Source organism: Bacillus sp. NPDC094077 (assembly GCF_050279465.1).
GTDB lineage: Bacteria > Bacillota > Bacilli > Bacillales > Bacillaceae_G > Bacillus_A.
In genome coordinates, this window is sequence record NZ_JBNNUF010000002.1 from 115,344 (window position 1) to 173,014 (window position 57,671).

Below are 57,671 nucleotides of genomic sequence, written 5' to 3' on the forward strand. Positions count from 1 at the left end.
AATTTTTCAAACACGCCTGAATCATTAACCTAATAGCAAAAAAGAAAAATCATTTTTGTTAAGTCTTTTAAAGATTTTACATCATTTCAAATCCACAAATATTATTTACTATACTTTAATAATTATAAGTAAAGTAATCCTCTTATAAAAAATCTAAGCTGAAATCTTATGAATAAATGTTGCTAAATAGCCATTATGAAAAGTTAGGTTGGTAGTTTCTTGTCTAGGCAAAAGGACATGAAAGTCTAAACTTTTTGAACGTGAGACAAGAAAGTGGATACTTCTTAAAACAGATATCGCTCAAATGAACATTTCTAAAATAGCAAAAAGGTATCCAGACGGATCTAGTCGAGAAGCTAGTCAAAAGTACGTTGATGTGGAGAAATACCAAATTTGAATTTTATTAAGAAGAGAGGGGACGGAATATGAATAATGAAAAAAAGAAGTAGAAATAACAAGCATGGAAGAATTAATCTATCTAGTTAAAAAAAATTAATATTCAAACGACATGATCGAGTGATTGAATTACTTTCGGGTAATAAAGTATATGAGGCTTACAGAGTTTTAAGAGACATGGAACAGGTTAATAAGATTTATGACAAAAGCGTTATTTGGTATCAAAATTATATGTAATGGCACAAGTAAAGTGTCATTTTATTCAATGAAGATATTTTGTATCTCTTTATTGTCATCATAAATATCTGAAACACATCAATTCTAAAAATATTTTAGTAAAGTTGGGATGGGTATAGCTGAATTCTATGAAATTGTGAGTAATTGCTGTAATTCATTGTACGTTGAAAAAACGAAGTTTGGCTGCAAACTTCGTTTTTGTTTATATATAGCATGAATCGTTTCGATTTCTTTCAAATTGCGCGAAGCATGGTGAAGACCTTGAAGTCCTGCAGATTTGGCAAAGTGGCGTTTTACATGTCTACGTTCCTGTTTTATGAGATTATTCAAATGCTTGATTGTACAAGGAGTTGTATGTTTATAAAAGCCCTGTTCCTTTAAAATAACTCGTTTATGACTCCCTTCACTCTACTTTGCAAAAGTTTAGCTTCGTTTTAAACACTTTGCAACAGAACTAGAAATCTTCGATGAACATTAGAGTGAGTTGGTATATTATTTCATTTTATGTCTGAATTTTCTAATTTGATTATTTCAACTTTATGAAGATAGTAGCTGGAAAAGTTGTGTGATAGTATTTTACATATAAAAAAGAAAATTCTGAAAAGGGGTGTGGATTTGATGTTTAAGCTGCTGTAAATAGTAAGGTTACAGAGTTATTAATTAATTATTTTCATCAAATAGAGTTGTAGCTTGTAGAATATGAAATCAAAAAAATTGCCCCAATAAATTAACGAACTATTCTCGTTGTTTAATGTTTTAGTAATGACAACATGACTACAGATTATCTAATCCGTCTTCGTTTATAGGTAAAGAAGATCATTTTAAAGTCAGAAGAAAATGTGTAAGAACTAAAACTAAATATATTTGAATGCGTAGATTATTCAAAAGGTATTGAACTTTATAGTTAGTTGAAATTTGGATAGTGTTAAAGCTTAGGTAGAAATATTTAGAATGGAAAATTATGTGCAAAAAAGGGTGTTGTGTACACAAAAACATCAGTTTTAGTAAACTTAAGGAGCCTGGTTTATGAAAACTATCGATTCAAAAAGTCTATTAGGGAATAGGGTTTATTTACAGGTTTTCTCTGCCTATTCACTGCTTATGCTTGGTGTGTTTATTGATATGTTAGCTATTATGACTATTGTGGGATTTGAATGGGAAGTAGACCCTACCATGATTGGGTTGATTCCAGTTGCGTATGCACTTCCTGGAATTATTTTTGGCTCATGGGCAGGTGTTATTGCAGATCGCTTTAGAAAAATTCCAATTATGATGTTTTGTAATCTTATGGTTGGTCTAATAACAATTGCTCTTTTATTTGTACAAAGTATCCATTGGCTTTTATTAGCATTAATGATTCGTTCTATTTTTATTGTTTTCTATTATCCTGCACAGCAAACACTAACAAGACAGATTGTGTCACCTGATTTGCTTACTAAAGCAGTAAGTATCAACGGAATAGTTGAGCAGGGAACCAAGATAGTAGGTCCACTTATAGGAGGCGTGTTGCTAAGTTGGTTTCAGCCAGAGTTCTGCCTCATTATAAGAGCTATAAGTTGTTTATTAGCTACTTTAGTTCTGATACCCACAATAAAATTCAAAGAAACTATATCGAAAGAACTTGTTGAAAAGCAAAAGCAAAGCACTTGGACCGCTTGGGTACAAGGGTGGGGCTATGTGTTATCTAATCGGATAATATTATCAACTATGATTTTCGTTACAATAGCCATGGCAGTATTACAATTAGTAGACTCACAGTTCCCTACTTTATTTAAGAGCTTGTTTCCACATGATAAAAGTAAAATGGGATATATCATTTCTATTATTGGTCTTGGGGGGATACTTGGTGCATTACTAACTCAGAAATTAAAACAATTTCAATATGGCTGGGTAGTATGTGGAGGTATGGTTTTAATGGGAATTGGTTTTGGGGGCATTGGTCTAATAACGCCCGGTACGGTCTTCATTTTGGCTTATCTGATTAGTTTTATCGCTGGTATTGGAAGTGGATTGATGCTTGTATCTAATCAAGTCATTTTACAAATAGAATCCGATCAAGATCAAGTAGGAAGAGTATTTGGTATACAAAGCAGTTTAACAAACGCAGTTCTAATTATTTCTCCTGCTATGAGTGGCCCATTAGTTCACTTGTTTGGAGTAACTCAACTCTATGTTTATGGCGGGATTGGGCTTATTATCATTGGAGTAATTGGGGTATCACTGCAGAAATATTTATGGACTAAACATAAACAAGAACCTATAAGAGTAAATAATTTTTGAAGGGAAGATTTTTTATGACCAATGAGGAATGTTATCCATTAAGTCACCCGCAGAGAAGAATATGGTATACAGAAGTTATTCATTCTAATAAAGGGATATGTAATTTAAGGTTCTTATTTAAACTTCATCGAAAAATGAATTATTCAAAATTAAACCGAGTTGTGAATCGTGTTATCAGTGAAAATGACGGTCTGTGCATCAGATTAAAAGAAAATGGGCATCAGGAACCTGAACAATATTTTATTAAACATGAAGAACAAGAATTTGAGTTTTTCGATTTCAGTTCCGTGGAGGATTCAGATTTGCTTGAGAAATGGATCGAGCAGAAAACAAAAGAAACGTTTACATTATTTAATTCAAATTTATACTATTTCGCTTTAATAAAATTAAACGATAATGAATGTGCAGTTTTTGGGAATGTTCATCATATTATCATGGATGGTTTATCAATCCAAATATTTACCAGTCAGATTGCAAAATATTATTATGAGATGCATAGCGAGACTGAGGAAGGCGTAATTAGAAATTCATATGTTCAATTTCTGGCCAATGAACAAACATACTTGAATAGTAGTCGCTTTCAAAAAGATCAAAAATTCTGGTTAGAGGAATTTAAAACACTTCCATCTGTGACGGGATTGAAGCCCTATAATACGTACCAAGTTAGTACCAAAGCATCACGTGAGACGTTTATATTATCGGAGCATTTGAAGAGAAAGATGGAGCTTTTTTCTGAAGATTTCAAATTTAGTTTATATACCATTTTTGTTGCTGCGTTCTCGTTGTCTATGTATCGGTGGACCTCATCGCTTGATATTTCATTAGGAATGGCTTATGGCAACCGTATGACTAAAATGGAACGGGAATTAATTGGAATGATGGTGAGTACAGTTCCTCTAAGAATGGATATCGATCCAGAAGAAGAGGTGCTTTCATTTATTGGTAGGGTGTCCAGAAAACAAAGTAAATCATTACGACATCAGAAATACCCATTTGATTTGTTATTAAAGCAGATTAATAAAGAGAATAATAGCAATGTGAGACTTTTCGGAACTACGATTGATTATAGAGATCGTGATGAAAGTGGTGACTCACTATGGATTCCAAACCGTGAAGAGGTACAAGATTTCGCGGTGCATATTGAAAATTTAATTGATATAGACTCTTTACATGTACATATTGATTATCGTGAGGAGCTATTTTCTAAAGAAGAGATAAAACGTTTTTTTAACGTTATGTTAGCGATAATAGAAAACACTTTTGAAAATCCAAAGCAGAAGGTAGCTGAAATCGAAATCATTTCTGATGAAGATAAAAGAAAAAGTTTAATAGAGTTCAACAATCCTAAGCTTGAGTTTCCACCTCAAGTAACTATTCATGAATTGTTCGAACAACAAGCGATGATTTGTCCAAACGCTATTGCAGTTACGTATGAAAAAGGAAAAGTCACTTATAGGGAGCTAAATGAACGTGCAAATCAGTTAGCTCATTATCTGCAGAAAAAAGGAGTAGGACCTGATACTTTAGTTGGACTGTGCGTTAAACGTTCTCTCGAAATGATTGTAGGTATTTTAGGGATTTTGAAGGCTGGTGGAGCTTATGTTCCACTTGATCCAACATATCCAGAGCAGCGACTTCAATATATTTTAGAGGATGCTGGCATTCAGTTATTCGTAACGCAAGAAAGTTTAAAAGAATTGAAATGGTTACCAGAAAATATTAAATCGATTTGCCTGGATCGTGATCGAGATGAGATTGGGCAAGAAAGTAAGACCTTGCCGGTTTCTGATGCAAGTTCCCAAAACCTAGCTTACGTAATCTATACTTCGGGATCAACAGGGAATCCAAAGGGCGTTATGATAGAGCATCACAATGTCATTCGTTTATTTAAATCGACGGACTGTTGGTATCAATTTAATGAAAAAGACACCTGGACGCTTTTTCATTCTTATGCATTTGATTTCTCAGTATGGGAAATTTGGGGAGCATTATTATATGGTGGGAAATTAGTTGTTGTTCCGTACTGGATTAGTCGATCGCCTAAGGATTTTTATCAATTATTGGTGGAGGAAGAAGTCACAGTTCTAAATCAGACACCTTCCGCATTTCGACAACTAATACAAGTGTGTGAACAAGAAGATGAGAATAAAAACTTGCAGCTTCGTTATGTGATATTTGGCGGAGAAGCGTTAGAACCTATTAGCTTGTTACCGTGGTTTCAAAGGTATGGGGAGAAAGAACCGCAGTTAATTAATATGTATGGAATTACAGAAACTACAGTTCATGTTACATATTATCCAATTACTCAAGATGATGTGCAGCAAGCTTCAAGAAGTAATATTGGAAAGCGAATTCCAGATTTAGAAGTGTATATACTAGACGCTTATCAACAACCTGTACCTATAGGTGTAGATGGTGAGCTTTATATTGGCGGGGCAGGGCTTGCACGTGGGTATTTAAATAGACCTGAATTAACTGCAGAGCGCTTTATACCTCATCCATTTAGTAGTGATCCGAAAGAAAGATTATATCGGACAGGAGACTTAGCTAGGTATTTGCCGGATGGAAATCTGGATTATCGTGGAAGAATTGATCATCAGGTTAAAATACGTGGTTTCCGAATTGAGATTGGGGAGATTGAGTCTACGTTAAATGCATATGCATCTATAAAAGAGGCTGTTGTAATTGTTAGAGAAGATCAACCGGGTGATAAACGATTAGTAGCATATGTTGTAGGAGATGGAAAAGTAGGTGCGTGGAGAGAGTATCTTAAAGCGAAACTACCGAGCTATATGGTCCCTTCGGGATTTGTGACGATGGAAGCCATTCCACTAACGGCTAACGGTAAAGTTGATCGTGAGGCCTTACCTATGCCGGAGGAAAAGCAGATTAACAGTGAATGCGTTGCCCCTCGGAATAGTAACGAAAAGATACTGGCTACCATTTGGAAGCAAGTATTAGGTGTTAAAAAAGTGGGAATCTATGATAACTTCTTTGAAATTGGTGGCGATTCGATTCTCAGTATTCAAATCATATCTCAAGCAAGTCAAGTGGGATTAAAACTTACTCCAAAGCAAATGTTTGAATGCCCAACCATTGCCGAGTTGGCACAAGTGGCTATAGAAACGCAGGGAGTACAAGCGGAGCAGGGAATTGTGACAGGAGATGTGCCTCTTACTCCAATTCAGTACTGGTTCTTCGAGCAAGACCATCCACGTCCGGAGCATTGGAATCAATCGATGCTTTTAAGAGTAAAAGAGAGATTGGACGTGAAGTTACTAGAGGGAGCGATATTAAATTTAATCAAACATCATGATGCTTTACGTTTCCGGTACGAACAGTTACCAAATGGAACGTGGAGGCAGAGAAATGAAGGGATTGATGAGCAGTCAGTACTTCATGTGGTAAAACGGAACAATGCTAATGAACAAGCGTGGAATAAAGTAATACAAGAAGAGGTGAACATTACTCAAGCTAGTTTCAATTTAGTTACAGGTCCGTTAATGAGAGTAGTTTACTTCGAGGATACATTGACTGGAAATGATCGACTATTCTGGGTGATTCATCATTTAGTAGTAGATGGAGTATCGTGGAGAATTCTATTGGAAGATTTACAGGCGGTATATAACCAGATGAAACAAGGGCAAGGAGTTCGCTTACCTGCGAAAAGTACATCATTTAAAGAGTGGTCGGAACGACTGCAGACATACAGTGATTCGGGTATTTCAAAAGAAGTACAAGATTATTGGAATGAACAGGTAGAAAAAGAAACGATGAAAATTTCAATGGACTACCCAATACAAGAAACAACAGAAGAATCGATTGATCAAGTGACGAGGACTCTAGGAGTAGAAGAAACACATGCATTGTTACAAGTAGTTCCAGTGACTCATAAGACAAGGATTAATGAGGTACTATTGGCGGTATTAGGACAAGCTATCGTCGATTGTACAAATCAGCAAACGGTTTCTATTCATCTAGAAGGACACGGGAGAGAAGAGATGATTGAAGGTATTGATCTATCACGGACAGTGGGCTGGTTCACGAGTATTTATCCTGTTCATCTGAATTTTCAAGGAATTAAAACACCTATTGAAGGATTAAAGGCTGTAAAAGATCAATTGCGTCGAATTCCGAATCGCGGAGTTGATTACGGTATTTTACGTTACTTGAAGAAAGAATTACTTCCGTTTTATCAGCAAAAGCCTTCAATAAGCTTTAATTATTTGGGCCAATTTGATCAAGTGTTTTCAAAGGAATCTTTGTTTATGCAAGAGACGGGGTTTACATTATTAGATCATGCTCCAGATTCCAAGCCATCTCATCTAATTGAGGTTATCGGTATGGTAAAAGATGAGAAGTTACATTTTGTTTGGATGTATAGTAGAGAACAGTTTTCTAGATTAAAAATACAAACAATAGCAGATGGTATGTTGAGGTATCTTCGTCAACTTATAAATAAACCAACAACAGAGTCTGCTTTTACGGTATCAGATTTTGCTGATGCGGAGGACCTTACGGAAGAAAGCTTGAGCAAAGTATTACTTAAATTAACAAAGAAGAGGGTGTAAATATGGGAGACGTTATTGATATATATGGATTATCCCCTTTACAAAAAGGAATACTATTTCATACTTTATACGATCAAGATGATGAACATTCTTTTTCCTACATTGTACAAGTAGGCTTCTTGCTCGGGGGGCAATTGGATGTTGCTACTTTTGAAAAGGCTTGGGAATATGTTATTCATCGACATGAGGTTTTGCGTTCAGTATTTGTGTGGGAGGAAGTAGAAAGACCTCTGCAAGCAGTTTACGAACGTCTTCCTTTTGCTATTCATCAAGAGGATTGGAGTGCCCATTCACATGAGGAGAGGGAGAAGAAATTACACCAGTTTTTGACTGCAGATCGTAGAAAAGGATTTTTATTGGACGAAGCACCATTGATGAGAGTCACTGCGATTAAAGAAGCAGAAGAGGAAACGAGAATCATTTGGACACATCATCATATTTTGCTAGATGGGTGGAGTGTGTCATTGGTCTTTAGTGAAGTAATGGAAGTTTATCTCAAGATGATAAAGGGAGAATTGTTGAATTTTCCTAAATCTCTTCCTTATAAAAAATATATCCAGTGGATAAATAAACAAGATCAAAGTCAAGCAGAGGAATTTTGGACAGAAGAATTAAAGGGGTTTTATGCACCTACGCCATTAGCGATGGAAAGAAAGGATCAAGGACGGGAGAAGGGCTATGGAGAGTGTGCTTATCAGGCATCTGGGGAGCTCACTGAGAATTTACAAGAGTGGGTAAGAAATAGTCGATTAACATTGAATACGTTAGTACAAGGCGCATGGGCCTATTTGATGAGTAGGTATAGCGGTGAAAGTGATATCGTATTTGGCGTAACTAGCTCTGGACGTCCTACTGATTTGATAGGAGCAGAGAATATGGTGGGTCTATTTATTAACACATTACCTACTAGAATTCGATTAACGGATGATACATCAGTCGTAGATTGGCTTCATAAAATACAGATGAAAGAAATGGAACGAAGACAATATGAGTATAATTCATTAGTTGATATTCAAGGGTGGAGTGAGGTTCCGCGGAATAGCTCCTTATTTCATACCTTGTATGTGTTTGAAAATTATCCAATTCAAGGTGAGAGAAATAATGATTTAAGATTACTAGATGTTAAAAGCGTGGAACAAACAAATTATCCATTAACGCTCATTGTAATGCCTGGTAAGAAAATTACTTTAAAGCTAATGTATGATCGCAGCTATTTTAATGAAGAAACAATAAATCGAATTCAGGGTCACTTATTGCAAACATTAATTCAGATGACGAAGAGCCTAGATTCAAAACTCTTTGAAATTACTCATTTAACAGTGGAAGAGCAGACACAGTTACTAGAGAAGTGGAATAATACTCAAGTAAAATATTCAGCTGAAGGCATGATTCATACTGTGTTTGAGGAGCAAGTTAAGAAAAAGCCAGAAGCAATCGCAGCTATTTACGAAAATGAACAAATTACCTATAGAGAGTTGGATGAGCGTGCGAATCAGCTAGCACATTATTTACAAAAGCGTGGTGTAGGTCCAGAGTCTCTAGTCGGGGTATATATGGAACGTTCATTACAAATGATGATAGCGTTATTAGGTATTCTAAAATCAGGAGGGGCGTATGTTCCACTTGATCCTACTTATCCAGAGAGTCGGCTTCGTTATATATTAGAGGATGCTGAAATCGAAGTGTTAGTGACGGAAGAAGATTCGAAAAATTTATATATATCTGAAGATGTTGAAACGATTTGTATGAATAAAGATTATACTGCAATTGAAAAAGAAGAATCAACCCCATGTATAAGTGGTGTAACAGGAAGAAGTTTAGCGTATGTTATGTATACTTCAGGATCTACAGGGAATCCAAAGGGAGTGATGATTGAGCATCATTCAGTAATCAATTACCTGGAATGGATGCAACAAAAATATCCACTTTCTGAAAAAGATGTGGTCTTGCAGAAAACCCCATTCTCATTTGATATATCTGTTTGGGAGTTATTTTGGGGTATTCATGTTGGAGCAAGTGTATCTTTCCTGCCTCCAGGTGGAGAAAAAGATCCTTCCATTATAGCTGAAGTGATTGAAAAACATCAGGTTACTATTGTTCAATTTGTTCCTTCGATGTTATCTGTTTTCTTAGATCACTTCAATCATATTGAATTGATCATGAATTGTTCGTCCGTGCGTCATGTATTTTCTGGTGGGGAAGAACTAAGTTCAGGATTGGTTAGACGATTTCAACAGCAATGGAATCATAGCGGACAAGTAAAATTAACCAACTTTTATGGACCAACTGAAGCCACTATTTATGTAAATGCATTTGACTTGCAACCTAATCAAGAATTTGTTTCTATTGGGCAGCCGATACAGAACACGCAATTATATGTACTAGACCAAAATCAACGCTTGCAATCAATAGGGATAGAGGGTGAGTTATATATTGGTGGTGCTGGTTTAGCGCGTGGATATTTAAATCTTCCGACTCTCACTGCCGAAAAATTCATTTCGCATCCATTTCGATTGGGAGAACGATTATATCGAACAGGAGATTCAGTAAGATATCTAACTGATGGGAATTTAGAATTTATAGGGAGAATGGACCATCAAGTAAAAATGCGTGGTTTTCGGATTGAACTTGGAGAAATTGAAGCGACTTTAGAAAAATGTTCGTTTATTAAAGAGGCTGTCGTATTAGTTAGAGAAGATCGTCCGGGCGATCAACGATTGGTGGCATATGTGATAAGCGATGGAAATACCCAAAAGTGGCGAGAGTATCTACAAAAAAAATTGCCGAATTACATGATTCCAGCGCACCTTGTAGAGTTAGAGCAGTTCCCGCTTACTCCGAATGGGAAAATCGACCGAAAGGCCTTGCCAGTACCTGATGAGCAAGCTATTGGAGATTTAAATGTTCTACCTCGGACGCCATCGGAAGAGCTTATTGCCTCGGTTTGGAGTCAAGTGTTAGGAACAGAAAATATCGGTATTCAGGATTCCTTCTTTGAACGGGGGGGGCACTCACTACTCGCTACTCAAATCGTCTCTCGATTACAAGAATTGTTCCAGGTTAAAATCCCGCTACGTGAACTTTTCAAGCACAATACAGTGGAGGCATTAGCGAAACGAGTAGATCAGTTGCGCAAAGAAGATAAAAAACGAGAGGTTCCACCCCTTGTACCTATGATGCGGGAAGAGTTTATTCCGCTTTCCTATGCGCAGAAACGTCTATGGTTTATTAATCAATTAATGCCAAATAGTGCGATGTACAATATTCATGCAGCGTGTCGCTTAACAGGTAAATGGTCAATTGAAGCATTGGAGGCTGGATGGAATCAGTTGTTGGAGCGTCATGAATCATTACGGACGATAATTCTAGAACAAGAGGGTGAACCTTTTCAACAGGTTCAATCTCATGTATTTAGACATATCCCTCAGACGGATCTAACAGATCTCTCTTTGGAAGATAGGAAAAGAGAAATGAGACGGATCATTCAAAACGAAGCGGAGGAACCATTTCACTTTGGACAAGATCCTCTGATTCGAACACGAATATTGAAAGTGGACGAGGAAGAATGGGTTCTCCTTTGTACGATGCATCATATTATTTCGGATGGGTGGTCAATGGGAATCTTACTTGAAGAATGGATGGCTTTTTATGAAGGAGCACTAAGTGGAAAACCGGCGGAATTGAAGGCGTTATCTATTCAATATGCAGACTTTGTCATGTGGCAGAAGGAATGGCAAAAAGAAGAGGATTTTGATCAGCACCTTCAATATTGGAAGGAAGAATTGTCTGGGGAGCTACCTGTTTTACAATTACCGATGGATCGTCCTCGACCTGCGGTTCAAACCCACCGTGGTGCAAGTCAGTCCTTAATGGTGGTGAATTCCCTACAGGAAAAGCTCAAAGATTTAAGTCTGCAAGAAGGATGCACTTTATTTATGACATTGATGGCAGCGTATCAAAGCTTCCTTTCTCGCTATACAGGACAAGACGACATCTTGGTTGGAAGCCCAATTGCGAATCGAAATGTTAAAGAGATTGAGGGATTAATAGGTTTCTTTGCAAATACGTTGGTTTATCGAGCTGATTTCAGTGAAAATCCGACGTTCCAAGAACTTTTGTCGCAGGTACGAAAAAAAGCACTAAAAGCATATGAGTATCAGGACATTCCATTTGAGAAAGTGGTAGAATCCTTAAAACCGGAACGGAATACAAGTCATTCACCGATATTTCAAACCATGTTTACTTTACAGAATACGAAACAAGAGTTTCCCCAGCTATCTGAAAGACACATGGAACTCATGGAAAGTCATGCTTCTGTTGCGAAATTTGATTTGAGTTTATTTGCTTCTGAGACGAAAGAAGGATTATCGCTAACCTTTGAATACAATACTGATTTGTTTAATGATACAACCATTGAACGTATGGTAAGTCATTTTGAACATTGGTTAAATCAAATTGTATCTCATCCAAAAGATTTATTATCGGAAATGAATATGTTATCGAAAGTAGAATATAAGCAACTACTAGAGGAATGGAATGAAACAGGTGTTGTAGATATACAAGAAAGCACGATTCATACATTGTTTGAAGAACAAGTGAAAAAAACACCAGAAGCAATTGCAGTAGTGTGCGAAGATGAAGAACTAACATATCGAGAGTTGGACGAACGCTCGAATCAGCTGGCACATTATTTACAGAAAAATGGTGTAGCATGCGAATCATTGGTTGGGATTTGCGTTACACGTTCATCTGAGATGGCTGTCGGTCTCTTAGGAATTATGAAGGCAGGAGGAGCATATGTCCCAATTGATCCAGCGTATCCGGAAAGTCGACTGCAATACATTTTAGAGGATGCTCAAATAAAGGTACTGGTGACACTGGAAAAGTTACAACAAAAAATGGTTATACCTGAATCTGTTGACGTGATTTGTATTGATCGTGATCGAGAGGAAATAGAACAAGAAGTAACTACAGTGTGTACGAGTGAAGTGACGGGAGATAACTTAGCCTATATTATCTATACTTCAGGTTCCACTGGAAATCCAAAGGGAGTAATGATTGAGCACAGAAATACAGTAACAATGATTCATTGGGCGCATCACACATATTCCCGAAAGGATTTAGCGGGAGTATTGGCTTCAACTTCGCTATCCTTTGATCTATCCGTTTTTGAAGTGTTTGTTCCCTTAACGATGGGTGGTAAGGTGATTGTCGCTGAAAATGCTCTACATCTAGACAAGTTGTCTACCAAGGGTGTGACTTTGGTCAATACTGTGCCATCGGCAGCGAAGGAACTGGTTCGAGCAAAAACAATTCCTTCTTCGGTAAAGGTGATGAATTTGGCTGGAGAACCATTACCATATTCACTTGTTCAAGATTTATACGAGAGAAGTACGATTGAGAAGGTGTACAACCTATATGGACCGTCCGAAGATACTACGTATTCCACATATATGGAATTAGAAAAGGGTGTCATGCATAGGGTACCACCAATTGGTAAACCAGTCTTCAATACAGAAGTATATGTACTGAGTGCTGAACAAAAAATGGTTCCAATTGGTGTAGTTGGTGAGCTTTATATTGGTGGATCAGGATTAGCACGTGGATACTTAAACCGCCCTGACTTAACAAAAAATCGTTTTATACCGCACCCGTTTAAAGAAGGAGAGCGAGTATATCGGACTGGAGATCTAGTAAGGTATCTGCCAGATGGAAATTTGGAGTATCTTGGCCGAATCGATCATCAGGTAAAAATTCGTGGGTTCCGGATTGAACTAGGAGAAATTGAAGCGACATTACAAAAGCATGCATTAGTTAACGAAGTTCTTGTGATGGTGCGGGAAGATTATCCTGGTGATCCACGTTTAATTGCCTATGTTGTGGGAGATGGGGATGCTCATAAGTGGCGTGATTATCTCAAGGACCAGCTACCAAATTACATGATTCCAGCCTATTTTGTCGGATTGAATGCATTTCCACTCACTCCAAATGGAAAAATTGATAGGAAGGCCTTACCAGCACCAGAGAGACAGGAGATAGGGAGTGGTTATACTGCTCCCCGTACACCTACTGAAAAAACAATCGTTTCGATATGGCATCAAGTTTTAGAGGTAGAAAATATTAGGATACAGGATTCGTTTTTTGAAATAGGTGGGCATTCATTACTTGCTACACAAGCTGTTTCCAATCTTAAAGAGGCATTTGGAATCGAGTTACCATTGCATGATTTATTTACGTTTCATACGGTGCAGCAATTGGCAGAACAGATTGATCAATTGCTCTATAACAAAAATCAAGAAATGCAGAATGATAGTAAGGAGAATGTAAGTCTTCAAAACTATATTCAAAAAGAAGCAGAAGTGAGTAATGATGAAGAATTACTTGAACTGCTTAAGCAATTAGAAGAACTATCAGAGGAAGAAGCACAAGGAATATTCGAGAGTAATTTAGTTGAGGAAGGGGTAAAAAAATGAGAAGTGATTTACTTGCAAAGCTGAGTTTACTTTCTCCTGAGAAGAGAGCTTGGCTTCAGAAGCAAATGCAAAAAAAGGAGAATAAAGAAGCACTTCCGTTGTCTTATGCACAACAACGTTTGTGGTTTATGGACAAATTTAACCCAAACAGTTCTTTATATAATATTCCAACGGCATGGCATCTAAAAGGAAATTGGATTCCTGAAGCATTAGAAAAGGGATTCAATCGACTCATTGAACGTCATGAATCATTACGAACCGTTTTTAAAGAAGTAGGAGAACGACCTGTACAACAAATTGTCGAATTCCTTCCTAGAGCATTACCTGTAAGGGATTACTCTCAACTTTCTCTAGAAGTAAAAGAAAAAGAGGTAGATAGTTTAATTGCGAGAGAAGCGCAAGAACCATTTGATTTAATGAATGGCCCTTTAATTCGTAATCAGCTTGTTCAATTAGGAAAGGATGAATGGTTATTACTGTGTACGATGCATCATATTATTTCTGATGCTTGGTCCATCGGTATATTCATGAATGAATTACTTGCTTTCTATGAAGAAGAAACGGGCGGGAATCCTGCTAAATTAAGTTCACTATCCATTCAATATGCAGACTTTGCGAAGTGGCAAAAGGAGTGGTTGCAAGGTGATGTGTTAAATCGTCAACTTACGTATTGGCAGGAAGAATTGTCTGGGGAACTTCCTATATTACAACTGCCAGTGGACCGACCTCGACCGGTTACGCAAACTTACGCTGGGGATACGCATCACGTGATTTTTCCTTATAGATTACTCAATCAATTAAAGGATATAAGTCGACAAGAAGGATCTACCTTATTTATGACTTTAATGGCTGCATACCAGAGCTTTCTTGCTCGTTATACGGGGCAAAAAGATATTTTAGTCGGAAGTCCGATTGCAAATCGGAATCATAAGGGAGTAGAAGGATTAATCGGTTTCTTTGTTAATACGTTGGTTTACCGATCAGATTTGAGTGGTACCCCTACTTTTCGGGAGATTTTGAACCAAACAAAGAAAAAGGCGTTAAAAGCTTATGAATATCAAGATATACCATTTGAAAAAGTGGTAGAAGCTGTGCAGCCTGAACGAAGTATGAGTCATTCTCCTATCTTTCAGACTATGTTTACACTACAGAATATAAAACAAGAACGACTAGATTTGCCTGGTAGAAGTATCGAAATGGTAGAAAGTAATATGTCTATTGCAAAATTTGATTTGAGTTTAACTGCCTACGAAGTGGAAGAAGGTCTATTTGTCTCATTTGAATACAATACGGATTTATTTGATAGTAGTACCGTTGCACGTATGGCTGGCCATTTTGAGAACTGGTTAAATGAAATCGCGTATCATCCAGATGAATCATATACAAAGCTGTCAATGTTATCGGACACAGAGCAGAAACAACTCCTAGAAGAATGGAATGATACTGACGTGGTTTATGGTCATGAGTGTATGATTCATGAGCTATTTGAGCAGCAAGTGGCACGTACACCTGATGCAGTGGCGGTAGTTTATGAGGGTGGAAAGCTAACATATCAAGAACTCAATGAAAAATCGAACCAATTGGCACATTATCTACAAAAACGAGGTATAGGACCTGAATCATTGGTCGGTATATGTGTTGAACGTTCTCCTGATATGATTATTGGTCTCTTTGGGATTTTGAAAGCAGGTGGGGTTTATGTCCCACTGGACCCAAGTTATCCCGAAAACCGCCTGAGATACATTTTAGAGAATTCACAAATTCAAGTGCTGTTAACAAAAGAGGCACTACAGGACTGGTTACCTAAAGATATTCAAGCAATTTGTTTAGACCGGGATCAAGTAATGATTTCTAAAGAGAGTAATTTGTCTCCGGTGAGTGGCGTAACAGCAAATAACTTAGCCTATATCATATACACTTCGGGTTCGACGGGAAATCCGAAGGGGGTAATGATTGAACATCATTCGGTTATCAACCGCCTACAGTGGATGCAGAAAAAATATCCATTGTCCGAGGAAGATACAATCCTACAAAAAACACCGTTTTCGTTTGATGTTTCTGTCTGGGAATTATTTTGGTGGTCATTTGTAGGAGCACGTGTTTGTTTGCTTCCGCCAGGCGGAGAGAAAGATCCTGCGGTGATTGAGGAGTATATTGAACGATATCGTGTGACCACCATGCACTTTGTTCCGTCGATGTTATCTACTTTCTTGGATTACATGGAACAATATAACTCAAAAAGGAATGTTTCGTCTTTAAATCAGGTTTTTACTAGTGGAGAAGCATTAAATACTGAGCAGGTTCGCCGGTTTAAGGAGGTATTTTATGATGTTCAGCAAACAAAGTTAATTAACTTGTATGGCCCTACCGAGGCGACTGTAGATGTGACTTATTATGATTGTGATTTAGAAAAAGAACCCATGCTTATTCCAATTGGTCGTCCAATTGATAATACAGAGTTGTATGTGTTGGATCAACATCAACAGGTGGTACCGATTGGTGTGGCGGGGGAACTTTACCTTGGTGGGGTAGGCTTGGCACGTGGCTACTTCAATCGACCAGAGTTAACTACTGAACGTTTTATTCCGCATCCCTTTAAGGAAGGGGAACGATTATATCGAACGGGTGACTTGGTGAGATATATGAATGATCGTAACTTGGAGTATATTGGAAGAATAGATAACCAAGTGAAAATAAGAGGATTCCGAATTGAACTGGGAGAGATTGAAGCATCTTTACATGATCACTCATCTGTAAAAGAGGCTGTTGTGTTGGTGAAGGAAGATCGACCAGGAGATAAGCAGTTAGTAGCTTATGTAGTGGGTGAAGGGGATATTGGAGAGTGGCGTGAATATCTCAAGAAGCAACTGCCACATTATATGGTTCCAGCATACTTTTTCCGAGTTGAAGCGATGCCACTCACTCCAAATGGTAAGGTGAATCGGAAAGCCTTACTGGAATTGGAAGCACAGTCCATAAGTGAAGATATTACTTCATCAAGAACACCAGTAGAGGAGCTCATCGTTTCCGTATGGAGTCAAGTGTTAGGTATAAGAAATATTAGTGTTCAGGATTCTTTTTTTGAGATCGGTGGTCACTCGCTACTAGCTACTCAAGTAGTTTCACGTTTACAGGAAATCTTTCAAATCGAATTACCGGTACGTGAACTATTTGAGTATGCAACGGTGGAGTCACTGGCAAAGCGATTAGATCAGTTACGTAAAGGAGATAGAAAACGTGAGATTCCTCCACTAATGCCGATGGAACGTGGGGAAACTATTCCACTATCTTATGCCCAACAGCGCTTATGGTTTATTGATCAATTTACACCTAATAGTGCCCTTTACAATATGCCAATGGTATGCCGACTTACAGGGAGTTGGCTACCTGAGGCATTGGAAACGGGATGGAATCAGCTAATAGAGCGTCATGAATCATTGCGGACGGTCTTTCATGAAGTGAACGGTCAACCCATACAGCAAATTGAACCGTATGCTTTTCGATCAATTCCAAAAACGGATTTAACTATGCTTTCTCCAGAAGACCGAGAAGAAGAAGTTAAACGTTTGATTCAACAAGAAACAGAAGTGCCATTTGATTTAGGAAAGGGTCCACTGATCAGGACAAGTATTTTGCAAGTGGGAGAGGAAGAATGGATTCTTCTTTGTACTTTACATCATATCATTTCAGATGGATGGTCAATGGGAGTCCTACTTGAAGAATGGATGGCATTCTATGAGAAAGCTACGGATGGAAAGGTAGCAGAACTTGAACCATTACCGGTTCAGTATGCCGACTTCGCTCAGTGGCAAAAAGGATGGTTGAAGGCAGAAGTGCTTGATCAACAACTCCAATATTGGAGGGAGGAATTGTCTGGGGAGCTTCCTGTACTCCAACTTCCTATGGATCGCCCGCGTCCCGCAATACAAACTCATCACGGGTCGACATACACTCTGCTTCTGCCAAGCACGCTACATGACAAATTGGACGAATTTAGTCGCCAAGAAGGGGCTACACTCTTCATGACGCTGTTGGCTGCATATCAAAGTTTTCTATCACGTTATACGGGACAAGAAGATATTCTAGTCGGAAGTCCAATTGCTAATCGAAATTACAGAGAAATTGAGGGAATAATTGGTTTCTTCGTCAACACGCTGGTTTATCGGGCTAATCTGAGTGGTAGACCGACATTTCAGGATGTTTTGTCTCAGGTTCGTCAAAAGGCATTGAAGGCGTATGAATATCAAGATATCCCTTTTGAAAAAATTGTAGAAGTTATACAACCAGAGCGGAGTACAAGTCATTCGCCAATCTTCCAGACTATGTTCATCTTGCAAAATATGAAACAAGAGTTCCCGGTGTTATCTGATAGAAGTATTGAAATGATAGAAAGCCATAGTCCAATCGCAAAGTTTGATTTAAGTGTAATGGTAGCTGAGACGGAAGAGGGATTACTTTTTACTTTTGAATACAATAAGGATTTATTCGATGCTACAACTATTGAACGGATGGCAGGACACTTTGAGAAATGGCTACACGAAGTTTCCCATCACCCGCAAAATCCGTTGCATAGCCTGAGCCTGTTATCGGAACCTGAGCGTACTTTGTTATTAGAAACATGGAATGACACTGTAATGGAAATATCCCCACAGGGTCTTATTTGCGACAGATTTGAGGAACAAGTAGAAAGGCACCCTGATGCGATTGCGGTGGTTGATCAAACGAAAGAGTGGACCTACGGTGAACTGGATGCACAAGCAAATCAGTTGGCAAATGTTTTGCAGCGAAAAGGAGTCGCTTCAGAGTCAGTCGTGGGAGTTTATCTTCCGAGGTCAGCTGAGCTCATGGCAAGTTTACTAGGCATTTTAAAAGCTGGTGGAGCGTATGTCGTTTTAGATCCGTTGTATCCAAAATCAAGGTTAGAATACATGATTGAAGATGCAGGAATTCAAATTGTAGTGACAGCGGAAGGACAAGAAGACCATTTCGAACAGGTTGAAATGGTGAGGTTAGAAGAATTAACAGTGGAAAGTATAATTGCGCCTACACGGCAGATAAATCCAGAGAACTTAGCTTATATCGTCTATACCTCTGGTTCTACAGGAAAGCCAAAGGGTGTCATGGTTGAATATCGCTCATTAATGAATATGGTCTCGTGGCATCAAGAAGTTTATCGTATTACAGCAGAGGATCGTGCGACTCAGATTGCGGGGATTGCTTTTGATTCGGCTGTCCAGGAGATTTGGCCGTATCTAACTGCTGGTGCAGCACTCTACTTGTCAACAGAGGAATTGAGAATTAACCCAGAAGCACTAAGAGACTGGCTCATTGATTTGCGAATAACAGCTAGTTTTACACCTACGCCTATTCTGGAAAGACTCTTGAAATTATCTTGGCCAGAGAAGACGGATCTTCGTTTTATCATTACGGGCGGGGATCAATTAACGCAGTATCCATCTAACGATATTCCTTTTGCGGTAATCAATCAGTATGGTCCGTCGGAAAATACCGTTGTTACCACGGATTGTTATGTACCTGTAGGAGTGACAACAGGTACGCCATCTATTGGTCGACCGATTGCGAATACAGAAGTTTATGTATTAGATTCTTATCTTCAGCTAGTACCAATTGGTGTGATTGGGGATCTCTATATTGGAGGAAAGAGTCTTGCTCGCGGATATGCTAACCGTCCGGATCTTACAAAGGAAAAATTTATTTCGCATCCATTTAGGTCAGGAGAACGTCTCTATTACACCGGAGACAAAGCAAGTTATCTTTCTGATGGTACGCTCCAGTTCCATGGTCGTATAGATGACCAAGTGAAAATTCGTGGTTTCCGGATTGAATTGGGAGAAATTGAAGCAGTTTTGCAGGCACATTCTTCTGTGAAAGAAGCAGTTGTATTGGTACGAGAGGATGATCCAGGTGACAAGAGATTAGTAGCTTATGTAGTTGGTGAAGGAAGTGTCCAAGAATGGCGAGAGCATCTACAAACACATTTACCAAATTATATGGTCCCAACAAACTTTATTGAGATGGGATTTTTACCACTTACACCGAATGGGAAACTTGATTTAAAGGCATTGCCTATACCTAGTGAGCTATCTACTGAAAATACCGTTTACCCACGAACTCCGCTGGAAGAACTTATCGCTTCAGTGTGGAGTCAAGTGCTAGGAATAGAAAATATTGGTGTTCAGGATTCTTTCTTTGAACTTGGTGGTCATTCTCTACTTGCTACACAAGTGGTCTCACGCTTGCAAGTAGTCTTTCAAATCAAATTACCGGTACGTGAACTGTTCGAATATTCAACGGTCGAGGCATTGTCAAAGCGAATAGATCAGTTACGTAAGGGAAGCAAAAAACGAGAAGAAATTCTACCATTGATGCCGATGGAACGAGGAGATAACCTTCCACTTTCTTATGCCCAACAGCGCTTATGGTTTATCGATCAATTTGCGCCTAATAGTGCACTTTATAATATGCCAATGGTATGCCGTCTTACAGGGAATTGGTTACCTGAAGCATTGGAGTTGGGATGGAATCAGTTGATAGAGCGTCATGAATCTTTACGGACGGTCTTTCATGAAGTGAACGGTCATCCTGTGCAGCAGGTTCAACCGTATATTTTCCGTACTCTCCCACACATGGATTTAACTAAGCTTTCTCCAGAGGAGAGAGAAAGTAAGTTGGAGAAATGGACTCAAACTGAAGTCGAATCTCCATTTGATTTAGAACAAGGGCCATTGTTCCGTGGACAAATCGTGAAAATCTCAGAAGAAGAATGGGTTCTTCTGTGTAATATGCATCATATTATCTCAGATGGATGGTCGATGGAAATCTTGCTCCAAGAATGGATGGCATTTTATGAGGAGGCGATTGGTGAAAAACAAGCAGAGCTTGCACCACTACCAGTTCAATATGCCGATTTTGCTCAGTGGCAAAGAGAATGGTTGAAAGAGGAAGTACTAAATCAACAGCTTGCATATTGGAAGGAAGAATTATCTGGTGAGTTACCGGTCTTAATGTTGCCGATGGATCGTCCGCGTCCTCCTGTGCAAACCCACCATGGATTAACTCATAATGTGTTGTTGTCACGCTCATTATTGGATAAATTAAACGAACTAAGTCGTCAAGAAGGGGCCACGCTTTTCATGACATTATTGGCATCGTATCAAAGTTTCCTTGCCCGTTATACGGGACAATCGGATATTATTGTTGGCAGCCCAATTGCAAATCGAAATTATCGAGAAATTGAAGGGTTGATTGGTTTCTTTGTCAACACATTGGTTTATCGAGCTGATTTAAGTAATGCACCGGCATTTCAAGAGTTGTTGTCTCAAGTGCGGATCAAAGCATTGAAGGCGTATGAGTATCAAGATGTTCCGTTTGAGAAAATTGTAGAGGTTATCCAACCTGAACGAAGTACAAGTCATTCTCCGATTTTCCAAACCATGTTTACTTTGCAAAATACGGGACAGGAGCTACCAGAGCTACATGGACGAAATATAGAAGTAATGGAGAGCAACGCTCCAATCGCTAAGTTTGATTTAAGTTTAACTGCTACAGAAGTGGAAGAGGGTTTATTGCTTACTTTTATTTATAGGACTGATTTATTTGACAGTTTAACTATTGAATCCATGGCCGAACTTTTTGGAAACTGGTTGAATTTAATCGTGGAATATCCTGATAAATCATTAGCTAAGTTGCCTATATTATCAGGATTACAGCAAAAGCAGTTGGAAGAGTGGAATAATAATGCTGTAGCATATCCACAGGAAAGTGCGATTCATCAGCTGTTTGAAGAGCAAGTAAATCGTACACCTGACGCGGTGGCAGTGGTAGATGAAAAACAGCAGTTAACGTATCGAGAGCTGAATGAAAAAGCTAATCAATTGGCCCACTATCTTCAGCAATGTGGGATTGGGAATGAATCATTGGTTGGACTTTGCTTTGAGCGTTCAATTGAGATGATTATTGGTCTCATGGGGATCTTGAAAGCTGGGGCAGCCTATGTTCCATTGGATCCATCGTATCCAGAAAGTCGCCTACGATATATTTTGGAGGACACAGGGATTCAAATATTGGTCACGAGCGAAGCATTAGTTGGTTGGATACCTGAAGGAATCGAAGCCGTTTGTTTGGATCGGGATCAAGCGATGATCAAGCGAGAAAGCATCCTTTCACCAATATGTGAAGTGACAGGAGAAAATTTGGCATATGTAATCTATACTTCGGGATCAACAGGGAATCCAAAGGGTGTTATGATAGAGCATCACAATGTCATTCGTTTATTTAAATCGACGGACTGTTGGTATCAGTTTAATGAAAAAGATACTTGGACGCTTTTTCATTCTTATGCATTTGATTTCTCAGTATGGGAAATTTGGGGAGCATTATTATATGGTGGAAAATTAGTTGTTGTTCCTTACTGGATTAGTCGATCGCCTAAGGATTTCTATCAACTGCTAGTAGAGGAAGAGGTTACGGTTCTTAATCAGACACCTTCCGCATTTCGACAATTGTTACAAGTGTGTGAACAAGAAGATGAGAATAAAAACTTGCATCTGCGTTATGTCATATTTGGTGGAGAAGCACTTGAACCTACTAGCTTGCTACCATGGTTTCAAAGGTATGGAGAGCAGAACACGCAGTTAATTAATATGTATGGAATTACAGAAACCACCGTCCATGTTACGTATCATCCAATTACTCAAGATGATGTAAAGCATTCTTCAAGAAGTAATATTGGAAAGCAGATTCCAGATTTAGAAGTGTATGTGCTAGATGCTTGTCAACAGCCTGTACCTATTGGCGTATCTGGTGAACTATATATTGGTGGAGCAGGACTCGCACGTGGGTATTTAAATAGACCTGAATTGACTGCAGAACGTTTCATACCTCATCCATTCAGTAGTGAACCGGGAGCGCGATTATATCGGACAGGAGACCTAGCCAGATACTTACCAGATGGAAATTTGGATTATCTTGGGCGGATTGATCACCAGGTGAAAATCCGCGGTTTTCGAATTGAACTTGGAGAAATTGAATCAGCTTTAAACACACATGCATCCATAAAAGAGGCTGTTGTAATTGTTCGAGAGGATCAGCCGGGTGACAAACGATTGGTGGCATATGTAGTGGGTGATGGGAATGCAGGTGAGTGGAGAGATTATCTCAAAGCGGAACTACCAAGCCATATGGTTCCTTCAGGATTTGTGATGATGGAAGCTATTCCACTAACTGCTAACGGTAAAGTTGATCGGGAGGCCTTACCTGTACCAGAGGAGAGGAAAATCGAAAGTGAATGTGTGGCACCGCGGAATGATAAAGAAGAAACACTGGCTACCATTTGGAAACAAGTATTAGGGATTAAAAAGGTGGGAATCCATGATAACTTCTTTGAAATTGGTGGAGACTCGATTCTCAGCATTCAGATCGTCTCTCGTGCGAAGCAAGCAGGTTTACAGTTGACACCAAAACAAATATTTGAATACCAAACGATTGCAGAGTTGGCGCAAGTAGTCAAAGAAGAACAAGTTATACAAGCTGAACAGGGAATTATAACTGGAGATACGATTCTTACACCTATTCAGCAATGGTTTTTTGCACAAAAACATGCTAACCCACATCATTGGAATCAATCTATGTTTTTTAGAACAAAAGAGAAACTGGACATAGTATCGCTAGAGAAGTCAGTGAGTAACCTTCTACTTCATCATGATGCCCTGCGTCTAAGATATGAACGTTTACCTGATGGAGCTTGGAAACAGTGGAACGAAGGAATAGAAGAACACTTGATGCTGACTGTCATTTCATTAGACGAAGTGCCTGAATCCGATTGGCATCAAGTGATTCAAAAAGAGATTAATATTGCACAAGAAAGTTTGAATTTACATGATGGTCCGTTAATGAGAATGGTGTATTTTGATGAAGGTGAGAAGAATACTGGCCGATTATTTTGGGCGATTCATCACTTAGCTGTGGATGGTGTTTCTTGGCGAATTTTATTGGAAGATCTGCAAACAGCATATAATCAAGCAATACAGGGGCAGAAAATCCAATTATCAATGAAGAGTACATCCTTTAAAGCGTGGTCGGAGAAATTACATCATTACGCTGAATCTGGAATATCACAAGAAGTGCTGCATTACTGGGAGCAACAGTCCGAACAAGAAGTAGTAATGCTGCCAGTAGATGTTTCTATAAGTGACGCAGTAACTGAAGAAATTACCGTGGTACTAGATGAGAAAGAGACCCGTATGTTATTGCAAGAGACTTTAAGCGCTCATCGTGCCCAAATTAATGAAGTATTATTAGCGGCATTGGTACAAGCTACGGCAGTATGTACAGGGCAGCCGATATTGAGCGTAGATCTAGAGGGACATGGTCGAGAAGAGATTATTGAAGACGTTGACTTATCGAGAACCGTGGGATGGTTTACAAGTATTTATCCTGTTCACTTAAATATTACTGGTGCCAACACGTCAATTGCAGCATTAAAAGCAGTTAAAGAACAAGTACGCAAAATTCCTAATAAGGGTCTTGACTATGGAGTGTTGCGTTACATGAACACAACAATGTGTGAGCAATTAGGCTCTCAACATACACCGTCTATTAGTTTTAACTATCTTGGACAATTTGACCAAATGTTTTCTGACGATGCAATGTTTATTCCGGAGAACGAATTTAAGCGCTTAGATCATGCTTCTGGTTCCAAGCGATCACATTTAATCGATGTAATTGGGATTGTAACGGATGGAAAACTTCAGTTCACTTGGGTATACAATGTTGGACAATTCGCGAAATCAACGATTCAAAGTATTGCACAGAATATGCTTTATCAACTGAGCAGATTGATTCAATCTTCAGATAAAGAATCTGCGCTGACCGTTTCTGATTTTGTGCTGGCTGATCTTAACCAAGCGAGTCTGACAAACGTACTAACTAAGATGAATCGTGGAAAGAACTATCCAATTACTGATTTATATCCACTATCTCCTTTGCAAGAAGGTATGATTTTCCATACATTGCATGACCAAGGGGATGAACATGTAGCACCGTATATAGTGCAATTAAGTTTTATGATTAAAGGAAAAATGGATATTCCTACTTTTGAGCAAGCGTGGAAATCTGTAATTCAAAGGCATGAAATTTTTCGTACAGCATTCGTTTGGGACGAAATTGAAGAACCTTTACAAGTGGTGTATGAAAATATTCCATTTAAGGTGAACAAAGAAGACTGGCGCACAATGACAACTGAAGAGATACAGGAAAAAAGAAAAGTCTTTTTGGCATTAGATCGAAAACAAGCCTTCCTATTTGATGAAGCGCCATTGATGCGGGTAACGGTCATTCAAGAAGGTGAGGAAGAATATCGGATTGTTTGGACACATCACCATATTTTGCTGGATGGATGGAGTTTACCACTGGTCTTTAATGAATTACTTACAGTCTATCAGAAGAGAATGAATGGAGAAGCTGTGAATTTACCTAAGTCATCGCCATATAAGAAATATATCCAATGGCTAAGAGAACAAGATAAGGAGCAGGCGGAACAATTCTGGAGAGAGAAACTTAAAGGTTTTACTGCACCAACTTTGCTGGGCTTAGAAAGTAAAGAGGAAGAAAAAGGCTACACAGAGAAGGTTACTCATTTATCAGAAGAGCAGACCCAAGCGTTACAAGGATGGGCGAAACGCAATAAACTTACTTTGAGTACGGTAATTCAAGGTGCATGGGCATATCTCATCAGCCAGTATAGTGGGGAAAATGACATTGTCTTTGGGGTAACAAGCTCAGGGCGTTCTACGGAAATTATTGATGTTGAAAACATCATAGGTCCTTTCATTACCACGTCACCAACGCGAATTCAATTGATAGATGATATAAAAGTAATGGATTGGTTGCAGAAGATACAAGAGGAAGAGATAGAAAGAAGACAATATGAGTATGCTTCTTTGACAGAGATTCAGGGATGGAGTGAAGTTCCTAGGGGAACACAGCTGTTCAATAGTTTATATGTGTTTGAAAATTATCCTTTGAAAGAAGAGTCTTCAGGAAATCTGGAAATTGGGGAATTGGAAGGGGTAGAACAAACCCACTACCCATTAGGGTTGGCTGTAGTTCCAGGAATCCAGTTATCGTTAAAGTTAATGTATGATCGTAGCAAGTTTAATAGATTAACTATTGAACGAATGTTGGGTCATTTACACCAAGTGTTAATGCAAATGCTCAAAAACATTGACCAAACTCTGTCGGAGCTAGTATATATTACGGAAGGTGAACAAAGACAACTATTGGACGAATGGAATGATAATGCTATATCCTATCCACGTGAGAATGTGATTCATCAACTATTCGAAGAGCAAGTGAATCGTACACCCGATGCGGTGGCAGTGGTGGATGAAAAACAGCAACTAACGTATCGGGAGCTGAATGAAAGAGCGAATCAATTGGCCCATCATCTACAGAAATGTGGAATTGGGACAGAGTCATTGGTTGGCCTCTGCTTTGAGCGTTCAGTTGAGATGGTTGTTGGTCTCATGGGAATTTGGAAGGCTGGAGCAGCCTATGTTCCATTGGATCCATCGTATCCGGAAAGTCGCCTGCGATATATTTTAGAAGACACAGGCATTCAAGTATTAGTTACGAATGAGGTATTAGTAGGCTGGATACCTAAAGAAATCAAGACAGTTTGCCTAAATAGGGATCAAGCAATGATTTCTCAAGAAAGCAAACTTTCACCAATATGTGAGGTAACAGGGGAAAACCTAGCGTATGTTATCTACACTTCCGGTTCGACAGGGAATCCAAAGGGGGCTTTAGTACAGCACCATTCTGTAATAAACTTATCATATGGTTTGCAAAAAGAAGTTTTCTTACATGAGATACCTAGTAATATGCGCGTCGGTTTAAATGCGTCAATTGCTTTTGATGTATCTATTCAGCAATTACAAATGCTGCTTTATGGTTCAAGTTTATATATTATTCCAAGTGAAGTTCGCACTAATCCGGAACAATTTGTATCCTATATTAGGGAGAATGAGTTGGAAATGTTTGATATGACACCTTCATTACTGCAATTACTTATAGATGGAGGATTGCTAGAAACAAGTGCTGACGTTCATGTTCCAAGTAAGATATTGGTCGGTGGTGAAGCAATCGTGCCGTCATTATGGGAACATCTAGTAGAGACTGAAAAAATTGATTTTTATAACGTTTACGGTCCTACAGAATGTACGGTTGATGCAACGTGCTATCATATCAAAACAGATAGTAAAAGAGTTACAATTGGGCGTCCGTTGCCGAACGTTCAAACTTATGTATTGGATAAAAATTTGTTACCTGTTCCAGTTGGTGTAACAGGTGAGCTATATATTGGTGGTGCAGGTATAGCGAGAGGATACTTGAATCGCCCAGAATTAACAGCAGAGCGATTCATCCGTCATCCATTTAATGAAGAAGAGCGTTTATATCGGACGGGAGATTTGGTTCGTTATTTATCTGATGGTAATTTAGATTACTTGGGAAGGGTCGATAATCAAGTGAAAATTCGTGGCTTCCGGATTGAACTTGAAGAGATTGAAGCGAATCTAGAGAGTCATCCATTGGTGAAAGAAGCAGTAGTTTTGGTAACAGAGGATAAATTAGGAGAGCAGAGATTGGTCGCTTATGTAGTTGGAGATGGGAGTATGCATGAATGGCGTGAATATCTCAAGACACAAGTACCGAATTATATGGTTCCCGCACACTTTATTAAGGTAGACACGATTCCTCTTACAACGAATGGAAAAGTTGATCGAAAGGCATGGAACAGTTTAACTATTCAAAGAGAAAATAACTTCTCTACACCAATCATTCCAAGGGATGAAATTGAATATCAGTTGATTAAAATCTGGCAGGATTTGCTACAGATAGAAGATGTCTATGTAAATGATGATTTCTTTAATAGAGGGGGACATTCTCTCCTTGTAATCAAATTGGTTTCAAAAATTAGGGAGAAGTTTGGAAAAGAGATTAAGGTGTCTACATTGATTAAGAATCCAACAGTGGAAGGAATCGCATGCCTTATTCGTGATAAGCATGATATGACAAAATCTGTATCAGCGCTGGTTCCACTACAAGAATCAGAGAAAAGACCTTTCTTCTGTGTTCATCCGTTTATGGGGAATGTATTCTGTTACATTCAACTAGCAAGATTGCTTAAGAACCACTGTTCATTTTATGGTTTACAGAATCCGCTCATAGAAAAGAGAGAAATTGACGAGTTGACCTTGTCGGAAGTAATTCAACTTTACATCGAAGAAATAAAACGTGTTCAACCAGTAGGCCCATATCGTCTTGGAGGATGGTCTTTAGGTGGTGCAATTGCTTATAAAATCGCAACTGTACTAAGGAATCAAGGAGAAGAAGTAGAGTTGTTGGTACTCATGGATACTAAAGTACCTTCAGAGCAGGATCATAAAACAAGGGAGGATATGCTCTCATATATATCTAAGCATTTCATTCCTAGAGATCTTACAGAGCAGGAAGGAGGACCCGTCCATCAACAAGATATGCTTGTGGAACGACTAATTATGGAAGGAGTGCTCCCGCCTGATGCAGATCTTATGAATTTGAAGCAAGTTATCAATGCTCATAGGAAATGCCTGAACATAATGGCAGAGCATGATTTGATACCATACTTTGGAGAAGTTATCTACTTTAGTGCTGAGGAAGGAAAAGAGTTGTTTACAGATTGGGGACCTTTATTAAAAGGAAGGGTAAATAAATATTCAGTCCCTGGATCACATGAAGAAATAGTGGGCTCCCCCGCAGTTGAAAAGATAGCTAAGTACCTAATAAATGAATTAGAAGGAATAAAAGAGACATCCCTTTCATTAACGGAAAAGTAGAGAGCACAAAAGATGCAACTTTATGAAGAAAATTGTTATTGTTAAAGTTGTTATTTGTGTGTAGCAGTGTAAATGACAAGAGCAGTCCAATAACCGCACATCAAGTGTAGGAAATTATGAATATATCAAGAGCATTAATTTTTAAGGAGCTAATGCAAAAATTGTTTGATAGAAACATAGAAACTTATATGAGTTGTTCATAGTATGATGTAAATTCTCTAAAGTTTTTGTACCAGAAGCGAATACTTTGATGATATTACTGAGGAAAGATGCATATTTTCATTGATATGTAAATGTGCATCTTTTCTATTGTATATGCAATTGAATAAAGGCATGATATAAAATGAATTTGAATTTCTATAACGTACACATAGGAAGCCATCCTTTTAAAAAGGAAGTGATTTATCATACAAATTCAAGCTGTGAAAATACCAAAGAATATTGAAAGTCATTTGTTTAAGCAACTTAGTAACTTGGTTTCAAATGAGAAGAAAAAACGAATGAAGCGTTTATTGAATTTGTGCGATATTAATAGGACTTTGATAGGAGATTTGTTAATCCGATCTCTAATCTGCCAAAAGTATAAAATTAATAATGAAGAAATTAGATTTGTATATAATGAGTATGGAAAACCTTTTGTTGAAAATTTTTCTGACTTTCATTTTAATGTGTCACATTCAGGAGAATGGGTGGTTTGTACTACTGCTAATTTTAATGTGGGTATTGATATAGAAAAAGTTTCAGCAATAGAGGCTCTTAAATTAGTAAATGAATTTTTTTCAGAGGAAGAATTTTATGATATATCTAATATGAATTCTGATGAACAAATTAAATATTTTTATGATTTATGGACATTAAAAGAAAGTTATATAAAAACGATTGGAAAAGGGCTTTATATCCCGTTAAATTCATTCTCAATAAAAAAAGAGTCACGAACTTTAATTTCATATAAGAATATACCTCAAAACTTTTACTTTAGACAATATAACATTGAGCCAAATTATAAGATATCTGCTTGTGCAACAAGGGATGAATTTCCGCAGGAGATAATAATTAAAGACATTTATACAATTTGCCAAAATATAAATGAATTTTAAAGTAAGGAGAAAATCAATGCAGAAGACTAAACTTTTTTGCTTTCCACATGCTGGGGGATCTGCGTTTAGTTACGCAAAATGGAAAAATTACTTTAATCCATATATTGAAGTAGTCCCGATAGAGTTAGCTGGTAGAGGATATAGAATTGAAGAAAGCTTGTACCAAAGTATGGAAGAGGCCGTAAATGATGTCTACACTAGTATAGTTAAGCAGATAGATCATTCGCCCTATATTCTATACGGGCATAGCATGGGAAGTTTGATAGCCTATGAAGTGGCCAGAAAAATACAGGATTCTAATAATATATTGCCTGAATTTCTTGTTTTGTCCGGTAGAAACCATCCAAATAGTAAAATAAAAAATACCCGACATAATCTTTCTAACGAACAATTTAAAAGAGAAGTTATTGCAATGGGAGGTACACCATCTGGGGTATTTCAATCAGAAGAATTAATGGCGATTTTTTTCCCTATTCTAAGAGCAGATTTTAAAATTGTGGAGACATATATACATGACAACAATATACAAGCATGTGATATTGATTTTCTTGTATTTAATGGCAAAGATGATGAATTTACTACATATGATCAGGTAATAAAATGGGAGCAATACACAAATAAAACGTGTACCTTTCATTTTTTTGAAGGTAACCATTTCTTTCTAAATGAAAATATTGAAGAAATAGCAAGTAGTATTATGAGAAAGTTAGATTCTAAAAGATTTTCAACTAGTTTTTAGAGTTTTTCTAAGTATACTCATGACGGAGAAACAAAAATATTAAAGGTGAAAAATACAGACTCTGTTGAAACATCATTGAATAGGGGCATAGAAGTCTAAACGAACTGTTTAAAGGCAGGTAATGATGGAATTCTAATCAATATATATAAATTAACTTTAGTTTAGGTAGGCTTCACCTGTAGGTGAAGTTTTTTTTTTTCATTATATTCCTATTTTCAGTGCCATCCAATATAGCAGTAGATCCCTTATATTTGGAAAGATTAATAAATAAGCGTTCCTAATAATCGTTATGGAAAGCATAAATGCTAGGTGATAATAAAGTTGTTTAAAAAATAACAATCGTTGTATTCAACAATAGGGCGCTTTTCTTTATGTATTGGGCCAGATGGTTGAGTAAGTTAATTTCAAAATAAATTGATGATTTATTTAAGGGAAAGTGAATAAAGGTACTTAAACTAAAGGAGCAGGCTAGTACTATAAAGTCTGTCCCGTTTCAGTTCCCTGGCCTAAAACTAGGTAGGTAATCATCTATGTGAACCAAAATGAATATCTATTATTAAAACTAAATTAACTAGGGAGTGATATTCATGGGATACTTTGTTACTGTAGAGTCAGGTGTGAATTTGTATGTAGAAGATATTAATCCGGGGGGAAATAAGACCATCGTATTTTTACATGGCTGGCCGTTAAGCCATAAACAGTTTGAATATCAGTTTAATGTTCTTCCTGCTATGGGCTATCGCTGTATTGGTATAGACTGGAGGGGCTTTGGCAATTCGGATAAGCCAATGAGCGGCTATACTTTTAACAGACTTGCAGATGATATCCGCACAGTAGTTGGTACCATTCAAATAAACAATTTTACTCTTGCGGGTCACTCTACCGGTGGGGCCATCGCAATTCGCTATATGTCTCGGCACAATGGCTTTGGGGTTTCAAAGGTTGTTCTTATTGATGCGGCGGCTCCAATTGGATTTACCACAGAAACGGCTAACAACTATCTTAAAGAAACCTTAAATGACCGGCCTAAAATGATGCAGGACGTAACAGATGGCTTTTTCTTTCAGTATATAACTAAACCATTTTCGGACTGGTTTTTACAAATGGGTTTACAAGCAGCAAGTTGGTCAACAGCTGCTATTATAAATACATTAAGAGATGAGAAGCTACATGCGGATCTTCCAAAAATCAATGTTCCTACTTTAATCATTCACGGCATTCATGACAAAGTTATTCCATTTGCACAAGCTCAGGAATTGAATGGGAAAATAAGGGATTCGCAACTTGTACCGTTTCAATATAGTGGTCATGGCCCTTTTTGGGAAGAACGTGACCAGTTTAACCAACTATTAACACAATTTATTTAGTTAATAGTTTGACCTGAATTTAAATAAACAGAGGAAGATAGCGTAATAATCGAACATACCTTACGGACAGTAAAATATTTAATTTGATACATTATTGAATAAAACTTAGATTTTTAAACAGCTTTATTGTTATATTTTTAGTGTAGTGAAGCATCTTAAATTAATATAATTTTATTGTTATTTTACGTAATAAAGATATGTATAGGTGTATATGAAATATTACTAAATATATTTAACTAATGAATGCAATGTCTTTTTCAGTTATTATGTTGTAAATAATTTTATGATAAAATCTTTTACATAATTAAATAAAGGGGTAGTATTCTATGGGTTATTTCTCAAATAGTTTATTAGTTTTGTTCGTTCTTATCGTATGTAGCTGTATGATTTTTGGTTAATAATAAAATGATAGATTTATAAAAAAGAAGGTAATTCTCAATGGTGAGATACCTTCTTTTTCTTATATTTATTATTTAGATTTAGTAAAAGGTGATGATTGAAATGTATATATATTCACCATTGTGGGATGAAAATTGTAAAATGTTGTTATCTTTCGGTATCCCATCAAAATAAGCACTGTAGTACATCTGTGACCTGAAAGTAAGATGTTACATTTATTATTATAGTTTTTATAATAGTGCTATATTTCATGGTTAAAATCATAATAAAAAGAAATCAGTGGTGTTCTACTGATTTCTTTTTATGTTTAATGAGAATTATTTATTCCGTTCCAATAAAAAGAAACGATTTCTTTTGCTAAATCATCTATATCTGAAGTAATAGCATTATGATTCTCATCCTTAAAATTCCCAATTGACAATAAAGCTACGAAAGCATGTGCAGCAAATTTAGGATTGCCTTTAGGGATTTCTCCAAGATGCATCGTGCAATCCAGTGCTTTTTCCAATACTTCATACATGTCATCTTCGGCATTTTTTAATTCTTTCAATTGCTCTTCAGATAAAGAGTGTTTTGCATCTTTCATAAAGTTCTTCATATCAATGTCCATCGTTGCGTGTAAGTATACTTTAGCGAGGTCTAACAATCTTTCTTCCAAAGTTTTATTCGCGGAAAGTATTTGATCCATATTCTCTCGTATACGTATCATCATTTGAATCATAGTAGCGGTAAATAAATCAGCTTTTGTTGAATAGTAATAGTAGACCGTTGCTTTTGTAACACCGCATTCTTTCGCGACCTCATCCATGGAAACGACTTGATAATTTTGAGTAAGAAATAATCGAGTTGCAACTTCTAAAATCATTTCTTTTGTAGATTTTGTATTTTTATTTTGACGAGGCCTTCCGAGAGGACGTTGTTTTTGTTCCAAATACATTCGCTCCTGACATTTATTATTGAGATAATTATAACATAATTTTTAATCATTCTTGATTAATTAACTGACCAGTATATATAATTAATATTGGAGGAAAAAAGGAAGGTGGGTTTTTTATGAAAAAGCACCCGTTACATATGTTAGGGAGGCTTGTAGCAGGGAAGCATACACAATGGATAACTGTATCGGTATGGATTCTAATTACATTAGTACTTTCATTTACGTTGCCACAAGTAAATAGTACGAAAGAACCCAATCCGAAAAATTTACCTGAGACCGCTATGTCGCAGCAAGCTGAAGCACTTATAAAAAAAGAGTTTCCTAATAATGCAGGAAATCCGTTGCTAGTAATATGGTATAGAGATGGTGGATTGCAGTCAAAGGATTATAAACTAATACAGGACGTTTATAAAGAGTTAAAAGGTAGTCCTTTAAAAGAACAATCAACGTTACCACCATTTGATACAATTCCTGAGCAAGTATTGTCAAAAAGTGCATCAAAAGATGGTACATCATTTGTTACACCGGTATTCTTTAATAAATCAGCTGGTACGGATATATTAAAAGGAAATCTTGAAGATGTAAGAAAACTAGTGAATAGTAAGGTGGATGTAGATCCATTTAAACAAAAAATAACTGACTCTGGTTTACATGTTCGATTATCTGGACCTGTAGGTATTCAAACGGACGCGGTAAGTTTATTTAGTCAAGCTGATGTGAAATTATTAGTTGCTACTGTACTTCTTGTATTGGTTTTATTAATTTTACTTTATCGTTCACCAATTTTAGCAATTTTACCTTTACTTGTTGTTGGCTTTGCATACGGTATTATTAGTCCTACACTTGGTTTTTTAGCCGATCAAGGATGGATTAAAGTAGATGCCCAAGCGATATCAATCATGACAGTATTATTGTTTGGTGCTGGAACAGACTATTGTCTATTTTTAATTTCGAGATATAGAGAATACTTGCTAGAAGAAGAAAGTAAATATAAGGCGCTGCAACTTGCGATTAAAGCATCTGGCGGGGCAATTATAATGAGTGCATTAACTGTCGTACTTGGATTAGGAACATTATTACTTGCTCATTATGGTGCCTTTCATCGATTTGCAGTACCATTTAGTGTTGCTGTATTCATAATGGGAATTGCTGCTTTAACAATTCTTCCTGCATTTTTATTAATTTTCGGCAGAGTTGCATTCTTCCCGTTTATACCGAGAACAACTGCGATGAATGAGGAGTTTGCAAGAAAGAAAAAGAAAGTAGCAAAATTAAAAAAATCAAAAGGCTATTTTAGTAAAAAACTTGGAGATATTGTAGCACGAAGACCGTGGACAATTATTATGCTAACTGTATTTGTATTAGGCGGATTAGCTTCATTCGTACCACGTATTCAATACACATATGACCTTTTAGAATCGTTTCCGAAGGATATGCCTTCACGTGAAGGGTTTACGTTAATTAGTGATCATTTTTCAACTGGGGAACTAGCGCCAGTAAAAGTTGTTGTTAATACGAATGGAAAAGAGCTTCCTATTAAGCAAGAGATAGAGAAATTTTCTTTTGTAAATACAGTGAAAGAGCCAAAAGAGGGAAAAGAAAATAATCAAATAAAAATGTATGAAGTTTCTTTAGCTGAAAATCCATACTCAATTGAAGCGTTAGATCAAATTCCTAAATTGAAAAGTAGTGTAGAAAAGGTATTAAAAGATGCGGGGATTAATAATGCTGAAGATCAAGTATGGATTGGCGGAGAAACAGCGTCACTATATGACACAAAGCAAATTACGGAACGTGATGAAGCTGTTATTATTCCAGTAATGATTAGTATTATAGCTTTATTGTTACTAGTTTACTTACGATCTATTGTAGCGATGATTTATTTAATAGTAACGGTTGTTTTATCATTCTTCTCAGCGTTAGGAGCAGGATGGATATTACTTCACTTTGGTATGGGAGCTCCAGCGATACAAGGAGCGATACCGTTATACGCATTCGTATTTTTAGTTGCTTTAGGTGAAGATTATAATATCTTTATGGTTTCAGAAATATGGAAAAATAGAAAGAAACAAAGTCATGTAGAAGCAGTAAAAAACGGTGTTATGCAAACAGGTGGTGTTATTACATCAGCAGGTTTAATTTTAGCAGGAACTTTTGCTGTGTTAGGTACGTTACCAATTCAAGTTTTAGTACAATTTGGTATTGTAACAGCAATTGGAGTATTACTTGATACGTTTATTGTTAGACCATTACTTGTACCGGCAATTACAGTTGTTTTAGGTCGCTTTGCTTTTTGGCCAGGGAGACTTTCTAAAAAAAGAGAAGAAGTACAAAAAATGAATATATAATATAGAAGAGCCAAGGATATTTTCTTTGGCTTTTTTCTAAATGTAGATGAAGTTAGTTATTTTTTTGAAGTAAGATCATCAGTTACAGCGTGGTCAGCATCTTCAATAGTGGTTTCTGGCATTCCGTATAATCCGTTCATTGCTTGTTCTTCCACATTAAGATTTGCAGTATTATTATTTTGAATAGATATAGTGTTTTCGAAATCATTTTCTTTTTGATTTAGATTTTTGTCATTCATGTATGTATCCTCCAAACGTGATTTAATTTATTAATAGTATGTGGATGGATTTCCAGAAATATGTGAAAGAATTTTAGCGGATGTTATATAATTAAATAAAAAACTTGGGATTAAATTTAAACTGTAAGGAGTGAACAGTTATGGTGAAAACAAGAAAATTAGCCTTCTAAAATAAAAATAAAATTTTAGGAGGCTACTAAAATGAAGTTTCATGCAATTGATAGAGAAAACTGGAATAGAGAGCAGTATTTTGAACATTATTTAAAGTTGAAATGTACGTTTAGTATGACAATGAATGTTGATATTACGATGGTGTTAGAAGAAATACGTCAAAAGGGAATAAAATTTTATCCGACTTTTATTTATTTAATTTCTAGAGTAATAAATAAACATAAAGAATTTCGAATATGCTTTAATGAGGATGGAGTTTTAGGGTATTGGGAGGAAATGATACCTAGTTATACAATCTTTCATAAAGATGATAAATCTTTTTCAAGTATTTGGACGGATTATGCTAGAGATTTCCGTATATTCTATAAAAACTATGAAGAGGATATGAGATACTATTCCAATATTCATGGCCTCTTCACGAAAGAAAATATTCCGCCGAATGTTTTTCCAATCTCTAGCATACCTTGGGCTAGTTTTACTGGATTTAATCTTAATATTAATGATGATGGTGATTTTCTATTACCAATTATAACTTTTGGGAAATATTTCAATGATGGAAACAAGGTGATGCTACCTGTTTCATTGCAAGTACACCATGCGGTTTGTGATGGATATCATGCGAGTCAATTTATAGAGGGTATACAGGAGCTAGCTAATACTTGTAACGAGTGGCTTAAGTAATATCTATTTTTTAGTGAGAATAGGTTGCGTTATTTATATAAAATTGAAAATGCATAAGCGTTAGAATAAAAAGAAGAGAACATGTTTATTTTACATGATCTCTTTTTTTATACATTAATACTAAGTTATAGTGGAAAATATAGGTGGATTCGTAGTTTAATAGTAAAGAGAATGATTAATTTCAATTTTTTTTATTTTATAATTATTGTGGAGTTCAAGTGGTTTTTGATAGGGGGCGAAGTAGAATGAAGTTCGTAAGTATTGAAAAAGATGAAATCCTAATTAATAATATGGCAAAATTATATTGTAAAGTATTTAATAAAACAAATTTCACTGAAATGATCGAGCGAATCAAAAGACATATAGAATATACAGATTTTAAAGGTATAGTAGTAATAAATGATGAAAATGAAGTAGTTGGTTTTACTTATGGCTATTGCTCGTTGGAGGGACAGCACTATAATCAATTAATGAGAGAAGCGTTAAATCTGGAGCAAGTAGATCAATGGTTACAAGATTGTTTTGAATTTGTAGAGTTAGCAGTTCACCCGCAATATCGAAATGAAGGTCTTGGAACGAAATTACATAATGAATTATTAGAAGGGATTTCAAATGGAACGAGTGTTTTGACAACACAAATAGACAATGAAAAGGCGCGTTCCTTATATGAGAGATTAGATTGGGTGAATGTACTGGAGCCATTTCATCCAAGTAAAAATGATGTTCCTTATGTAATAATGGGAAAAGTATTAAAAACAAAAGTAAATGAATAACTTTTTTGTTCACATAAGTTATTGGTTTGTAATGATAAAGGGGAAAACGAAATGACGATAATATCTATAGAAAAAGCTACAATTTTAGATGCTGAAAAGTTAACAGAAATAATGGCTAGAACATTTGATGCAGAAGCAAAGCGATGGCTATGCAGCCAAGCTGACGTAATTGATTATAACATACAACCACCAGGGTATTCTTCAATTGAAATGATGAAATATTCGATTGAAGAACTGGATTCTTTCAAAGTGATAATGGATGAAGAAATTATCGGAGGAATTATAGTAACGATTTCTGGTAAGTCGTACGGAAGAATTGATCGTATTTTTGTAGATCCTGTTTATCAAGGAAAAGGAATTGGATCTCAGGTTATTAAATTAATAGAAGAAAAATTTCCAAACATAAGCATTTGGGATCTCGAAACATCTAGTAGACAGGTTAATAATCACCACTTTTATAAAAAGATGGGCTACCAAACAATTTTTGAATCGGAAGATGAGTATTGTTACGTGAAAAGAATAAAGATAGCTTCACACGTAGAGAACGTAGTTAAAAGTGAAGATATGAAAAATAGTCAATACGAAAACTGTAATTTAGCAAATACAGAGTATTATCAAGTGAATTTAAAAAATAGTTCAATCGTTGGTAGTAATGTAATGAATATGAATATGAGTAATTGTAATGTAAGTCAATCAAAGTTTAGAAATATTAATTTTAGAGCGTCCTCATATGCAGATTTAAATCTTTCTGGTAGTAAATTTAATTTAGTGACATTAGGTGGAGTCCAATTTAAAAATACAAACCTTGGAGATGAGAAGAAACCTATTTTATTCGATACATGTGATTTGGAAGGTAGCAAAATAAGGAATAGTAATCTTAAAAATATTGAAATAGAAAATTGTGATATAACTGGTATGAAAATAAACGGTATTCCAATAGAAAATCTACTGGAGTTGTATAATCGAGTAAATAATTAAACAGATAAGGAGAAGGATAGTTAGTTGGAATTTAAATGTTATATTAAAATAATTGTGTAAAAATAACATAAAGAAATACGATTCAGAAGGGATTTAATGTAGGGGGTTAGAATAAAGTATTGTTGTTTATATGGAGGGGAGAATAATGGCGATCAAAGTAAGAGCAGTAGAAATTCAAGATGCTAGAGCAATTCATCGTATATGTATACAGGATGACGTTTTACCTTATATGGTTTTCTTACCTAGTATGCGAGTAGACGCTATGGAAAATAGAATTCGGAATTTAGCACCAAATCAATTTGAATTTGTTGCAGAGTATGATGGAGAAGTTGTAGGTTTTGTTGGTTTAACACAAAGTCCAGGACGAAGATCTCATTCGGGTGATTTATTTATTGGGGTAGATAGTGAATACCATAATAAAGGAATTGGCAAAGCACTTCTTACAAAAATGCTTGATTTGGCTGATAATTGGCTAATGTTAGAGAGAGTAGAACTGGGTGTTTTAGAAACGAATCCTAAAGCAAAATCTCTATATGAAAAATTCGGATTTGTAGAAGAGGGGATAAAGATAGGGAATTTAAAGGCTCACGGAAATTTTATAAATGAAATTATGATGAGTCGCTTTAGGCCAGATGGTTTACTTGTACATAATGAATAGTTAAAAGCATGACAAGACAATGTCATGCTTTTTTATTAAGTTTCGGTTGTAATAAAAATAATGCTAATCCTATGAAAATAATTGAAATACCTGGTTCTTATTGTAAAGAAATTGTTTCATTTAAAATAAAGTAAGTTAGAATACAAGTTCCAATTGTTTCGCCTAAAATACTCATTGAAATTACAGTAGCACTCATCCATTTTAATAACCAATTGAATATTGTTTGACCTAAAATATTTGCAATGAAAGCTAATCCTATAAAGGACAACCAAGTAATCTGTAGAGCTTGCTACAGAAGTATACCGTAATGATTCAAACCATAATACATAATGTGCAGCTAAAAATAGTCCAGATATGAAACCGAATCCCCACTGTTTTTTCGTTAATATTTTTAACTTGATTCGATTGTTTTTATTACATATTAAAAATGGTATTAGAATGATTGCTGCAAGCAATAAGCAGTAAAAAGCAACGATTGACGCAGAAGCATCTGCCAATTTTACAAAAATAGCTGATGATTAAAATTTCTCTTTATTTTTTCAAATATGTAAGATTTTACATTCATATTTTACTTTTACTAATTATGTAAGTAGGCTATACTAAAATACATACATTTTATTATTGGAGAGAAGTAAAACGACATGGAATTAGCGAAATTAGAAAAAGTAATTGAAATAAAAAAAGAAGAACTTTTATATTTAGTATCGGATTATGGAATTCAACATGAAAAAGTATTGGCATTAAGTCAAGAAATAGACAAATTGATCAATTACTTTATGTTTTTAAAATAGAGAGAACTATGACGTGATTTGAAAAATGTTATAGTTCTTTTTTATGTATTCATTTAAAATAATGGTTATTTACTGATTAAATTTATATAAATGTATTCGTATATAGTGTCAATTTTTTTACAGAATGATCAAGTTGCTAGTCGAACATAAGGACTTTTGGGTATAATAATAAAGGAATTATTAATTGTATCGGTTAGGAGCGCAGCAAATATGAAAACAGTTGTTGTTATCGGTGGAGGTATAACGGGACTTTCTACTATGTTTTACTTAGAAAAATTAAAGCGGGATTTTAATATAGATTTAAATTTAATCCTTGTAGAGAAAGAAGAGTATTTAGGTGGTAAAATCCATAGTGTAGAAGAAAAGGATTTTATTATGGAATCAGGAGCAGATTCTATCGTTGCTCGTAATGAACATGTTATGCCACTTGTAAAAGATTTGAATTTAGATGAAGAAATGGTATATAACGAAACGGGTATTTCTTACATATATTCTGATAACATTTTACATCCAATTCCTTCTGACACTATTTTTGGGATCCCAATGAGTGTCGAGTCGTTGTTTAGCAGTACACTTGTTTCAACGAAAGGGAAGATTGTTGCTTTAAAAGATTTCATAACGAAAAATAAAGAGTTTACGAAAGATACATCACTTGCTCTATTTTTAGAAAGTTTTTTAGGAAAAGAGATAGTGGAAAGACAAATTGCACCTGTACTTTCAGGGGTATATTCCGGTAAATTGAATGAGCTTACAATGGCATCTACATTACCGTATTTACTGGATTATAAAAATAAATATGGAAGTATTATTAAAGGTTTTGAAGAGAATAAAAAACAATTTCAATCAGCAGGAAATAAAAAATTTATATCATTTAAAAGTGGGCTATCTACGATTATTAATCGCTTAGAAGAAGTGTTGACTGAGACTGTCGTTAAAAAAGGCGTTGTAACGACGGCTGTAAGTAAACAAGGAGATCAATATGAGATTTCTTTTGCAAATCATGAGACAATTCAAGCAGATTATGCTGTTTTAGCAACTCCGCATGATATTGCACAAACTTTATTACAGTCTAATGAGTTAAACGAGCATTTTAATAAATTTAAAAATTCATCGCTTATTAGTATTTACTTAGGTTTTGATATACTAGATGAACAATTACCAGCAGACGGCACAGGGTTTATCGTAACAGAAAACAGTGATTTACATTGTGATGCTTGTACATGGACAAGCCGAAAGTGGAAACATACATCGGGTAAACGAAAGCTTTTAGTAAGAATGTTTTATAAGAGTACAAATCCAGTATATGAAACGATCAAAAATTATAGTAAAGAAGAATTAGTTCGAGTAGCTTTATATGATATTGAAAAGAGTCTCGGAATTAAAGGTGAACCAGAAGTAGTCGAAGTTACGAACTGGAAAGATTTAATGCCGAAATATCATTTAGAACATAATCAAGCGGTTCAATCATTACAAGAAAAAATGACGGTTCTTTATCCAAATGTATATTTAGCTGGTGCTTCATATTACGGCGTAGGAATTGGTGCTTGTATTGGAAATGGAAAGAATATGGCCAATGAAATAATGGCTACATTAAATGAACAGTCAAAATAATACTGTAGAATACATATGTAAAAACTGTCCCTCCAGCATAATGGAGGGACAGTTTTTTATTTATTTCACTTGAATTGAAACTTTTTTATTTTTTATATTATTTTCTTTTATTGTTAATGTTATTGTTCCAGACTCTTTAAATGAATATGGTGAGAGATGATAAATCTCTTTTATACTATGTTTTTCTTTTAGTTTATTTGTTGATATTGATACTATATTTGGCTTCCATACTTCTTGTTTGCCTGAAGGATAATCTATGAATATTTCTGGATTTTTAAACTGTAGTGTTTCCCAAGAGGCGAAATACAGTTTAACTTCTGCATCTTTTTTTGGTAATTTCCCTGAGAAATAACCGAACTCGCCAACATTACCGAAAACAGTGTAGTTTTGATTTTGTAATTTAATATCTAAATAACTAGTTTGATATGTTGTTGCATGGTAGATTCCGTATGAAAGAGAAAGTGTGGCAGCGATTAACATGCCGATTGAAAATGTCTTAAAGCTATTTTCTTTAAAACTAGTCATCATGAATGAGTTTGGTGTGAATTTTTTTGCGAATAAAAAAATAAGCAAAATGAGTAAGAGTGCTGAGCCGATGAAAATATACATATTGCACCTCCACAATAGAAATGTGTATTTTCTATATTTTAACATTAATGTATGAATTAGGATTTCATTTCAGAAGAGAAAAGTGAGTGTGGAATCGAAATCATAAAAAATCTTATTATGAGCGTAGTGATGGAAATGAAAAAATACAATTACTTTTAAAAAGTGAAGGTAAAATCAGGATAACAGGAGGGAATGTGATTGTTACATACTTATTGAACCAACACAAAAATCATTTGACGATTGGGTGCTAGTTGCATATAAATAGAAAAAAGAAAGAGATAATCCAAATGATATAATCATCTCTTTCTTTTTTCTAATTTCCAAGAACCAACTATTAATAAGCTGCCAATAATAAAACAATTGACAATATTGGTTGTTAATAAAACGATGGACATCGGAGATTGGTTTTGAATTGCTTCTCCAGTAATGGTTAAGAATATTTCATTTACTGGTATATGGTGAATAGAACTAAACGCTAGTATGAAAGAAATTAATAAAATTTGATTTGTGATACTTCCTAATTTAGACCATCGATTACGGAGCAATAAACTAGAATCCTTATTAGAATATGTAATGTCGTATGCGAAGCGATTTAATTTTCTTGCTTGTAAAGATGAGCAAAAACCAATTAGTAAACCACCGAATGGTAATGTCCATGAAAATATCATACATAGCATACCTAACAATGCCCCTATGTTCGTTATTGTTATCGGATGATAAGAACTATTGTGTTTTAATAGTTTGGGTCCTAAAAATAAGGATAAAATAATTCCAATTCCATACGGCAAATAAACGCCATAAATCATGAAGTTGCTATTTTTCTGAGACAATGCAAAAAAAGTTCCGTACAGTAAGTAAAAATTAACGATCATTCCTTGTGTGAATCCGAAGTAGTAAATGAATTTTGGGAATTGAAAGCTAAATTTTATTTTTGTAATGTATACAGTTAGTAGTGCTATAACAATAATTATCGTAATGATTAATAGTACAAGCAACAACTGTAAATTTATTTCACGAGTCGCTTTCATTAAGAAAAGAAGTGCGGTAAAAACAATAAATAATAAAAAAGACGGTCTTGAAAAATAAAATGAGTTGTTTACTGTAACTTCATATTTTGGCATTTTTCTTAATGATATGTAACATATGAAAAGAGCAATCCCGTAAATTAAAAAAGCTAAACTCGGAAGATTAGAATTAGCCGTAAATAAAATAAGTGGAACGATCGATATAACTGTTAATAGTGCAAAAAGATACTGTTTCATTTTCATTTTACTACCAAACAAATATTTTTCATGATATTGGGTTGTTGTGTAAAGTGGCAATAAAACACTTGATGCAATTCCCATAAAAAGAGCCGAGAGCTCAATCCAAATACTTGAAAAATTTGCTAACGCACCGCATAAAGTTCCGATAATTGCTAGTACAAGAAAGTGTAATAATTGATCACGTGTATTTCGTTTTGTTTTAAATGAATGAATAAGAAATGCGCCTGTATATTTAAAGGTGTAGAAGATAATGAGAGGAAACCAACCGTTTAAAATTGTATTGTAAGAATTTCCAATAATGATAAAAAGAAAATAAGGTAAAAAAATAATAGTGTTCATGAGGGCGTATGGAAAATAATTATATTTTGTCATAATAACAACCTCTTTACAATTCTTAATAATTTGAAATTCAATTTATAACAATTATAGCATGATGCTTGAGTAGTAATCAAAAAGCAAGAAGGTATACGAATCGTTTGTATAGAATAAAAGAGAATAAGCGTCGCTAGAAATGTTTGATTTATGGAACATTGAGGACTTTCCTAATTATAAATACTTTTTCTGCTATAATAAATGAGTAGAGAGAAAGGAGTGATCCTATGGTTATGGCATTTCCTATATTAGAAACAGAACGCTTACGTTTAGTTGAAATAGAACAATCTTATTGTCAAAAAATATATGAAATCTTTTCATTGGATGAAGTAACATGTTATTACGGCATGAATTCTTTTACGGAGTTTGGACAAGCTTCACGTATGATTGAATCTTTTTCAAAAAATTACTTTGAGAAAAAGGCGATACGATGGGGGATTGTGTTAAAAGAAACAAATACTTTAATTGGGACTATTGGGCTAAATAATTTACAACTATGGAGTAAACGATCTGAGATTGGTTATGATTTACATCCTCGTTATTGGGGGAGTGGTTATGCTTCAGAAGCAGCTCGAGAAATTATTCATTATGGGTTTCAAGATTTAGGTTTGTTTAGAATTGGAGCAATTACATATCCTGAAAATGTTACTTCTTGTAAAATGTTATCTAAAATAGGCTTTCAAAAGGAAGGTCTGTTACGCGGCTATATTCATCAAGGAAATAAGCAACATGATGCATTATTATATTCTATAGTGCGAACAGATGTAGAGGATATAAATTTATAATAAAAAACCCCTCTTATTAAAAGAGGGGTTAAGAAAAATTAACCTAACTTAGGTAATAAACGTTCTCCGCTTTTCATGCTACTTTTACATAAAGGGCATTTAGGCTCTTCTTCAAATGAAAAGTTCTTTCTCATCCATCCTAAACAATCCTCTGATTCACATTCCCAAACAGGGGTTTGTTCTGGTGGTACTTCTGCTACATCGTTCTTTCGATTGCGATACATGTAACCACTCCTTTTATGTAAAAAAATTTTAGTTATATATTAAAAAGGTTGTTAACCGAGCTGGTAACAACCTTTTTATTGTTTGAATTATAGCTTTACAACGTTTTTAGCTTGAGGTCCACGGTTACCGTCTTCAACTTCGAAGCTAACTTCTTGACCTTCGTCAAGAGACTTGAAGCCGTCGCCAGTGATAGCTGAGAAGTGAACGAATACGTCGTTACCGTCTGCAACTTCGATGAAACCGAAACCTTTTTCGCTGTTAAACCATTTTACTTTACCTGTTAATGTCATGGTAATGCCTCCTAAAATTTAAAAAGATTACAATATGATCGGCCTTATTTGAATGAAAATAAAAGTTCACATATTATCAAAAACCCATAAGGAGTACAAAATATCCCTGATTGATACTTGATAATATGCAAAGAAAATATAGTGTTAAATTGACCTTAATTACTATCTTACAACAAATGGTGTGAAATAGCAAGTGTTGGAAAAATCAAGAAAAAATAGGGGGTATAGCAAAAGGCACAAAGACATCTCTTTTATTTATATATTATTCCTAATTTGGATTTATGCAAAAAATTGATGTAAGAAAAAATGTAGAGCAAATATTAATAATGTATTCCTTGTGGTAAAATATGGTTTATCCGTTGATAGTAATTAAATATTATAAAAGGAGGAGAAAGAGTTGAAAAATGATTCATTTAATATAATTGAAGCAGCAAAAACAGGGAGGAAAAAAGTACACCCAGTCTTTGCTGTAATATTAGCAATTATATTTTTGACTTTAGGCGAATTTTTTATGCTGTTTATGCTGTTTTTACCGAAGGCTGAAACGACATTCATGAAAGGGATTTATGATAATGTTAGAATGCTGTTAACATTTGGAGGAGCTATATTCATTTTATTTATATGGGTTCGTTTTGTAGAAAAAAGACCTTTTTCGTCCATTGGTTTTTGGAAAGAGCAATGGATGAGAAAGTATTTGAAAGGTGCGTTAATAGGGTTTGTATTTATTTCAATACCAGTTATTTTACTATTATTAATGGGAAGTGTAAAATTACAAGTACAACATATTACCTCAACAGTGATAGTAGGAATAGTAGGATCTTTAGTTGCATTTTTAATACAAGGGGCAACGGAAGAAATTATTGTACGAGGTTGGTTATTCCCGGTTCTTTCTGTTAGAAGTCGTATATGGGTTGGAATAATTGTTACTTCTTTTTTATTTGGGTTTCTTCATCTACTCAATCCAGGAATTACAATATTATCTATATCGAATATAATATTAGTTGGTGTTTTCGCAGCTTTATACGTATTGAAAGAAGATGGCCTGTGGGGAATATGTGCATGGCACTCAATTTGGAACTGGGCTCAATATAATGTATATGGTTTTGCGGTTAGTGGTACAACTGTATATTCCACTCCAATTTTTAAGTCTATCACAAATGGACCAGAAATGTTGCATGGAGGCTCATTCGGAATTGAAGGTAGTATTATTACAACAATTATGCTCTCTATCGCTTCAATTGTTTTATGGAGACAGCTATGGGGTAGAAAAGCGAAACAACGAGATTTTAGTTAATGAAGGTGGGAGAAACTATGGGGATTTTAGCGTTTGAAGGAGCTAGTGCTGTTGGTAAGAGTACAACGTGTCGTGAATTAGAAAAAAATTATGGTGCTTATATTATACCTGAGGTTAATTTTTTATTTGAAAGACCAAAAAATGAACATAGAACATGGTATTTTGAAAAACAAGTAGAGCGCTGGAATATAGCAATGCAGAAGTCGCAGCAATATGAATTGGTAATACTTGATGGTGATATTTATCAGCCACTTAGTTATAATTGGTGTTTCCATTTTGATATATTTAATCAGCCATTAACTTTAATAGAAAACTTTTATAAAGAAAAGATAGTAAATAGGGAAATTGGTTTTCCCGATCAATATTATTATTTATATACGAATGATGAAGAACTTCGAAAACGGAAAGAATCTGATGAGACGAGAAAAAGAAGAAACTTTGAAAAACATTTACATATATCAAAATCATTTCAATGTTATTATGAAAGTTTAAATAACGTTACAGAAGGATACTGCAAGTTAATTGAAGCGAAAAGTGTAAGAAATAATGAATTGGAAATAATGAATAGTTTAAACAACTTGAATGTGTGTGAAGAAAGACGTTTTGATGTTTCGAGGTTAAACGCTATTACGAAGTGGTTAAAAGAGAATCGTGCATAAAAAAACAACGAGCCCCTTATAAGGGACTCGTTGTTTTTTTATACATATTGAACATGTGAATTCGTAGTATATATTGTTTTTAAAATTTATAAGTTAGCTTTTTCATTTTTTTTAATAGCATTTGTATAGTTAGGTAAGAAGAGTTGAGAAGGATAAACTGGTAGTATTTATTCATCTCCTTTAAAAATATATGCTTAGAGGTGATTAGCAACTGAAAAAGATAGCGTTTTTTGACGGAATAATCTTTCAATTTATAAAGAAAAGAAATACAATATAAGGAAATATATATGATTCAGGAAATAGAAAATATGTAATAAATGAACATGTATCTCGTTATTTGCGGGAAATAAGACTCAAGTTTCAGCTGGGACAAAGAAGTTAGGTGGAGAGTAGCTTCCTGTATAACCTAATTGCTTCAACAAATAATCTGTGTTTCGAATTATAACTTGTGAAGGGGGAATCAATGTAACTATGAAAAAGGTTATTATTTCAGATCTTGATGGAACTTTATTAAGAAGTGATAAAACAATTTCAGAGAAGTCTATTAATATTTTGAGGGAATGCAAAAATAAAGGAGACGAACTGATTTTTGCTACAGCAAGGCCTCCAAGAGCTATAAATCAGTATATTCCCAATGTGTTAAAGAATGAGATTGTCATTTGTTATAACGGAGCTCTTGTTCTTAAAGGTAATGATGTTTTATATGAAATGGAGGTTTCTAAAAATATCATTTTAGAAATCATAGAAATAGCAAAAAAATATAAGCTTCATCAAATTTGTCTTGAAATAAATGATAAGCTTTACTCAAATTTTGATGTTACTGATTATTTTGGTAACGTACCATGTGAAGTTATGGATGTAAGAGAGTTAAACTTTGAAAAGGCCTCTAAAATAATTGTTTGTACGAAGGGCTCAATAAATAAGGAGTTCGTTAAAGAATTGCCTATTGAGTGCAATGCAGTTATTACAGATAACGGGACATTGTGCCAAATCATGCATGCAGAAGTTTCAAAATGGAATAGTATTCAACATGTTCTACAGCACCTAAATCGAGACGTATCTGAAGTAATTGCATTTGGAGATGACTACAATGATATGGAAATGATAGAGAAGTGTGGAATTGGTGTAGCGATGAGCAATGCTGTTGAGGAATTAAAATCAGTCGCTAAATTTATCGCTAAAACTAACGATGAGGATGGAGTTGCTACATTTTTGGAAAGTAATAGTTATTTTTATGTTAATTAGGATGAAAAAATAAATTACGATAAGTTGTGAAACAAAGAGATGCTACACCTGCTTTTAATAGATAGAAATTATGAAAAGGGACATGTGGGAGGAAACAAGCGAGATGAAAACACTATATAAAATAATTGGTATTATAGCTGGTATGGCAGTAATCGGAGTAGGGTTAACATATGGCATGCTTTATTATTTGAATAATAGTAAACCGGCTGCGAAAAAGACAACACCAGCAGCTCCTGCAGTAGAAGTGCTAGCTGATAGTAATGTAAAAGCCGAAGATGCAAAGCTTTTAGAAAATGGCAATCATTCATTACCGAATAGTGGTTTTAATAAAAATTTTAAATGGACAGATGAGAACATACAGACAGCATTACATGAAATGGCACATCAAAAAACGAAGGCAGATCAAAAGTGGGGTTATATTTTTATCACACAAGAACGTATTGAAAGTTTACTTGAAATTGTAAACAGTAATGATGTTGCACAAAAAAGTGCATATGTGGATATTTTAGAACGATGGAAACAAGGAAAATATGAAAAGGTAGATGCGGATCATAACAAGATTTGGAAGTTACAAAGCGGAAATTTAGGAGAAGGGAAAGGAGTAATGTCAGAAGCGGAACAAAAAGAGTTAATTAATCAAGTATTTATGCAAAAGGGTACATATTCGGGTAGTAAATTAATTGCAGGTGGGGGACAGACTAATAAATAAGATACATATTGATTTTAAAACACCTTTGTTGTTATAAATACAAAGGTGTTTTTTGTTGAATATCTAGGTTGAATTAAAGAAAAAATGAGTTGATATTCTATAGAGGAATTCAACTCATTTTTCTTTTCATACTATTTCTATTATACTTTTGTCTTTTTTAATAGTGTGAGAAACGACTGTAAAATGGGTGATATCCATCTAGATTTATGATAGATTACATGACTTTGAATAACTGCTGGGGTCTCGATAGGTTGGAAATATAGCTGTTCTTTTTGACAATTTTCCTGTACAACGATGTAAGGAAGAATTGAAATTCCTAATTGGCACATAACAGACTGTTTAATGACTTCAACATTGGAAGTTTCAAATGTTTTATCTGGAATATTTCCGCTTTGACGTAAAAAACGATCTACCATTGGCCTATAGCCGCAGTTTTGTTCTGTAAAAATAAACTGAGTGTCCTGTAATAAATCGAATGGATTGGTGTGTGCAGGTGCAGACGGATAGGCCGGTAAAATCCATCCAAATGTTTCATTACTAAAAGTACGCGTAATAAAATCGTTATGTTCTATACTTTCTCCAATTATGAAGATAACATCTGTTTCTCCTTCATGTAGTTTTCTCATTGCATGTTCATTTGTATTTGTTTCAAGTACGATGTTTACTTTCGGATTTTCCTGTTTGTAGGCACGCAATAATTGTGGTAAACGGTACACTGCTAATGATTCGTTAGATGTAATACTTAATGTCCCTTCCAAATGATCACTATTTTGAGGGATTTCTTGCGCTTTTTCATAAATAGCAAGTAATTCTAATGCATAAGGATGAAATTGATGACCTGCTTTTGTAAGAAGCACTTTTCTCCCTAACCGATCGAAAAGAGGGATATGTAAATCGCTCTCTAATGCTTTAATATGCGTTGTCACAGTAGATTGTGCATAATCTAACGCATGAGCAGCTTTAGAAAAACCACCATACTTAACAATGGCGCAAAATGTTTTAACATGTCTCATTTCCATCAGTTATCCCTCTTTTATTATCATGATTTGTGAATGATTATATCATGTATTTCAATTTTTCAAATGATTAAATTTCTTTTAAAATGAAGTTGTGAAGAAATTCATTCAAGTAGTATTGGAGGAGAAAAAATGAGTGAAAAGGGCTATCATGTAGCTGTTGTTGGAGCTACAGGTGCAGTAGGTCAGAAAATTATTGAACTGTTAGAACGAGAAACAAAGTTTATTATAGCTGAAGTTACATTACTTTCGTCAAAACGATCTGCTGGTAAGACAGTACATTTTCAAGGGCGAGAGATTAAAATACAAGAGGCAAAAACAACTAGTTTTGAAGGTGTAGATATTGCCTTTTTCAGTGCTGGAGGCGAAGTGTCTAGACAATTTGTAAATCACGCAGTTTCTAGTGGTGCAATTGTAATTGACAACACAAGTGAGTATCGAATGGCGCACGATGTACCACTCGTCGTTCCAGAAGTAAATGCGCACACTTTAAAAGAGCATAATGGTATTATTGCAGTTCCGAATTGTTCAGCATTACAGATGGTAACAGCACTTAAGCCAATTCGAAAAGCATTTGGATTAGAACGAATTATCGTTTCCACATACCAAGCTGTATCAGGTTCTGGAATTCATGCGATTCATGAATTAAAAGAACAGGCTAAGTCGATGCTTGTAGGTGAAGAGATGAAGAGTGCTATATTACCAGCAAAAAAAGATAAAAAGCATTACCCAATTGCGTTTAACTTACTGCCTCAAGTAGATATATTTACAGATAATGATTTCACATTTGAAGAAGTAAAGATGATTCAAGAGACGAAGAAAATTTTAGAAGATCCAAACTTGAAAATGGCAGCTACTTGTGTGCGTGTTCCGGTTGTATCAGGACACTCAGAATCGGTTTATATTGAACTTGAAAAAGAAGCGACTGTTGCAGAGATTAAAGAAGTACTAATGGATGCACCGGGTGTTATTTTACAAGATAACCCTAGGGAACAGTTGTATCCAATGCCATTATATGCAGAGGGGAAAATAGATACATTTGTCGGGAGAATTAGAAAAGATCCTGATATGCCAAACGGATTTCATCTTTGGATTGTCTCCGATAATTTATTAAAAGGGGCGGCTTGGAATTCAGTTCAAATCGTAGAGACGTTGGTGGAAAAGGGGAGAATTTAGTATAGGTTTAAAAAAACTGGGAAACCGTTAATGATTAAAGTTTCCCAGTTTTTATTTTATAATTGTTTTCTTTATTTGAATCAAATTTAATTTAAATTAGTCTTTTCTTAATTTCATTAGTGAAATGATTGCTCATAAGAAGTGTCAATTTTATAAGGAGACGTAAAAGGAAGATAGTAAAAAACATCAAGAATGAATAAATTTTATTTGGTACGATATGAATATATTCAATATGAGGGGGGAATTAGATGTATCAAGTAAAGGGGTATTTTTCATCATTAAAAGGAAGTCATTATGAAATTGGAAAGCAACAAGGGGAATTCGTGAAACAACATCCGTATCTCATCCCACAATTTATACAGGAAGAAAACTTAATATCAGAAAACCATTGGACAGAATCTAGAAATGTACTAAATAAATATTGTCCAGGAATAAATGAAGAAATTGAAGGGTTCTGTGAAGTGCTAAAAATATGATGTATTATTATCAAACACTATTAAAAGCAGGTTGTAGTCATTGTGCAGTATTACCTAAAAAGACCAATTCAGAGCACACATATGTATTAAGGAATTATGATTTGTCACCAAAAATAGATGATATGCGTTTTTGCTCGACGCATGTTGAAGGTGCGTATGCACATAGTGGCTTTTCTACTCAATATTTTGGCCGAACAGAAGGAGTTAACGAGCATGGATTATCAGTTACATTTTCAGCATGTGGCCAACCAGTAGGGAATATTGCAGGTTTAAGAAAGCCAATGGTAAGTGGTTTGCAATGCTTTGCGGTAATTCGAGTATTATTGGAGAAATGTAAAAATGTGCAGGAGGCTAAGTCACTAATAGAAGAAATGCCAATTGCAAGTAATATTAATATAATTGTAGCTGATCCTTTAAACGCAGTACATATTGAAATATTTGATGGGCATAAATCAATAACAACGATTAATGATGACAATCAAGCTTTTATCGTATCAACAAACCATGCAGTTAGTTCACCTATTCAGAAATTAAATAGTAGGAGATTAGAACAATCTACAAAGAGATATCACACTTTACATGAACATATAAATCGAAATGAAAAGTTGAGCATGGAGTCTTTAAAAGGGTTAGTAGAAGAAGAATATCCTGCAGGGCTGACAGTACATAATTATGAAGAATGGTTTGGAACTTTACATTCTGTATTATTCGATTTACATGATCGTACAATGAATATTTGTTTCGGATCGCCACTTTTAAACAACTGGTACGCATTGAAAGTTGGAGGAAGCCTGCCGTTTTCTGAGGTGAACGTGAACTTTAAAAATAAAACTTATACTGACTTTTGGAAAGAAGAGGATAATAAATTGATTCCAAAAGGATAAATGGGATAATATAGTAATGGAAAGGGTGCATATATACTGGAGGGATTGCCATTGCTACAAGTTATGTTACCAATTGTTTTTATCTTTTTTCTAGTTGCTTCGATGTAAATAGTGCATTTCTATTAGTAAAAGCTAATTAGAAAGCACTATTTTTATATAATACACTTATTAATATTCTAAAATCTTAATATTGTTTTATTCGACTTAGTTTTAAATAATCAAAACATAAAATTAATTAGACTATTTTTTTATATTTTATGATAGTATATTGATTTGTAAGGCCTATTATTTTAGGAGTAGGTCATATAAGTATATCTAATTTAATGGAATTGATGTATGGAGGGACAAGATGGGGAATGTTGAAAAATTTGCAAATCTTCTAATGGAAGAACCGAAAAGAGAGCAGTTATTTCCTTTATTTGAAGAAGTGTTTGGTATTGAAAGTCAAACATTACGTGATTTTTTGGAGAAAGGATATTGGGATTATACATATAAAGCTTTATCCGTATTACAAGATGATAAAGCGATTGCAAATGTCGCGGCATTTTCACTACCGTTACTAATTAATGGTGAAAAAATAAATGCAGTTGGCATTCAATCAGTAATGACACATCCTGATTTTCGTAGAAAAGGACTCATGACCCAATTAATGAGTAAAATGATAGAAGAAATCGATAAACAATGTGAATGTACATTATTGTTTACTGAACACGTTGAACTGTATACATCATTTGGATTTAAAGTTGTGCAGGAACATCTGATGACAATACCATACGATAAAAAATATAATAAGGATTCATTACTTAGAAAGTTAGATTTTTATTTAGAAGAGGACAGACAATTAATAGATGAAACTATAGATAATAGCCAAAGGCTTTCAAATATGTTTTCTACTTTGAATTACAGATCTTCGTTTTATTTGAATATGTATGATTTGAAATGGAATGAAAAACTGTATTATTCTAAGAATCTAGATGCGATTATTATTTATGAAGTAGAAAATAAACAGTTAAAATTATATGGAGTATTCGCGCCGATACTTCCAGTTTTAGATGAATTATGTAAGGAAATCTCTGAAGAGTTTATGGAGATTGAATTTTATTTTTCACCAGATCAATTAGGAATTGAAGATGTACAATTTACAGAATTCCAGTCTAGTAAGTATTTAATGGTTCGAAGTAATAAAGAGCTAGATTTTAAAGGTTACAAATTCCCAGTTTTAACGGAGTTTTAAAAATTAATCTAAGCGTTTTTTTATGGGAGGAAGTATGAAAATATCATATATACCAAATCATATTGAGCAACTAACTGTTATGAATGCCCCAGAGAAAAATAGTCTTAAAGACAACCAAACATTTATTGTCCATTCGAAAGCAGAAACAGATTTTTGGATGAAAACACATTATGGTTTTGAAGTAATGAATGGTCATGTATTTTATAATGAAATGATGACAGATTTTCAGGCTGAAGTTCAATTACGAATGAATCCAAATGCGACATATGATCAAGCAGGTCTGTTTGTGATGATTTCTGAGAACTGTTGGTTAAAAGCTTCATTAGAATATATTCCAGATGGCCCATCTCATTTAGGGGCTGTTGTAACGAATAATGGATATTCCGATTGGTCAACGAAAGATTATCCAACTGAATTGGCTAATAAACAATTACGTTTTCGTATTGTTCGCAAACGAAGTGATTATACAATATATGTGAAAACGAGCCAGCACTGGGAACAGATTAGAATTGCTCATTTGCTGGAGGACTTAGATGATAGACCTGTGAAAATAGGTTTTTACACATGTAGTCCATCTAAAAATAATGGATTTGAGACCGAGTTTTTTGATTTTACAATTGAACAAATATAGATAAAAACCGTATTCTTATAATTAAGAATACGGTTTTTATATTTATATAATATAAAGCACATTTATTGACCCGAAAGTAATTAATGCTTATCATTTAATAATGTTAAATATTAATTTACATAATATAATAGAAGTAATAAAGAAATTACAAACTATACGGCCTAATTAAGGAGGGATATGAATTATAGAGTGTTAATTTCATGAAAAAGGAGATTATGTATGAAATCATTTCGAAAGTTATTACAGTATTTAAAACCATACATGTTCTTCGCTATTATTGGACCGCTATTTATGGTACTTGAGGTTGCGATGGACTTAATTCAACCGACTATTATGCAACATATTATTGATGTTGGAATTGCAAATAGGAATTTAAATTATGTAATAAAAATGGGGCTTCTTATGATAGGAGCAGCAGCGCTCGGTTTAGTTGGAGGACTTGGCTGTATGAAGTACTCTACAAAAGCAGCTGTTAATTTTGCTACAGATATACGAAAAGAAGTGTTTGCAAAAATTGAAACATTTTCTAGTAAAAATCGCGATTCATTTGGAACAGGCAAATTATTAACGATTGTGACAAATGATATTACATCTATCCAATCAGCGATGACGATGACGTTACGTGTACTTGTTCGTGGTCCGTTGTTATTTATTGGAAGTATAATTATTGTTTTTGTAACAGCGAGAGAGCTATTTCCTATTTTACTAGTAGTTGTACCGATTTTATTACTTGCAATTGTTCTCATTGCGAGTCAAGCGAGCGGATCGTTTAAAAAGGTGCAAGAAGCATTAGATAAAGTAAATACAAAGCTACAAGAAAATTTATCTGGAGTACGTGTTATTAAAGCGTATGTAAGACAAAAATATGAAATCACCCAGTTTGGAAATGTTAATAAGAATCTAACGAAGATAAATATCCGAGCTGTGCAGCTCATTTCGTTAATGATGCCGATTATTATGCTAGTTGTAAATGGCGGGATTGTTGCAACTTTATGGATTGGCGGAGAGAAAGTATTTAATGGTACCCTTCAAGTGGGAGCGATTTTAGCATTTATAAACTATTTAAATATTATTTTAATGTCACTTATGTCCATTAGTATGGTATTTATTCAAATTGCTCGGGCTTTTCCATCTGCAGATCGTGTACAGCAAGTTTTAGATACTGAAGTTGATATAATAAGTGAAGCGAATGCATTTGAACCGGAGCAAGTAGAAGGAAATATTCAGTTTAATCATGTTAGCTATAGCTATACAAAAAATAACGAATACGTTCTAAAGGATATTTCATTTAGCATTCGTAAAGGTGAAAAAGTAGGGATTATCGGATCAACCGGAAGTGGTAAGTCTACTTTAGCTAAATTACTACCGCGTCTTTATGATGTTGATCAAGGAGAAATATGTATAGATGGTACAGATATTAAACTGTATGATTTACAAAAATTGCGTGCTTCTATCGGTTTTGTACCTCAAAAGGCATTGTTGTTTTCAGGAAGTATAGAAGAGAATTTACGTTATGGTAAAGAAGCTGCCACACATGAGGAACTGGAAATAGCGGCTTCATCAGCTTGTGCGACGGAGTTTATTAATAAACTTGAAGATTCTTATCAATATAATTTAACACAAGGTGCAACGAATTTATCTGGTGGCCAAAAACAACGTGTATCCATTGCAAGGGCGCTAGTGCGAAAGCCATCAATTCTAATTTTAGATGATTCTACATCAGCAGTTGACGCAAAATCAGAGGCAAACATTCAAGAAGCATTAATAACAGAATATAAAGGAACAACTACATTATTAATTGCCTCCAAAATCTCTTCAATAATGGATGCTGATAAAATTCTTGTACTAGATAATGGTGAGTTAGTTGGTGATGGTACTCATAAACAACTGTTAGAACAATGTGAGGTATATCAGGAAATTTATCTTTCCCAAGGTGGCAATTTACATGAAGAAGGTGGGAAAGAAAATGCGTAATTTTCAAGGGCAATTTGCTAATAAAGGTGGACGTAACGCGCCGAAGATAGGAAAAGCTAAAAATACTAAAGGAACTGTAATGCGGATATGGGATTATTTAGGATTTCAAAAAGCTGCTCTTATGTTCGTTGTTTTTTTAGTATTAGTTACTACATTACTCGGACTATTAGGCCCATATTACATGGGTGTAATTATAGATCAATATATTGTACCGAAAGATTTAAGTGGTACTGCAAGAATGTGTATGTTACTTATCGCAATTTATGGTATTACGGTGCTTTTAACGTGGTTACAAACGTTTGTCATGATTAACGTTGCATTAAAAACAATACAAAAAATACGCCAAGACATTTTTGAGAAAATCCAAACGCTGTCTTTAAGGTTCTTTGATGTACGTTCTCAAGGTGATTTAATGAGCCGTGTGACAAATGATATAGATAATTTGAATCAAGCGTTGACACAAAGTGTTGTGCAAATTATTTCATCAGCGTTAACCTTTATAGGTGTGACGATTGCGATGTTCTCATTAAATTGGATTTTAGCAATTGTAACTTTAATTACAGTACCTCTTATGTTTTTCGTTACAAAAAAATTAGTTGCATATAGTGGTAAAAACTTTGTGAAGCGTCAAAAAGATTTAGGGGAGTTAAACGGATTTATAGAGGAAGCAATTACAGGTGCAGACGTAACTACGTTATATGGAAAAGAAAAAGAAACCGTACAAAATTTTAATAAAATTAATGAACAACTAAGAATATCAGCTACGAAAGCTGATACGTTTTCAGCATTTATTTTTCCAAGTATGAACTTTATTAATAACTTAGGAATGGGACTAGTAATTGGGGCTGGGGCAGTTATGGTATTAAACGGAATGACAACAGTAGGTGTCATTGCCGCTTTTATTAATTATTCTCGTCAATTCTCAAGACCACTAAGCCAATTTGCAACTTTAATGAATACAATTCAAGCGGCAGTTGCTGGAGGAGAACGCGTTTTTGAAATTATGGATGAGGTACCAGAAATTCAAAATAAAAAAGATGCATTCGTTGTACAAAATTTACAAGGTCATGTTGCGCTTGAGAATGTTTCATTTGGTTATAAGGAAAACAAAACGATTTTAAAAGATGTGAGTCTTGAGGCAACGCCCGGAGAAACAATTGCTTTAGTCGGTCCGACTGGATCAG

At 35.2% G+C, this 57,671-nt stretch carries 31 protein-coding genes and 4 pseudogenes (1 of these 35 only partly in view); 26 read left to right on the forward strand and 9 right to left on the reverse strand.

What is annotated here, in order from left to right; all coding sequences use genetic code 11:
• Window positions 1-292 precede the first annotated feature (292 nt).
• Window positions 293-397, forward strand: a pseudogene (locus ACQKNR_RS05475) (nucleoside triphosphate pyrophosphohydrolase family protein); the annotation flags it as partial.
• A gap of 362 nt (window positions 398-759) precedes the next feature.
• Here the strand turns inward: ACQKNR_RS05475 and ACQKNR_RS05480 are convergent.
• Window positions 760-1,014, reverse strand: a pseudogene (locus ACQKNR_RS05480) (IS6 family transposase); the annotation flags it as partial.
• A 645-nt stretch (window positions 1,015-1,659) separates the two neighbouring features.
• Here ACQKNR_RS05480 and ACQKNR_RS05485 point away from each other — a divergent pair.
• From ACQKNR_RS05485 to ACQKNR_RS05515, 7 genes are all read left to right on the forward strand, one after another.
• Window positions 1,660-2,913 (forward strand): MFS transporter, encoded by a 1,254-nt coding sequence (locus tag ACQKNR_RS05485; protein WP_427315981.1) that lies wholly within the window; start codon window positions 1,660-1,662, stop codon window positions 2,911-2,913.
• A 14-nt stretch (window positions 2,914-2,927) separates the two neighbouring features.
• The gene (locus ACQKNR_RS05490) at window positions 2,928-7,484 is read left to right on the forward strand and encodes an amino acid adenylation domain-containing protein (protein ID WP_427315982.1); all 4,557 of its coding nucleotides are present in this window, start codon (window positions 2,928-2,930) and stop codon (window positions 7,482-7,484) included.
• Window positions 7,485-7,486: 2 nt separating this feature from the next.
• Complete coding sequence (locus ACQKNR_RS05495) at window positions 7,487-13,957, forward strand: amino acid adenylation domain-containing protein (RefSeq protein WP_427315984.1); 6,471 nt, start codon at window positions 7,487-7,489, stop codon at window positions 13,955-13,957.
• Entirely contained in the window at window positions 13,954-28,854 is a 14,901-nt protein-coding gene (locus ACQKNR_RS05500) for a non-ribosomal peptide synthase/polyketide synthase (protein ID WP_427315985.1), read from the forward strand. Before ACQKNR_RS05495 ends, ACQKNR_RS05500 begins: the two co-directional genes overlap by 4 nt.
• A 422-nt stretch (window positions 28,855-29,276) precedes the next feature.
• Entirely contained in the window at window positions 29,277-29,951 is a 675-nt protein-coding gene (locus tag ACQKNR_RS05505; RefSeq protein ID WP_427315987.1) for a 4'-phosphopantetheinyl transferase family protein, read from the forward strand.
• Window positions 29,952-29,967: 16 nt separating this feature from the next.
• A complete protein-coding gene (locus ACQKNR_RS05510; RefSeq protein ID WP_427315989.1) occupies window positions 29,968-30,690 on the forward strand; it encodes a thioesterase II family protein in 723 nt (240 codons plus the stop codon).
• A gap of 587 nt (window positions 30,691-31,277) precedes the next feature.
• Window positions 31,278-32,057, forward strand: coding sequence for an alpha/beta fold hydrolase (locus tag ACQKNR_RS05515; RefSeq protein ID WP_427315991.1), 780 nt, complete (start codon window positions 31,278-31,280; stop codon window positions 32,055-32,057).
• Between the two features lie 706 nt (window positions 32,058-32,763).
• Here the strand turns inward: ACQKNR_RS05515 and ACQKNR_RS05520 are convergent.
• Complete coding sequence (locus ACQKNR_RS05520; RefSeq protein WP_427315993.1) at window positions 32,764-33,387, reverse strand: TetR/AcrR family transcriptional regulator; 624 nt, start codon at window positions 33,385-33,387, stop codon at window positions 32,764-32,766.
• A gap of 122 nt (window positions 33,388-33,509) precedes the next feature.
• On the opposite strand from ACQKNR_RS05520, the gene ACQKNR_RS05525 reads away from it, so the two are divergent.
• Complete coding sequence (locus ACQKNR_RS05525; RefSeq protein WP_427315995.1) at window positions 33,510-35,741, forward strand: MMPL family transporter; 2,232 nt, start codon at window positions 33,510-33,512, stop codon at window positions 35,739-35,741.
• Between the two features lie 56 nt (window positions 35,742-35,797).
• Here the strand turns inward: ACQKNR_RS05525 and ACQKNR_RS05530 are convergent, their stop codons facing one another.
• Window positions 35,798-35,980, reverse strand: a complete 183-nt coding sequence (locus ACQKNR_RS05530; RefSeq protein WP_427315997.1) for a DUF4021 domain-containing protein — start codon at window positions 35,978-35,980, stop codon at window positions 35,798-35,800.
• A 201-nt stretch (window positions 35,981-36,181) separates the two neighbouring features.
• On the opposite strand from ACQKNR_RS05530, the gene catA reads away from it, so the two are divergent.
• From catA to ACQKNR_RS05550, 4 genes are all read left to right on the forward strand, one after another.
• Window positions 36,182-36,832, forward strand: a complete 651-nt coding sequence (catA, locus tag ACQKNR_RS05535; RefSeq protein WP_427315998.1) for a type A chloramphenicol O-acetyltransferase — start codon at window positions 36,182-36,184, stop codon at window positions 36,830-36,832.
• A gap of 245 nt (window positions 36,833-37,077) precedes the next feature.
• Complete coding sequence (locus ACQKNR_RS05540; protein WP_427315999.1) at window positions 37,078-37,605, forward strand: GNAT family N-acetyltransferase; 528 nt, start codon at window positions 37,078-37,080, stop codon at window positions 37,603-37,605.
• Between the two features lie 51 nt (window positions 37,606-37,656).
• A complete protein-coding gene (locus ACQKNR_RS05545; protein WP_427316001.1) occupies window positions 37,657-38,583 on the forward strand; it encodes a GNAT family N-acetyltransferase in 927 nt (308 codons plus the stop codon).
• Window positions 38,584-38,713: 130 nt separating this feature from the next.
• A complete protein-coding gene (locus ACQKNR_RS05550; RefSeq protein WP_427316003.1) occupies window positions 38,714-39,241 on the forward strand; it encodes a GNAT family N-acetyltransferase in 528 nt (175 codons plus the stop codon).
• 22 nt (window positions 39,242-39,263) lie between these two features.
• Here the strand turns inward: ACQKNR_RS05550 and ACQKNR_RS05555 are convergent.
• Window positions 39,264-39,759 (reverse strand): annotated as a pseudogene (locus tag ACQKNR_RS05555) (EamA family transporter); the annotation flags it as partial.
• A gap of 123 nt (window positions 39,760-39,882) precedes the next feature.
• Between ACQKNR_RS05555 and ACQKNR_RS05560 the strand changes: the two are divergent.
• Complete coding sequence (locus tag ACQKNR_RS05560; RefSeq protein WP_193412262.1) at window positions 39,883-40,032, forward strand: Spo0E family sporulation regulatory protein-aspartic acid phosphatase; 150 nt, start codon at window positions 39,883-39,885, stop codon at window positions 40,030-40,032.
• 210 nt (window positions 40,033-40,242) lie between these two features.
• Window positions 40,243-41,643, forward strand: a complete 1,401-nt coding sequence (locus ACQKNR_RS05565; RefSeq protein ID WP_427316006.1) for a protoporphyrinogen oxidase — start codon at window positions 40,243-40,245, stop codon at window positions 41,641-41,643.
• Window positions 41,644-41,703: 60 nt separating this feature from the next.
• Here ACQKNR_RS05565 and ACQKNR_RS05570 read toward each other — a convergent pair whose 3' ends face one another.
• Together ACQKNR_RS05570 and ACQKNR_RS05575 are read right to left on the reverse strand one after the other, a co-directional pair.
• Complete coding sequence (locus ACQKNR_RS05570; RefSeq protein WP_427316007.1) at window positions 41,704-42,252, reverse strand: hypothetical protein; 549 nt, start codon at window positions 42,250-42,252, stop codon at window positions 41,704-41,706.
• A gap of 296 nt (window positions 42,253-42,548) precedes the next feature.
• Complete coding sequence (locus ACQKNR_RS05575; RefSeq protein ID WP_427316009.1) at window positions 42,549-43,889, reverse strand: hypothetical protein; 1,341 nt, start codon at window positions 43,887-43,889, stop codon at window positions 42,549-42,551.
• A gap of 233 nt (window positions 43,890-44,122) precedes the next feature.
• On the opposite strand from ACQKNR_RS05575, the gene ACQKNR_RS05580 reads away from it, so the two are divergent.
• The gene (locus ACQKNR_RS05580) at window positions 44,123-44,674 is read left to right on the forward strand and encodes a GNAT family N-acetyltransferase (protein WP_427316987.1); all 552 of its coding nucleotides are present in this window, start codon (window positions 44,123-44,125) and stop codon (window positions 44,672-44,674) included.
• A gap of 38 nt (window positions 44,675-44,712) precedes the next feature.
• Here ACQKNR_RS05580 and ACQKNR_RS05585 read toward each other — a convergent pair whose 3' ends face one another.
• The gene (locus ACQKNR_RS05585; protein WP_000286203.1) at window positions 44,713-44,898 is read right to left on the reverse strand and encodes a cold-shock protein; all 186 of its coding nucleotides are present in this window, start codon (window positions 44,896-44,898) and stop codon (window positions 44,713-44,715) included.
• A gap of 87 nt (window positions 44,899-44,985) precedes the next feature.
• Window positions 44,986-45,189 carry a cold-shock protein CspD gene (gene cspD, locus ACQKNR_RS05590; RefSeq protein ID WP_000176365.1) on the reverse strand — a complete coding sequence of 68 codons (204 nt, stop codon included), beginning with the start codon at window positions 45,187-45,189 and terminating at the stop codon, window positions 44,986-44,988.
• Window positions 45,190-45,586: 397 nt separating this feature from the next.
• On the opposite strand from cspD, the gene ACQKNR_RS05595 reads away from it, so the two are divergent.
• The 4 genes from ACQKNR_RS05595 (at window position 45,587) to ACQKNR_RS05610 (ending at window position 49,096) form a co-directional block, all read left to right on the forward strand.
• Window positions 45,587-46,483: a CPBP family intramembrane glutamic endopeptidase gene (locus tag ACQKNR_RS05595; RefSeq protein WP_427316011.1), complete on the forward strand. Its 897-nt coding sequence runs from the start codon at window positions 45,587-45,589 to the stop codon at window positions 46,481-46,483.
• On the forward strand, window positions 46,483-47,142 hold the full coding sequence (locus ACQKNR_RS05600; RefSeq protein ID WP_427316013.1) for a chloramphenicol acetyltransferase: 660 nt from the start codon (window positions 46,483-46,485) through the stop codon (window positions 47,140-47,142). The genes ACQKNR_RS05595 and ACQKNR_RS05600 overlap by 1 nt, the downstream gene beginning before the upstream one ends.
• A gap of 471 nt (window positions 47,143-47,613) precedes the next feature.
• Window positions 47,614-48,387: an HAD family hydrolase gene (locus ACQKNR_RS05605; RefSeq protein WP_427316015.1), complete on the forward strand. Its 774-nt coding sequence runs from the start codon at window positions 47,614-47,616 to the stop codon at window positions 48,385-48,387.
• Window positions 48,388-48,490: 103 nt separating this feature from the next.
• Entirely contained in the window at window positions 48,491-49,096 is a 606-nt protein-coding gene (locus ACQKNR_RS05610; protein WP_427316016.1) for a PRK06770 family protein, read from the forward strand.
• Between the two features lie 140 nt (window positions 49,097-49,236).
• Here ACQKNR_RS05610 and ACQKNR_RS05615 read toward each other — a convergent pair whose 3' ends face one another.
• Window positions 49,237-50,115 (reverse strand): LysR family transcriptional regulator, encoded by an 879-nt coding sequence (locus tag ACQKNR_RS05615; RefSeq protein WP_427316018.1) that lies wholly within the window; start codon window positions 50,113-50,115, stop codon window positions 49,237-49,239.
• Between the two features lie 129 nt (window positions 50,116-50,244).
• Between ACQKNR_RS05615 and ACQKNR_RS05620 the strand changes: the two genes are divergently transcribed.
• The 6 genes and pseudogenes from ACQKNR_RS05620 to ACQKNR_RS05645 form a co-directional block, all read left to right on the forward strand.
• Entirely contained in the window at window positions 50,245-51,288 is a 1,044-nt protein-coding gene (locus ACQKNR_RS05620) for an aspartate-semialdehyde dehydrogenase (protein ID WP_427316020.1), read from the forward strand.
• 248 nt (window positions 51,289-51,536) lie between these two features.
• A pseudogene (locus ACQKNR_RS05625) lies at window positions 51,537-52,648 on the forward strand (C45 family autoproteolytic acyltransferase/hydolase).
• 349 nt (window positions 52,649-52,997) lie between these two features.
• The gene (locus tag ACQKNR_RS05630) at window positions 52,998-53,882 is read left to right on the forward strand and encodes a GNAT family N-acetyltransferase (protein WP_427316022.1); all 885 of its coding nucleotides are present in this window, start codon (window positions 52,998-53,000) and stop codon (window positions 53,880-53,882) included.
• A 34-nt stretch (window positions 53,883-53,916) separates the two neighbouring features.
• On the forward strand, window positions 53,917-54,513 hold the full coding sequence (locus ACQKNR_RS05635) for a DUF1349 domain-containing protein (RefSeq protein ID WP_427316024.1): 597 nt from the start codon (window positions 53,917-53,919) through the stop codon (window positions 54,511-54,513).
• Window positions 54,514-54,732: 219 nt separating this feature from the next.
• Window positions 54,733-56,487 (forward strand): ABC transporter ATP-binding protein, encoded by a 1,755-nt coding sequence (locus ACQKNR_RS05640; RefSeq protein WP_427316026.1) that lies wholly within the window; start codon window positions 54,733-54,735, stop codon window positions 56,485-56,487.
• On the forward strand, window positions 56,480-57,671 hold the 5' portion of the coding sequence (locus tag ACQKNR_RS05645) for an ABC transporter ATP-binding protein (protein WP_427316989.1). Its footprint extends 605 nt past the window's final position; only the first 1,192 of its 1,797 coding nucleotides appear in the window; the start codon lies at window positions 56,480-56,482; its stop codon lies off the right edge, out of view. Before ACQKNR_RS05640 ends, ACQKNR_RS05645 begins: the two co-directional genes overlap by 8 nt.

Bases quoted from the DNA above. Each gene is read 5' to 3' on its own strand.
- ACQKNR_RS05485 (WP_427315981.1), top strand. From the start codon at position 1,660: ATGAAAACTATCGATTCAAAAAGTCTATTAGGGAATAGGGTTTATTTA.
- ACQKNR_RS05490 (WP_427315982.1), top strand. From the start codon at position 2,928: ATGACCAATGAGGAATGTTATCCATTAAGTCACCCGCAGAGAAGAATA.
- ACQKNR_RS05495 (WP_427315984.1), top strand. From the start codon at position 7,487: ATGGGAGACGTTATTGATATATATGGATTATCCCCTTTACAAAAAGGA.
- ACQKNR_RS05500 (WP_427315985.1), top strand. From the start codon at position 13,954: ATGAGAAGTGATTTACTTGCAAAGCTGAGTTTACTTTCTCCTGAGAAG.
- ACQKNR_RS05510 (WP_427315989.1), top strand. From the start codon at position 29,968: ATGCAGAAGACTAAACTTTTTTGCTTTCCACATGCTGGGGGATCTGCG.
- ACQKNR_RS05515 (WP_427315991.1), top strand. From the start codon at position 31,278: ATGGGATACTTTGTTACTGTAGAGTCAGGTGTGAATTTGTATGTAGAA.
- ACQKNR_RS05525 (WP_427315995.1), top strand. From the start codon at position 33,510: ATGAAAAAGCACCCGTTACATATGTTAGGGAGGCTTGTAGCAGGGAAG.
- ACQKNR_RS05530 (WP_427315997.1), bottom strand. From the start codon at position 35,980: ATGAATGACAAAAATCTAAATCAAAAAGAAAATGATTTCGAAAACACT.
- catA (WP_427315998.1), top strand. From the start codon at position 36,182: ATGAAGTTTCATGCAATTGATAGAGAAAACTGGAATAGAGAGCAGTAT.
- ACQKNR_RS05540 (WP_427315999.1), top strand. From the start codon at position 37,078: ATGAAGTTCGTAAGTATTGAAAAAGATGAAATCCTAATTAATAATATG.
- ACQKNR_RS05545 (WP_427316001.1), top strand. From the start codon at position 37,657: ATGACGATAATATCTATAGAAAAAGCTACAATTTTAGATGCTGAAAAG.
- ACQKNR_RS05550 (WP_427316003.1), top strand. From the start codon at position 38,714: ATGGAGGGGAGAATAATGGCGATCAAAGTAAGAGCAGTAGAAATTCAA.
- ACQKNR_RS05560 (WP_193412262.1), top strand. From the start codon at position 39,883: ATGGAATTAGCGAAATTAGAAAAAGTAATTGAAATAAAAAAAGAAGAA.
- ACQKNR_RS05565 (WP_427316006.1), top strand. From the start codon at position 40,243: ATGAAAACAGTTGTTGTTATCGGTGGAGGTATAACGGGACTTTCTACT.
- ACQKNR_RS05570 (WP_427316007.1), bottom strand. From the start codon at position 42,252: ATGTATATTTTCATCGGCTCAGCACTCTTACTCATTTTGCTTATTTTT.
- ACQKNR_RS05575 (WP_427316009.1), bottom strand. From the start codon at position 43,889: ATGACAAAATATAATTATTTTCCATACGCCCTCATGAACACTATTATT.
- ACQKNR_RS05580 (WP_427316987.1), top strand. From the start codon at position 44,123: ATGGCATTTCCTATATTAGAAACAGAACGCTTACGTTTAGTTGAAATA.
- ACQKNR_RS05585 (WP_000286203.1), bottom strand. From the start codon at position 44,898: ATGTATCGCAATCGAAAGAACGATGTAGCAGAAGTACCACCAGAACAA.
- cspD (WP_000176365.1), bottom strand. From the start codon at position 45,189: ATGACATTAACAGGTAAAGTAAAATGGTTTAACAGCGAAAAAGGTTTC.
- ACQKNR_RS05600 (WP_427316013.1), top strand. From the start codon at position 46,483: ATGAAGGTGGGAGAAACTATGGGGATTTTAGCGTTTGAAGGAGCTAGT.
- ACQKNR_RS05605 (WP_427316015.1), top strand. From the start codon at position 47,614: ATGAAAAAGGTTATTATTTCAGATCTTGATGGAACTTTATTAAGAAGT.
- ACQKNR_RS05610 (WP_427316016.1), top strand. From the start codon at position 48,491: ATGAAAACACTATATAAAATAATTGGTATTATAGCTGGTATGGCAGTA.
- ACQKNR_RS05615 (WP_427316018.1), bottom strand. From the start codon at position 50,115: ATGGAAATGAGACATGTTAAAACATTTTGCGCCATTGTTAAGTATGGT.
- ACQKNR_RS05620 (WP_427316020.1), top strand. From the start codon at position 50,245: ATGAGTGAAAAGGGCTATCATGTAGCTGTTGTTGGAGCTACAGGTGCA.
- ACQKNR_RS05630 (WP_427316022.1), top strand. From the start codon at position 52,998: ATGGGGAATGTTGAAAAATTTGCAAATCTTCTAATGGAAGAACCGAAA.
- ACQKNR_RS05635 (WP_427316024.1), top strand. From the start codon at position 53,917: ATGAAAATATCATATATACCAAATCATATTGAGCAACTAACTGTTATG.
- ACQKNR_RS05640 (WP_427316026.1), top strand. From the start codon at position 54,733: ATGAAATCATTTCGAAAGTTATTACAGTATTTAAAACCATACATGTTC.